The sequence below is a fragment of the Mesorhizobium sp. M1006 genome, from assembly GCF_040318825.1.
Lineage (GTDB): Bacteria > Pseudomonadota > Alphaproteobacteria > Rhizobiales > Rhizobiaceae > Mesorhizobium.
Genome location: NZ_JAMYMZ010000006.1, coordinates 171,493 through 225,942, shown reverse-complemented (window position 1 = coordinate 225,942; position 54,450 = coordinate 171,493). Strand labels below are relative to the sequence as shown.

The 54,450-nt window shown below is 60.4% G+C and carries 59 protein-coding genes and 7 pseudogenes (1 of these 66 only partly in view); 28 read left to right on the top strand and 38 right to left on the bottom strand.

Annotated features, from left to right (window positions below):
* The 3 genes and pseudogenes from NKH60_RS08345 to NKH60_RS08335 form a co-directional block, all read right to left on the bottom strand.
* Window positions 1-570: the 5' portion of a phosphoribosyltransferase gene (locus tag NKH60_RS08345; protein ID WP_352871850.1), read on the bottom strand. Its footprint begins 129 nt before the window's first position; only the first 570 of its 699 coding nucleotides appear in the window; it begins with the start codon at window positions 568-570; its stop codon lies beyond the left edge, outside the window.
* A 3-nt stretch (window positions 571-573) separates the two neighbouring features.
* Complete coding sequence (locus NKH60_RS08340) at window positions 574-1,008, bottom strand: DUF2267 domain-containing protein (RefSeq protein ID WP_352871848.1); 435 nt, start codon at window positions 1,006-1,008, stop codon at window positions 574-576.
* A 182-nt stretch (window positions 1,009-1,190) separates the two neighbouring features.
* Window positions 1,191-1,643, bottom strand: a pseudogene (locus NKH60_RS08335) (aminotransferase class I/II-fold pyridoxal phosphate-dependent enzyme); the annotation flags it as partial.
* Window positions 1,644-2,002: 359 nt separating this feature from the next.
* Between NKH60_RS08335 and NKH60_RS08330 the strand changes: the two are divergent.
* Window positions 2,003-2,386, top strand: a complete 384-nt coding sequence (locus NKH60_RS08330) for a phasin family protein (RefSeq protein ID WP_352871846.1) — start codon at window positions 2,003-2,005, stop codon at window positions 2,384-2,386.
* 12 nt (window positions 2,387-2,398) lie between these two features.
* A complete protein-coding gene (locus tag NKH60_RS35130) occupies window positions 2,399-2,899 on the top strand; it encodes a c-type cytochrome (RefSeq protein WP_502907738.1) in 501 nt (166 codons plus the stop codon).
* Window positions 2,900-2,915: 16 nt separating this feature from the next.
* On the opposite strand, the gene NKH60_RS08320 is transcribed toward NKH60_RS35130, so the two are convergent.
* Entirely contained in the window at window positions 2,916-3,284 is a 369-nt protein-coding gene (locus NKH60_RS08320; RefSeq protein ID WP_352871844.1) for a translational machinery protein, read from the bottom strand.
* Between the two features lie 61 nt (window positions 3,285-3,345).
* Window positions 3,346-3,594: a lipoyl domain-containing protein gene (locus tag NKH60_RS08315; RefSeq protein ID WP_352871841.1), complete on the bottom strand. Its 249-nt coding sequence runs from the start codon at window positions 3,592-3,594 to the stop codon at window positions 3,346-3,348.
* A 108-nt stretch (window positions 3,595-3,702) separates the two neighbouring features.
* On the opposite strand from NKH60_RS08315, the gene NKH60_RS08310 reads away from it, so the two are divergent.
* Window positions 3,703-3,975: a hypothetical protein gene (locus NKH60_RS08310; protein WP_352871839.1), complete on the top strand. Its 273-nt coding sequence runs from the start codon at window positions 3,703-3,705 to the stop codon at window positions 3,973-3,975.
* Here the strand turns inward: NKH60_RS08310 and fixJ are convergent.
* Entirely contained in the window at window positions 3,972-4,586 is a 615-nt protein-coding gene (gene fixJ, locus NKH60_RS08305; RefSeq protein ID WP_352871837.1) for a response regulator FixJ, read from the bottom strand. The genes NKH60_RS08310 and fixJ overlap by 4 nt on opposite strands.
* Entirely contained in the window at window positions 4,573-6,129 is a 1,557-nt protein-coding gene (locus NKH60_RS08300; RefSeq protein WP_352871835.1) for a PAS domain S-box protein, read from the bottom strand. The genes fixJ and NKH60_RS08300 overlap by 14 nt, the downstream gene beginning before the upstream one ends.
* Before the next feature lie 189 nt (window positions 6,130-6,318).
* Here NKH60_RS08300 and NKH60_RS08295 point away from each other — a divergent pair, with 189 nt between their 5' ends.
* From NKH60_RS08295 to NKH60_RS08275, 5 genes are all read left to right on the top strand, one after another.
* On the top strand, window positions 6,319-7,131 hold the full coding sequence (locus tag NKH60_RS08295) for a putative universal stress family protein (RefSeq protein WP_352871833.1): 813 nt from the start codon (window positions 6,319-6,321) through the stop codon (window positions 7,129-7,131).
* Window positions 7,131-9,749 (top strand): magnesium-translocating P-type ATPase, encoded by a 2,619-nt coding sequence (mgtA, locus tag NKH60_RS08290; protein WP_352871831.1) that lies wholly within the window; start codon window positions 7,131-7,133, stop codon window positions 9,747-9,749. The genes NKH60_RS08295 and mgtA overlap by 1 nt, the downstream gene beginning before the upstream one ends.
* 34 nt (window positions 9,750-9,783) lie before the next feature.
* Entirely contained in the window at window positions 9,784-10,239 is a 456-nt protein-coding gene (locus tag NKH60_RS08285; protein ID WP_352871829.1) for an NUDIX hydrolase, read from the top strand.
* A 117-nt stretch (window positions 10,240-10,356) separates the two neighbouring features.
* Entirely contained in the window at window positions 10,357-10,626 is a 270-nt protein-coding gene (locus tag NKH60_RS08280; RefSeq protein WP_352871827.1) for a DUF6455 family protein, read from the top strand.
* Between the two features lie 111 nt (window positions 10,627-10,737).
* On the top strand, window positions 10,738-11,286 hold the full coding sequence (locus tag NKH60_RS08275; protein WP_352871825.1) for a hypothetical protein: 549 nt from the start codon (window positions 10,738-10,740) through the stop codon (window positions 11,284-11,286).
* Between the two features lie 134 nt (window positions 11,287-11,420).
* Here the strand turns inward: NKH60_RS08275 and NKH60_RS08270 are convergent, their stop codons facing one another.
* The 3 genes from NKH60_RS08270 to NKH60_RS08260 form a co-directional block, all read right to left on the bottom strand.
* A complete protein-coding gene (locus NKH60_RS08270) occupies window positions 11,421-12,119 on the bottom strand; it encodes a CBS domain-containing protein (RefSeq protein ID WP_352871823.1) in 699 nt (232 codons plus the stop codon).
* Between the two features lie 130 nt (window positions 12,120-12,249).
* Entirely contained in the window at window positions 12,250-12,789 is a 540-nt protein-coding gene (locus NKH60_RS08265; protein WP_352871821.1) for a DUF2231 domain-containing protein, read from the bottom strand.
* 48 nt (window positions 12,790-12,837) lie between these two features.
* On the bottom strand, window positions 12,838-13,071 hold the full coding sequence (locus NKH60_RS08260; protein WP_352871819.1) for a hypothetical protein: 234 nt from the start codon (window positions 13,069-13,071) through the stop codon (window positions 12,838-12,840).
* A 143-nt stretch (window positions 13,072-13,214) separates the two neighbouring features.
* On the opposite strand from NKH60_RS08260, the gene NKH60_RS08255 reads away from it, so the two are divergent.
* The 3 genes from NKH60_RS08255 to NKH60_RS08245 are packed head-to-tail and all read left to right on the top strand — an operon-like array spanning window position 13,215 to window position 15,534.
* Window positions 13,215-13,526, top strand: a complete 312-nt coding sequence (locus tag NKH60_RS08255; RefSeq protein WP_352871900.1) for a PepSY domain-containing protein — start codon at window positions 13,215-13,217, stop codon at window positions 13,524-13,526.
* Window positions 13,526-14,191 carry a response regulator transcription factor gene (locus tag NKH60_RS08250; RefSeq protein ID WP_352871817.1) on the top strand — a complete coding sequence of 222 codons (666 nt, stop codon included), beginning with the start codon at window positions 13,526-13,528 and terminating at the stop codon, window positions 14,189-14,191. Before NKH60_RS08255 ends, NKH60_RS08250 begins: the two co-directional genes overlap by 1 nt.
* On the top strand, window positions 14,191-15,534 hold the full coding sequence (locus NKH60_RS08245) for a sensor histidine kinase (protein ID WP_352871815.1): 1,344 nt from the start codon (window positions 14,191-14,193) through the stop codon (window positions 15,532-15,534). The genes NKH60_RS08250 and NKH60_RS08245 overlap by 1 nt, the downstream gene beginning before the upstream one ends.
* Before the next feature lie 7 nt (window positions 15,535-15,541).
* On the opposite strand, the gene NKH60_RS08240 is transcribed toward NKH60_RS08245, so the two are convergent.
* Genes NKH60_RS08240 through NKH60_RS08230 form a run of 3 tightly spaced genes read right to left on the bottom strand, consistent with a single transcriptional unit; the run spans window position 15,542 to window position 18,611 of the window.
* Entirely contained in the window at window positions 15,542-17,053 is a 1,512-nt protein-coding gene (locus NKH60_RS08240) for an RnfABCDGE type electron transport complex subunit D (protein ID WP_352871813.1), read from the bottom strand.
* Entirely contained in the window at window positions 17,050-17,772 is a 723-nt protein-coding gene (locus NKH60_RS08235; protein WP_352871810.1) for an FAD:protein FMN transferase, read from the bottom strand. Before NKH60_RS08235 ends, NKH60_RS08240 begins: the two co-directional genes overlap by 4 nt.
* 26 nt (window positions 17,773-17,798) lie before the next feature.
* Complete coding sequence (locus tag NKH60_RS08230; protein ID WP_352871808.1) at window positions 17,799-18,611, bottom strand: FMN-binding protein; 813 nt, start codon at window positions 18,609-18,611, stop codon at window positions 17,799-17,801.
* Window positions 18,612-18,779: 168 nt separating this feature from the next.
* Between NKH60_RS08230 and NKH60_RS08225 the strand changes: the two genes are divergently transcribed.
* The 3 genes from NKH60_RS08225 to NKH60_RS08215 all read left to right on the top strand — a co-directional run bounded on the left by NKH60_RS08225 (window position 18,780) and on the right by NKH60_RS08215 (window position 20,321).
* Window positions 18,780-19,298 (top strand): cytochrome b, encoded by a 519-nt coding sequence (locus NKH60_RS08225; RefSeq protein ID WP_352871806.1) that lies wholly within the window; start codon window positions 18,780-18,782, stop codon window positions 19,296-19,298.
* A gap of 4 nt (window positions 19,299-19,302) precedes the next feature.
* Window positions 19,303-19,998, top strand: coding sequence for a VIT1/CCC1 transporter family protein (locus tag NKH60_RS08220; RefSeq protein ID WP_352871804.1), 696 nt, complete (start codon window positions 19,303-19,305; stop codon window positions 19,996-19,998).
* Window positions 19,999-20,105: 107 nt separating this feature from the next.
* Entirely contained in the window at window positions 20,106-20,321 is a 216-nt protein-coding gene (locus tag NKH60_RS08215; protein ID WP_352871802.1) for a DUF1858 domain-containing protein, read from the top strand.
* Between the two features lie 3 nt (window positions 20,322-20,324).
* Here the strand turns inward: NKH60_RS08215 and NKH60_RS08210 are convergent, their stop codons facing one another.
* Entirely contained in the window at window positions 20,325-21,026 is a 702-nt protein-coding gene (locus tag NKH60_RS08210; protein ID WP_352871800.1) for a Crp/Fnr family transcriptional regulator, read from the bottom strand.
* Between the two features lie 151 nt (window positions 21,027-21,177).
* Here NKH60_RS08210 and NKH60_RS08205 point away from each other — a divergent pair, with 151 nt between their 5' ends.
* The gene (locus NKH60_RS08205) at window positions 21,178-21,615 is read left to right on the top strand and encodes a pseudoazurin (protein ID WP_352871798.1); all 438 of its coding nucleotides are present in this window, start codon (window positions 21,178-21,180) and stop codon (window positions 21,613-21,615) included.
* Window positions 21,616-21,710: 95 nt separating this feature from the next.
* Window positions 21,711-22,886, top strand: coding sequence for an NnrS family protein (locus NKH60_RS08200; protein ID WP_352871796.1), 1,176 nt, complete (start codon window positions 21,711-21,713; stop codon window positions 22,884-22,886).
* Window positions 22,887-22,942: 56 nt separating this feature from the next.
* Here the strand turns inward: NKH60_RS08200 and NKH60_RS08195 are convergent, their stop codons facing one another.
* The 11 genes from NKH60_RS08195 to ccoN all read right to left on the bottom strand — a co-directional run bounded on the left by NKH60_RS08195 (window position 22,943) and on the right by ccoN (window position 34,291).
* Window positions 22,943-23,812 (bottom strand): SUMF1/EgtB/PvdO family nonheme iron enzyme, encoded by an 870-nt coding sequence (locus NKH60_RS08195; protein ID WP_352871794.1) that lies wholly within the window; start codon window positions 23,810-23,812, stop codon window positions 22,943-22,945.
* Between the two features lie 51 nt (window positions 23,813-23,863).
* Window positions 23,864-24,970 (bottom strand): copper-containing nitrite reductase, encoded by a 1,107-nt coding sequence (nirK, locus tag NKH60_RS08190; protein WP_352871792.1) that lies wholly within the window; start codon window positions 24,968-24,970, stop codon window positions 23,864-23,866.
* 449 nt (window positions 24,971-25,419) lie between these two features.
* Complete coding sequence (locus NKH60_RS08185) at window positions 25,420-26,118, bottom strand: CBS domain-containing protein (RefSeq protein ID WP_352871790.1); 699 nt, start codon at window positions 26,116-26,118, stop codon at window positions 25,420-25,422.
* Window positions 26,119-26,184: 66 nt separating this feature from the next.
* The gene (gene ccoS / locus NKH60_RS08180) at window positions 26,185-26,355 is read right to left on the bottom strand and encodes a cbb3-type cytochrome oxidase assembly protein CcoS (protein ID WP_352871788.1); all 171 of its coding nucleotides are present in this window, start codon (window positions 26,353-26,355) and stop codon (window positions 26,185-26,187) included.
* Entirely contained in the window at window positions 26,352-28,640 is a 2,289-nt protein-coding gene (locus tag NKH60_RS08175; protein WP_352871786.1) for a cation-translocating P-type ATPase, read from the bottom strand. The genes ccoS and NKH60_RS08175 overlap by 4 nt, the downstream gene beginning before the upstream one ends.
* Window positions 28,637-29,134: a FixH family protein gene (locus tag NKH60_RS08170; RefSeq protein WP_352871784.1), complete on the bottom strand. Its 498-nt coding sequence runs from the start codon at window positions 29,132-29,134 to the stop codon at window positions 28,637-28,639. Before NKH60_RS08170 ends, NKH60_RS08175 begins: the two co-directional genes overlap by 4 nt.
* Window positions 29,131-30,690 (bottom strand): cytochrome c oxidase accessory protein CcoG, encoded by a 1,560-nt coding sequence (gene ccoG, locus NKH60_RS08165; protein ID WP_352871782.1) that lies wholly within the window; start codon window positions 30,688-30,690, stop codon window positions 29,131-29,133. The genes NKH60_RS08170 and ccoG overlap by 4 nt, the downstream gene beginning before the upstream one ends.
* A 217-nt stretch (window positions 30,691-30,907) precedes the next feature.
* Window positions 30,908-31,771: a cytochrome-c oxidase, cbb3-type subunit III gene (gene ccoP / locus NKH60_RS08160; protein WP_352871780.1), complete on the bottom strand. Its 864-nt coding sequence runs from the start codon at window positions 31,769-31,771 to the stop codon at window positions 30,908-30,910.
* Between the two features lie 2 nt (window positions 31,772-31,773).
* Complete coding sequence (locus tag NKH60_RS08155; protein WP_023759205.1) at window positions 31,774-31,923, bottom strand: CcoQ/FixQ family Cbb3-type cytochrome c oxidase assembly chaperone; 150 nt, start codon at window positions 31,921-31,923, stop codon at window positions 31,774-31,776.
* A gap of 14 nt (window positions 31,924-31,937) precedes the next feature.
* Complete coding sequence (ccoO, locus tag NKH60_RS08150) at window positions 31,938-32,669, bottom strand: cytochrome-c oxidase, cbb3-type subunit II (protein WP_352871778.1); 732 nt, start codon at window positions 32,667-32,669, stop codon at window positions 31,938-31,940.
* A gap of 11 nt (window positions 32,670-32,680) precedes the next feature.
* Entirely contained in the window at window positions 32,681-34,291 is a 1,611-nt protein-coding gene (ccoN, locus tag NKH60_RS08145) for a cytochrome-c oxidase, cbb3-type subunit I (protein WP_352871776.1), read from the bottom strand.
* Between the two features lie 251 nt (window positions 34,292-34,542).
* Here ccoN and NKH60_RS08140 point away from each other — a divergent pair, with 251 nt between their 5' ends.
* Window positions 34,543-34,953: a hemerythrin domain-containing protein gene (locus tag NKH60_RS08140; RefSeq protein WP_352871898.1), complete on the top strand. Its 411-nt coding sequence runs from the start codon at window positions 34,543-34,545 to the stop codon at window positions 34,951-34,953.
* A 2-nt stretch (window positions 34,954-34,955) separates the two neighbouring features.
* Here the strand turns inward: NKH60_RS08140 and NKH60_RS08135 are convergent, their stop codons facing one another.
* Window positions 34,956-35,684: a Crp/Fnr family transcriptional regulator gene (locus tag NKH60_RS08135; RefSeq protein WP_352871774.1), complete on the bottom strand. Its 729-nt coding sequence runs from the start codon at window positions 35,682-35,684 to the stop codon at window positions 34,956-34,958.
* Window positions 35,685-35,845: 161 nt separating this feature from the next.
* On the opposite strand from NKH60_RS08135, the gene hemN reads away from it, so the two are divergent.
* Complete coding sequence (gene hemN / locus NKH60_RS08130) at window positions 35,846-37,195, top strand: oxygen-independent coproporphyrinogen III oxidase (RefSeq protein ID WP_352871773.1); 1,350 nt, start codon at window positions 35,846-35,848, stop codon at window positions 37,193-37,195.
* A 26-nt stretch (window positions 37,196-37,221) separates the two neighbouring features.
* Here the strand turns inward: hemN and NKH60_RS08125 are convergent, their stop codons facing one another.
* From NKH60_RS08125 to NKH60_RS08105, 5 genes and pseudogenes are all read right to left on the bottom strand, one after another.
* Window positions 37,222-37,566, bottom strand: coding sequence for a DUF779 domain-containing protein (locus NKH60_RS08125; RefSeq protein WP_352871771.1), 345 nt, complete (start codon window positions 37,564-37,566; stop codon window positions 37,222-37,224).
* 71 nt (window positions 37,567-37,637) lie between these two features.
* Entirely contained in the window at window positions 37,638-39,155 is a 1,518-nt protein-coding gene (adh, locus tag NKH60_RS08120) for an aldehyde dehydrogenase (RefSeq protein WP_352871769.1), read from the bottom strand.
* 138 nt (window positions 39,156-39,293) lie between these two features.
* A complete protein-coding gene (locus NKH60_RS08115; RefSeq protein WP_352473156.1) occupies window positions 39,294-40,262 on the bottom strand; it encodes a GAF domain-containing protein in 969 nt (322 codons plus the stop codon).
* Between the two features lie 162 nt (window positions 40,263-40,424).
* Window positions 40,425-40,679, bottom strand: a complete 255-nt coding sequence (locus tag NKH60_RS08110; protein ID WP_352871896.1) for a potassium channel family protein — start codon at window positions 40,677-40,679, stop codon at window positions 40,425-40,427.
* A 540-nt stretch (window positions 40,680-41,219) separates the two neighbouring features.
* Window positions 41,220-41,476: pseudogene (locus NKH60_RS08105) on the bottom strand (helix-turn-helix domain-containing protein); the annotation flags it as partial.
* 154 nt (window positions 41,477-41,630) lie between these two features.
* Here NKH60_RS08105 and NKH60_RS08100 point away from each other — a divergent pair.
* Window positions 41,631-42,806 carry a Fic family protein gene (locus NKH60_RS08100; RefSeq protein WP_352686122.1) on the top strand — a complete coding sequence of 392 codons (1,176 nt, stop codon included), beginning with the start codon at window positions 41,631-41,633 and terminating at the stop codon, window positions 42,804-42,806.
* A gap of 15 nt (window positions 42,807-42,821) precedes the next feature.
* On the opposite strand, the pseudogene NKH60_RS08095 reads toward NKH60_RS08100, so the two are convergent.
* A pseudogene (locus NKH60_RS08095) lies at window positions 42,822-43,115 on the bottom strand (SOS response-associated peptidase family protein); the annotation flags it as partial.
* Between the two features lie 465 nt (window positions 43,116-43,580).
* Window positions 43,581-43,835 (bottom strand): type II toxin-antitoxin system VapB family antitoxin, encoded by a 255-nt coding sequence (locus NKH60_RS08090; RefSeq protein ID WP_352503673.1) that lies wholly within the window; start codon window positions 43,833-43,835, stop codon window positions 43,581-43,583.
* A 214-nt stretch (window positions 43,836-44,049) separates the two neighbouring features.
* Here NKH60_RS08090 and NKH60_RS35125 point away from each other — a divergent pair, with 214 nt between their 5' ends.
* Entirely contained in the window at window positions 44,050-44,517 is a 468-nt protein-coding gene (locus NKH60_RS35125) for a Y4oE-related protein (RefSeq protein ID WP_502907737.1), read from the top strand.
* Here the strand turns inward: NKH60_RS35125 and NKH60_RS08085 are convergent.
* On the bottom strand, window positions 44,492-44,743 hold the full coding sequence (locus NKH60_RS08085) for a toxin-antitoxin system HicB family antitoxin (RefSeq protein WP_352474558.1): 252 nt from the start codon (window positions 44,741-44,743) through the stop codon (window positions 44,492-44,494). The genes NKH60_RS35125 and NKH60_RS08085 overlap by 26 nt on opposite strands.
* Entirely contained in the window at window positions 44,740-45,168 is a 429-nt protein-coding gene (locus NKH60_RS08080) for a putative toxin-antitoxin system toxin component, PIN family (RefSeq protein ID WP_352871765.1), read from the bottom strand. Before NKH60_RS08080 ends, NKH60_RS08085 begins: the two co-directional genes overlap by 4 nt.
* 433 nt (window positions 45,169-45,601) lie before the next feature.
* On the opposite strand from NKH60_RS08080, the pseudogene NKH60_RS08075 reads away from it, so the two are divergent.
* Window positions 45,602-45,979: pseudogene (locus NKH60_RS08075) on the top strand (recombinase family protein); the annotation flags it as partial.
* Between the two features lie 312 nt (window positions 45,980-46,291).
* Here the strand turns inward: NKH60_RS08075 and NKH60_RS08070 are convergent.
* Window positions 46,292-48,037, bottom strand: coding sequence for an adenylate/guanylate cyclase domain-containing protein (locus tag NKH60_RS08070; RefSeq protein WP_352832212.1), 1,746 nt, complete (start codon window positions 48,035-48,037; stop codon window positions 46,292-46,294).
* A gap of 433 nt (window positions 48,038-48,470) precedes the next feature.
* Between NKH60_RS08070 and NKH60_RS08065 the strand changes: the two are divergent.
* Window positions 48,471-48,703: pseudogene (locus tag NKH60_RS08065) on the top strand (ATP-dependent DNA ligase); the annotation flags it as partial.
* 371 nt (window positions 48,704-49,074) lie between these two features.
* Here NKH60_RS08065 and NKH60_RS08060 read toward each other — a convergent pair.
* A pseudogene (locus tag NKH60_RS08060) lies at window positions 49,075-49,538 on the bottom strand (DUF4062 domain-containing protein).
* Between the two features lie 221 nt (window positions 49,539-49,759).
* On the bottom strand, window positions 49,760-50,431 hold the full coding sequence (locus NKH60_RS08055) for a Crp/Fnr family transcriptional regulator (RefSeq protein WP_352871763.1): 672 nt from the start codon (window positions 50,429-50,431) through the stop codon (window positions 49,760-49,762).
* Between the two features lie 224 nt (window positions 50,432-50,655).
* Between NKH60_RS08055 and NKH60_RS08050 the strand changes: the two genes are divergently transcribed.
* The 6 genes and pseudogenes from NKH60_RS08050 to NKH60_RS08025 all read left to right on the top strand — a co-directional run bounded on the left by NKH60_RS08050 (window position 50,656) and on the right by NKH60_RS08025 (window position 54,395).
* On the top strand, window positions 50,656-50,817 hold the full coding sequence (locus NKH60_RS08050; protein WP_167522729.1) for a hypothetical protein: 162 nt from the start codon (window positions 50,656-50,658) through the stop codon (window positions 50,815-50,817).
* 244 nt (window positions 50,818-51,061) lie between these two features.
* On the top strand, window positions 51,062-51,307 hold the full coding sequence (locus NKH60_RS08045) for a hypothetical protein (protein WP_352542936.1): 246 nt from the start codon (window positions 51,062-51,064) through the stop codon (window positions 51,305-51,307).
* A gap of 34 nt (window positions 51,308-51,341) precedes the next feature.
* Window positions 51,342-51,560: a hypothetical protein gene (locus NKH60_RS08040; protein WP_352542932.1), complete on the top strand. Its 219-nt coding sequence runs from the start codon at window positions 51,342-51,344 to the stop codon at window positions 51,558-51,560.
* Window positions 51,561-53,062: 1,502 nt separating this feature from the next.
* Window positions 53,063-53,779 (top strand): pentapeptide repeat-containing protein, encoded by a 717-nt coding sequence (locus NKH60_RS08035; protein WP_352871760.1) that lies wholly within the window; start codon window positions 53,063-53,065, stop codon window positions 53,777-53,779.
* Window positions 53,780-53,859: 80 nt separating this feature from the next.
* Window positions 53,860-54,054, top strand: a pseudogene (locus NKH60_RS08030) (phage integrase N-terminal SAM-like domain-containing protein); the annotation flags it as partial.
* A 110-nt stretch (window positions 54,055-54,164) separates the two neighbouring features.
* Complete coding sequence (locus NKH60_RS08025) at window positions 54,165-54,395, top strand: tyrosine-type recombinase/integrase (protein WP_352542561.1); 231 nt, start codon at window positions 54,165-54,167, stop codon at window positions 54,393-54,395.
* Window positions 54,396-54,450 lie beyond the last annotated feature (55 nt).

The following is a 54,450-nucleotide window of genomic DNA, read 5'->3' as shown; positions in this document are numbered from 1 at the left end:
GTAGCTCAGGGCACGGAACTGTCCTGGCTGACTAAGGCAAACCACACGATCAGCTTCCCGTGTCAGGTCGGCTACTGTCTCCTGCGGTGAAACAGGAACAGCCATAATGATTTCCCTGGGTGATCGACGCTTGAGGGCGTTGATCGCGATCTTCATGGTCGTGCCGGTCGCGGCACCGTCATCGACGATGATCGCGGTCTTTCCCGCGATCGACATCGGTTTGTTGTTCCCTCGATAGACAGCGCGCCGACGTTCCAGTTCGGGACGTTCTTTGGCAATCAAGACACGTAGCGCGTCTTCGTCGAGCGCATAGGTCTCGACAATCTCACGGTTCAAAACGACCTCTCCAGGATCACCATCGACGATTGCGGCAACAGCCAGCTCGGCATTGCCGGGCGCCCCCACCTTCCGGACAATAAGCAGGTCAAGAGGAGCGTGGAGGGCTTTGGCCACTTCCACTGCGACGGGCACGCCGCCACGCGGCAATGCCAGCACTATGGGCTGATGCAGTTGAAGCCTGCTCAGTTCCAGGCCAAGCTTCGCTCCAGCGTCTTCCCGGTCGCGGAACATCGGTCAATCCACCGGCCACAATTTTCGCAGCGACTTCTTCATCGAGTTTCTGACCTGCACGATCTCGCCATGCGAGATGTGACGGTCGAGAAGCTTGAACACCGCATTGACCGCGACATCGAAATCGATCTCCTCATCGTAGCCGAAACTGTTTCTGACGCTGATAATAAAGGCGCGCTTCGTGCGCTCATGCGCATGCACCGATGGATTCCAGCCTTCGAAATAGATGCCGCGGACCAAAACAGGCAGTTGCGCCGAGAGATCGGCCATTTCCGCTGGCGACAGCCAATCCCGCACCGTATGCAGAACAGACCTCAGGAGACGACACGCGCTCGGCTCGCTCCAGCTGAGGTCCTTGGCGAGCTCCTTGACCCATTGTTGCGCCTGCTGGCCAGCCTGCGTGAAGTCAGCGAAGGACGTGTGGGAAATATGACCCATGGCGATGCTCCTCGAAGATTTGAACTTCATTCTCAGTCATCGAAAGGCTTTGAGCATTGAGCAGGATCAAATCGTTCAAACGTGCGCTGCTCCGCTTCTTTTTTCACGGCCGCCTCGATCAACTCGAGGAGCCGCACATCGGCTGGTAGAGGGGACGAAGACCGTTTGGGCAGACGGCGGTTTCAGCCGCCGGATTTCTGCACCAGCAGCGGAACAATCCGATCGCTCTTCGCGACAGTGGGCCAGCCTGCCGAACCATAGGGTATGCCGAGCGCATCCCATGTCTCGACCAGCGCGTCCTGCAGGGACGCAATCAGCGCGTCCGAATGGAACGGTGTCGGCGTGATGCGCAGCCGCTCGGTGCCGCGCGGCACTGTCGGGTAGTTGATCGGCTAGATGTAGATGCCGTGCACACCGAGCAGGCGGTCGCTGGCCATCTTGCAGAGCTCGGGATCGCCGACCAGAAGGGGCACGATGTGGGTAGGCGACTCCATCACCGGCAGGCCGGCCGCGGCCAGCACTTGCTTGGTCCGCGTCGCCTGACGCAGCTGCGCATCGCGCTCGGCCTGCGAGCGCTTGAGATGGCGGATCGAGGTGGTTGCCGCGGCAGCGATCGCGGGCGGCAACGCCGTGGTTCGTGGCGGCCTGGTCGTCGGTGCCGGTTGGCATGACAAAATGCGGCTCGGCCGCACAGAAGCCGATCAAATCGGCATTATGCCGTTGAGCAAGATTCCAAGCCATGGAGATGCATGGCGCGGCGATGGCGTCCACGTCCAAATGAACCATGATCGTTTTGAAAGCCATCGCTGCAGCCCCTTTTGCGTCGAAGCGAGCTAGCCACCAAGAACGGGCAATGAGGATGCGTGTCAAACGCGGGAACGATATCGGTGGCGCCCAATTGCATCTGTTGATCCGGATCAACGACCTGGCGACGAATAGCGTTAGCGTCGTATGACGAACACTTTTGTTTGCACTTCACAATGGAGTATCGATCATGCAGACCCATCCCGAACCGTCGCAATTTGGCATGCAACTATTGCCGATGGTGGAAAATGGCCAGAAGGTCGTACTCGCTGCGGCGTCTCTTCAGGCGCATGCTTTCAAGGCAATGATGCGCTATCACATCGAAACGCTGGGGTTTCTGAAACATCGCTACGAGCAGGATGTAAAGCTGGCCGGTGACCTGATCGACGGCGCTGAGTTCAATAACGGCTTCGACATCTTCTCCACTTTCCTGCAGAATGCGACATTGGAATACACAACCGAAGCCGGCAAGGTCGCGGGCCTGACCTCCAAGCTCGCATTGGAAACGGCCAGGCGAGTGCGCAAGGAAGCCAGAACCGCGATCGACGACGTGGCGGCGAAGACCGTCGCGTAGATCGAAAGGCGGATGCCTGCAACCATGAGTGGCTATATGGACAATGGCCGTGGCTGGCCGCGGCGTCGATGGGTTTGGGCCCTTGTGGCGATGTTGCTTGGTTCCGTGCTGCCAGCTGTGGCTGAGAGCATAGCGGATCACGGAAAGGCGTTGGTGGAAGTCAATTGCGCCCGCTGCCACGCCATTGGAAAAACCGATAAAAGCACCCATCCCGACGCGCCGGCGTTTCGCACCTTGTCGAAGCGCTATCCGATCACGGATCTTGAGGAAGCCCTCGCCGAGGGCTTTTCGACCGGCCACCCGGACATGCCCGAATGGGTTGCGAGCCCTGACCAGATCGAGGCAATCATCGCCTACATCAGCAGCTTGCAGCAACCGTTATCGAGGTCACTGCCGCAGCAGCGGACCGAGCCTGGCGGCGCGCTGCGCGATCGGAGTTCATGCAAGCCGCTCTGTAACATGCAATCGACATCGCTGCCGATTGCGGATGCCAACGAAGCAACTCCTGACTGAGCTAGGGAATATCCGGTCAGCGGCATGGAAGAACGTCCGCGCATGCGCCACGATCTGGGCCTCCGTAGGGTGATCTGCCGGTTCCGCCGACAATGCGATCCTTCAGGTGAGGATGGTAATCGCGGATATGCTTGGCCAGTTCATCCTTTGCCGATCCTGGTCCCACGATCAGCCATTCCTTCGCCAGCTGCAGGGCTTTCACGACATCGTGGTAGAAGGCATCGTCTTCCGGCGCACACTTGCCGTTGACGGTGCCTGCCTTGTTATGGGTCTGATGATGCGTCAGTGTGGTGGTAAGCCTTACGCTTTCGGCTGTCTCACCGTTGAAGAAAAACACCTTTGCTTCGCGATGGTCCGGCCAGGCGACAGCATGTTGGGTCTGCATGTCTATACGTCCTTGAGTTGTTGTTGATGAGCGCAATCGTCGCGGTGAGGGGTCGAATGCCTCACGTGGATTGGAACTCCAGCGTTGCCAGGATCGAGCCGGGTTCGATGACGGCCTTTGCTGCGGCGACGATCGTCGCGCGGCCACCTGCCGGCGCGACAATCTCGTGAAGCGCGTCTTCGACGCGAACTTCGGCTATTCGCTCGCCGGCCTTGATTGTGTCGCCGCTGGCAATGAACCAACGCTCCAGGATGCCCTCGGGCAGCATGCTGGACGCCCATAGCGCTTCGTCGACCTTGATGTATTGCATCGCAATTCTCCTTTGAACTGGGAATGATAGACTGCGCACCGGGAGCGTCCTTGATCACGATCAAAGGCAAGTGCCGTCTTGCGGACAAAAGTTCAGCAATTCTTGAAAATGATCCAGGTCAAAGCGCGCCGCGCTGTTTCCGTCAAAGCTAAGACGATGTGGAACCCAATCCTAAGCGCACCGTATGGTCGCGACCTCGAACTCGCCGTCTTCGACGAAGAGGGGACGCATGCGCTCGTATTTCCGTGCGTAAGGAGTCGAGAAGGCTGGAAGAACGCCACCACGGGCGCCCGTGTTGACATCCGGCCGACGCACTGGCGCGATTGGGAGGAGGAGAAGGTTCAGGCCGGAACTGGCAACCCTCTCGAAGGTTCTCCCTAAGGTCTGGATTCCACGATCAATGCCATGCGCACAAGATGTGACAGGCTGCCCGCGCCCATCTTGCTCATGACATTGGCGCGATGGATCTCGACTGTACGCGGGCTGATTCCAAGGTCATAGGCGATCGTCTTGTTCGGCAGACCCGACACAAGCCCGTCCAGCACCTGCCGCTCTCGCTCTGACAAGGTCGACAGACGTCCGCGGATATCCGCGGACTGCGGGTGCGCTGCATTGACCTGGTTGCGGTTGGCGAGAGCGGAGCGGATCGCGTCGATCAGCAATTCGTCGTCGAACGGCTTTTCAATGAAATCGGAAGCGCCTTCCTTCATTGCCTGAACGGCGAGCGCCACATCGGCATGGCCAGTCATGACAATAACTGGAATTCTATGCCCGCCTGCTCTGAGCTGGCGCAGGAACTCGATGCCGTCTATGCCCGGCATTCGCACATCGGTGACAATGCAGCCGTCGATATTGCCCGTCGCCGTCGAGAGAAAAGCTGTGGCCGATTCGTGCAGGCGCACAGCGAAGTCTGCTGTGGCCAGAAGAAAACCGAGCGATTTGCGAACGTCGACGTCGTCATCGACCACGTGCACCAGATCACTGTTGGCCATTTGTGACCTCTTCTTTCTCTACGAGGCGCAAGGTGAACCGGAAAGCGGTTCCGCCGGCCGGCATTGCTTCGGCCCATATGTGACCGCCGTGCGATTCGACGATGGTGCGGCAAATGGAAAGGCCAACGCCCATGCCTTTCTTCTTGGTGGTGACAAATGGTTGGAAAAGCTGGGCCGAGACTTCTGGTGCGAGACCTGGGCCGGTATCGATCACGCTTACCTCTGCCATCCCATCGTCGCGGGCAACGGTTGTGACGTTCAATTCGCGGCGGGGCATGTCCTGCATAGCCTCCACCGCATTGCGCATCAGATTGAGAAGAACCTGCTGAATCTGGATGCGGTCGGCCAAGACAAGTTCGGCGGCGGGGTCAAGCTTGTAGCTGACCAAGACGTTTATCTCCCTCGCGCCGACAAGGGCCAGTGAAGAGGCTTCCTCGATTAGCGCCGGCAGTCGTTCCACCTGGCGCTCGCTTTCGCCCCTTGCAACGAAATCCCTCAGATGACGGATGACATCGCCTGCGCGCAAAGCCTGCTCAGCTGCCTTCTCCACCGCATCCCGCAGCATAGGCACGTTCTCTTCCGTGCTCTTCTCGAGCAGCCGACGACTGCCCTTGAGGTAGTTTGTGATGGCCGTCAGGGGCTGGTTAATCTCGTGGGCAAGCGTCGAGGCCATTTCGCCAAGCGCGGTAAACCGTGCCATGTGCAGAAGCTCGTGCTGCTGCTCCTGGATTCTAGCTTCCGCCCGGTGGCGCTCGGTCAGGTCTCGGCAGAAGCCGGTAAAGTGGCGGCCGGTTCCGGGATGCATTTCGCCAACGGAAAGCTCCATCGGGAAAGTGGAACCATCTTTGCGTGCCCCGGTAACGGTGCGGCCGAGCCCGATGATCCGGCGCTCTCCCGTTGTCAGGTAGCGAAGCAGATAGGCGTCATGCTCGTCGCGGTAGGGCGAAGGCATCAGCATTTTCACGTTTTGACCAACGACTTCGCTTGATTGGTATCCAAAAAGAGTTTCGGCGGCGGTGCTGAAAGATTGAATCCCGCCCTGCTCGTCGATGACGACCATTGCATCCGGCACTGTCGCCAGGATCGATCGCAAATGGTCCTCACGCAGCCGAAGTGCTGCGTTTGCAAAGGAGAGTTCGCTGACATCCGTGCCTTCAATGAAGATCGCAGTGATACGGCCGTCGTCGGCCTTGATCGGCTGATAGACGAAATCAAGGATGCGCTCTTCGACCGGCCCGTCGGCTTTGTTGCGAAGGCCAACCTTCACCCCGTGGCCGATATAGGGCTCGCCGGTCGTGTACACACGGTCCAGATGTTCGAAAACCTCATGTCCTTCGAGCTCGGGCAAGGCGTCCCGCACTGACTTTCCAATCACTTGCCTATCGCCGATCAATCGCTGGTAGGCGGCATTGGTCAGTTCGAAAATGTGACCTGGCTCGCGCATGAGCGCTATAAAGCCCGGAGCCTGATCGAACATTCGCGACAAGAGTGATTTCAGTGTCGTCCCACCGGGCGACAAACTGAGCGCTTCGTCCTGGATCACCTGATCTTCCTGGGTTCGAGACGGTGCTTCCACGGCTAACTATCACTTCTCGTCGCACACGCAAAACGGATCGAGACGACGTTTTCGGAACACGGATGCAATTGGCGATCTTTGACGCGTATCAAGGCATCGGGCGCTGGCGACTGCAATTCATCACGCATTGCACCGTTTCAGCGAAAGGCACCCGCAATGTCCTACAAGTCAATTATCGTGAACCTCGCCATCGATGCGACTCCTGCACCCATTGTGCGGGTGGGGATCGAACTTGCCGAACGATTTGGAGCGCATCTTATCGGCCTGGCGGCAGCTGACGTCCCGCCTCTGGTCGCGACAGGCGATGGCATGGTCTACGAAGGCGAGGTCATGCAGATCCAGCGAACGGAAATCGAGAAGCGGCTTGCTGAATTGCGTGAAGTGTTCGAGACGCTGGTACCAGCTTCGATTACAAGCGAATGGGAACAAGCCGTCTGCAGTCCGACCCGGTTCCTCAGCGTTTCGGCCAGGGCGGCCGACCTGGTTGTCACCGGTGACGGGGATGGAGACAACGTCTTTCGCGCCGTGGACATCGGCAGTCTGGCACTCGGTGCCGGGCGGCCAGTCCTGGTCACTGCAGGCAATATCGAGCATATCCGCGCAAAAACCGTGCTGGTTGCCTGGAAGGACACCCGGGAGGCGCGGCGGGCCATAGCTGATGCGTTGCCTTTCCTGGCCAAAGCCAGCGAAGTCGTGATTGTCACGATTGACACCGACCGCGACGGAAGCATTCGTGACAGCCTCGCCGATGTTGCGGTTTTCCTTGAACACCATGGCATCATGGCGCAAACCGAACTGCTCGCCGGCGAGGCTGATGGCGACCGGTTGCTGAGTTTCGCACGCTCGATCCATGCCGACATGATCGTCTCTGGCGCCTATGGCCATAGCCGCTTGCGGGAATGGGCATTCGGCGGCGTCACCCGCACGCTGATCGAGGAGAGCGGCATCAACCGCTTCATGTCGTATTGATGATAGGCGAAGCCGGGCAGCAATCCGTCTCGCCAGAGGACGGTTCCTATTGGTCGATCGAGATCAATGACCTCCTGCTACGCCTTGAAACCTCCGCCTCGGGGCTTGCGTCGTCCGAGGCGGCAACGAGGCTTGGAAGATTCGGCCGAAACACACCGGCGTCGACGTCAAGCGCCTCGGCCTTGGCAGTCTTTGCCCGCCAGTTCCGAAGCCCGCTGGTCCTAATCCTCATTTTCGCAGCCAGCGTGTCGGCCTTTGTCGGTGAGGGTCAGGAGGCCGCGATCATCAGCGCGATCGTGCTGGCAAGTTGCGTCCTGAGCTTCACACAGGAATATGGTGCCTCGCGTGCGACGGAAGCGCTGAAACAGCGCATTTCGCGCAAGGCTATTGTGCTGCGTGATGGCGTCGAGTGCTCGGTTGCTGCGGAAGACATCGTGCCGGGCGACGTGATTCGGCTTTCGGCCGGAAACCTCATCCCAGCAGATGGGGTCATTCTGGACGCGCGCGATTTCAATGTCAGCGAGGCCGTGCTGACCGGTGAAACCTTTCCCATCGTGAAGGCAGCGGGGCGGTCGGCGCCGGATGCCTCGCTCGCGCGACGCACCAATGCGGTCTTCACGGGCACTTCGGTTCGCAGCGGCACCGCAACCGTGCTTGCGGCAGCGACAGGCGCCCGCACCGAATTCGCATCGATCGCCGCAGCCCTGGAGCGAAAGATCCCCGAAACGGAGTTTGCGCGGGGGATAAGACAGTTCGGCTATCTAATGACCGAGATCATGCTGGCAATTGTCATCCTGGTGTTCTTCGCCAACCTGATGCTGCATCGCCCACTCATTCAATCGCTGCTGTTTTCATTGGCACTCGCGGTTGGCCTCACGCCGGAACTCCTTCCGGCCGTTATCAGTGTGACGCTGGCTCGAGGGGCTCGCGCGATGGCCGCCAACGGCGTCATCGTGCGCCGTCTCGATGCCATCGAGAATCTGGGCAGCATGGACCTGCTGTGCACGGACAAGACCGGCACGCTGACGGAAGGCGTCATCCACCTCGACGGATGGCTTGACGTCGACGGCAATCCGTCAACCGACATCCTGCTTTGGGCCCGTCTCAACGCGACCCTGCAGACCGGACTGAAGAACCCGCTGGACGAAGCGATTGCCGGTGCGTCGGGGGAGGGCGCATCATTGCCCGCCTTCACCAAGGTCGACGAGATCCCCTATGATTTCATTCGCAAGCGCCTATCGGTTGTGGTGCGGACCAAGGATGCCGAAGCTCTTCTGATTACCAAAGGTGCCGTCCTAAATGTCCTCGAAACGTGCGGCTTCGTCAGCACGGCGAAAGGGCTGGAACCCCTCGATGAGAAGCAGCGAGCGGCGATCGACGAGAAATTCCGGCGCTGGAGCGCGGACGGCTACCGCGTTCTGGGCTTGGCAATCCGTCGGTTTGAGAGCCGGAAAACGTTCAGCAGGAAAGACGAAATCGATCTCATCTTCGCGGGTTTCCTGCTTTTCCTCGACCCGCCAAAACAACGCGTGAAGGAGACGCTTGCCGAGCTCGCTCACCGCGGCATCGCGGTAAAAGTCATTTCGGGCGACAACCGTTACGTTGCCGCACACCTTGCCCAGGCGGTCGGCCTGCGCGCCGACAGGATCATGACCGGCGAGGCGCTGTCGAAATTGACGAAGAGCGCGCTCTTTGCGGGCGTGCAGCACACCGATCTCTTCGTCGAGATCGATCCCAACCAGAAGGAGCGCATCGTTCAGGCCTTGCGGAGCAGGGGCCATGTCGTTGGTTACCTTGGTGACGGCATCAATGATGCGCCTGCACTCCATGAGGCCGATATCGGCATCTCGGTCGACACCGCTGTCGATGTCGCGCGCGAGGCCGCCGATATCATCCTTCTCAAGCAGGATTTGGGCGTGCTCGTACGTGGCGTCGATGATGGCCGCAAGACATTTGCCAACACGATGAAGTATATTTCAATCACCACCAGCGCCAATTTCGGCAACATGATCAGCATGGCCATTGCCTCGCTTTTCCTGCCTTTCCTGCCGCTTCTGGCAACGCAAATCCTGCTCAACAATTTCCTGTCGGACGTGCCCTCGCTCGCCATTGCAAGCGACAACGTCGATGCGGACCAGTTGCTCAGGCCGCGCCACTGGAACATCCGCTTTGTGAGGCGGTTCATGATCAGCTTTGGCCTGGTCAGCTCGCTGTTCGACTTTGGAACCTTTGCGTTCCTGCTCCTCTTCGCGCATGCAACGGCTGCCGCATTCCAGACTGGCTGGTTCGTCGAATCGTTGCTGACAGAGCTTGCCATTGTGCTCATCGTGCGCACGCACAGGGCTTTCTGGACGAGCCGACCGAGCCCGTTACTTGCCTGGCTTACATTCGGTGTTGGGGTTGTCGCGATCATCATCCCCTATCTGCCGTTCGCAGCCTGGTTCGGCTTCGTGCCCTTACCGCTGCCTGTGCTTGCCGGGCTTGTCGCAATCACCGCGCTCTATCTCCTGGCCTCTGAGGCGACCAAGCGCTGGTTCTTCGGACAAGAAAGCCGTCAGTCGCACCGAAAGGGGGTGGGGCAATTGATCGACGGGAGGCCGAAGCCTCATGCGGCCTAACCAAGATCACAAGCTGTGAGGCAGGCTTGAAGCGGTGATGAAACGAAGCGCGGGTATTCTGCCCTATCGTAGATCGAGCAAGGGGCTGCAGGTGCTGCTTGTCCATCCAGGCGGCCCGTTCTGGCAAAGCCGCGATCTAGGCGCCTGGTCCATCGCCAAGGGCGAGTATGACGAAGGCGAGCTGCCAGAAGCCGCGGCGCGGCGCGAATTTAAGGAAGAGACAGGTTGGGAGCCCAAGGGCGCCCTGCTCAATCTGGGCGAGCTGCGCCAGCGAAAGAGCAAACTCATCACTGCTTTCGCGCTGGAAGGCGATTTCGACATCGCGACGTTGCGCAGCAACATGTTTGAGATGGAATGGCCACGACGCAGCGGCCGTGTGCAGTCGTTTCCCGAGGTGGATCGCGGTGAATGGCTGGATCTAGACCTGGCCCGGGAAAAACTGCTTGCCGGTCAGCGGTCCTTTCTCGAACGCCTTGTTGCTTCTGTTTAGCGCGCCATGCTTGCTTTTTGGGGCCCAGAGTTTGGCAACGATGCCGCCTGTTGATCGAGATCAACGCCACCCGCCGCCAACGGCGGCAAGGATGGCCAGTAGGCAGGAGTGATCAACATGACCTTTCTCGATTACCTGATTTCAGTCGACGCCAGGACCGCTTTGATGGATCGCATGATGCAGAAGCTCGGCGTCGATAGACAATTGAAAGTCGTAGCCGACCATGCGGCCGTCACCAGCCGCGCCGTGGACCGCTGCCGGTCGTGCGGGCACCAGGATGAATGCTCAACCTGGCTCGACGAACACCAGCAGGCCATTAATCCCCCAGACTATTGCCGGAACAGCGACCTGATCGCTCGACTGCAGCATGCCGCCGGTCAACGGTAGGCCATCGAGCAGCCAGCCTCGACGATGTCGTGCCGACCGTGTTTTGACGAGAGTCAACGCAAACCAAAGTTTTTGCAGTTGATAAGTTTGCATTTCGCGGGACCAGGCAGTTTGGACACTCGATTTTTTCTGGAAGCATTTCTGCTCTTCGTCGCACCAGGGCCTACCAACGCTCTTTTGATGGCGGGGGCGGTCAAACGAGAGAAAGCGGTCAAGCTTTTGGCCGCTCAGGCATGCGGATATGGGATTGCATCGGCATGCTGGCTTTCGCTGCGTCCCTTGATGTCGCCCGACGCCATTCAAATACTCAGGTTGGTAGCAGCCGGATGGCTCGTCATTCTTGGCCTGCGTTTGACGGCGAGCGCCCGGATCAACGCTTCCAAAAACGACGACGCCCTGTCTGTTGCAGCGACCAGTCTGCTCAATCCGAAGCCCTTTATCTATTGCCTGGCTATAGTGCCGATGAACATCGAACCGCGCGCGCTGGGGATCTTCTGGATTGCGCTCCTGGGGATTACGGCTGCCACCGGATCGGTGTGGCTTTTGCTGGGTCGGCGGCTCAGCGGAGGCAAAAGACTGGTAGAAAGAGTTGTGGGCGCGGCGCTTATTGCCTTCGCCCTGTTACTGCTTCGACCATTGGTACCCTTCGTCGCGACCTAAGCGCGGCGAAGCCCTGGGCGAGACTGGCAACTCACTGTGGAAATTGTGCCTCGCTGTGGATCAATGTCATGTGCCCCAACCTGGGGATGATTGTCCTGGCGCAGCGTTTGATGACGTGACCTTTCTCGACACCGCTACGAAACAAGGACGACGGATAGGGGATCGGCGCAGAAGAGATCGTCCTTGACACCTTTAACGCCGGCGATGTTTTCGGCGGCGATGATGGCTGCCTGGCGCGCGCGTTCGTCGAAGATGGCGCCGCCCAGTTTCACCACTCCATTGTCCACCGTCACGTTGATCAAGTCGTTGCCGGCCCATTTCTGCGTCGCAAGCTCGGTCACGATGTTCTCCCGGATCTGTTCGTCGTCGATGGCTGCAGTGGCTGCACCGGGAAGGACGCTGAGCATGGCCCGCAGAATATCAGAGCGGGTGATGATGCCGACGACTTTCCCAGCGTCCACGACCGGAATGCGTTTGACCTGGTGACGCGTCATGAGCTCGACGACCTCGGCGAGCGGTGCGGTAGGGGATGCCTTGACGACATCTTGCGACATCACCTGTTCGATCCGCTGCCCATTGGCGTGGGCATATTCATCGGCGGCCTTCCCGGGACTGATGAGAAGCTCCAGCCAGTGCGAGCGTTTGCGTTCCGTGCCCAGTTCTCCGCGACGCAGGAAATCGCCCTCGCTGACGATCCCGACCAGCCTGCCGTCGCTGCGAATGACGGGGAGGCCACTCACCTTTTTGGAGAGCATCAACCCGGCCGCCTCGGCGATCGATGCGGACGGGTCTATGCCGACGACTGGCTTGCTCATTATCGCTGCGGCTTGCATGTTGGTTCTCCGGGTTTTCCAAACCTCCGGCTTCTTAGGAGTCGCATGTATAAAGCGCCTTGATCTGCATCATTTTGCCATTGAGGCAAATGGTCCATGTGTGGGGTCGCGAATGACGGGCCCGTGGCGGTCAACCAGCGATCGCGGTCTTGGCGACATTCACGCCAAGTTCGTAGACAAGCAGACCACCATAGTAGGCAGTCGTGGTGACCAGCACCGCTCCGCCAATTTCGATCAGAGGAATGGCGATCGTCACAGCCCGAAACTCGCGATTCCGTATCCAAAGCGCGAGCCTCACAAGTCCCCAGATCAGGAAGGCAAAAGCAGTGATACCCCCCAGGCTTTCGTGGATTTCCGCGATATCGCTGCTGAAGCCGGCCGCTTCGGCATGATCCAGGGCAAGACCGCCGAAGAACCAGGTTCCAAGGGCGAACACACCGGCAGCCAGGGCCACAAACGTGGAGATCGTGCCGGCGCCCGATTTTCTCGTGACGGCGTTGCCACCAGCCAGCGCTACAAGGTCGATAGCCGCAAGCGTGTAGATCAGAACAATGGGAAAATGAACAAGAATGGGGTGGATGTGTTGAATGGGGACCACGAAAACGCTCCAGGGATTGGTAAGGGACTTTGGATATTTGCCGACCTTGCAGCGAGCCTTGGCCGACGACATTTGCGCGCGTTATGTGCTGTAGCGGGCCACGCACTGCGAACGAGAGATCTAGTCGTTTTCGTCGGCCTCATCGCCCTGCCGGTCGTCACACGCATCGTCATCACCCTTGATCGCTTTCGGGGTGGTGGCGTCCTGCATCGGGATGGCCTGCAGGTCGATCGGGCCGGATGGGACCACGGAAGATAGCGCCGCACATGATCCTTCGTCCGATTCAGCGGCCGCCGGCAGGGCAAAGATCGTGAGGCCTGCAAGTGCTGCAAGGAAAAGCATGGAATTGCGCATGGTCTGGTGTCCTTCTCGGCGCGGCCATGATTGGACGCGATAATGCCTTGATATGGACCCTTTGCTTGCTGCGGGCTGAGGATGACTGACAGCAAATTGAAAGCTTCAAAGTGCGACATGCCTTGCCGATGAAAAGCCTGTTGATGCGTTTGGCGGTGCTGGGTCTCGCTGGACTTATCCTGGCAATGCCTCTCGCTGCCCGTGCCGACGAGGACGATGACGGCGACCATGACCGGGCGCGTGATTTGTACGAGCACGGCGAAATCAAGGGCCTTGCCGACATACTGGACGTTGTCCGCGCCAAAGCTCCCGGCGACGTTGTTGCGGTCGATCTCATCCGCAAGGCCAACAAATGGGTCTACCGGTTCCAGGTCGTCGGTGCCGATGGCCGGCGAAAGACCGTCGACGTCGACGCCGGCGCCGGCGTCATCATGCGCGATGGGGAGGGTGACTGATGAGAATCCTCCTGGCCGAAGACGAGCCCCGTATCGCTGCCGATATCGCCACCGCCCTCAAGGCATCCGGAATGGCCGTCGATATCGTAAGGGATGGCGAAGCAGCCTGGTTCGCCGGCGACGTCGAGAATTATGATGCCGCGATTCTTGACCTCGGATTGCCCAAGCTTGATGGTCTTACGGTCTTAAAGCGTTGGCGGGCCAACGAGCGCAGGTTTCCGGTTATCATCTTGACCGCAAGAGGCATGTGGACCGAACGCGTGGATGGCATCAATTCCGGTGCTGACGACTATCTTCCCAAGCCTTTTGAAATGGAAGAACTGCTCGCCCGGTTGCGGGCCATCCTGCGTCGCGCGGCAGGGCAGGCGGCACCCGTCTTGAGGTCCGGCCCGCTGCTTCTGGACACGCGCCAGATGCGCATTTCGCTGCGCGGCATTCCCGTTTCCCTGTCGCCCCTGGAATACCGGCTCCTGGCGTTTCTGATGCATCACGCTGGGCGGGTGATGGCGTCCACAGAAGTTGCCGAGCATTTGTACGATTCAGGCAACGACCGCGATCCGAACACGATCGAGGTCATTGTGGCGCGGCTGCGACGGAAGCTCGGCAGCGATGTCATCGAAACACGACGCGGGTTCGGGTATCTGATACCCGATGATCCTGCCTGATGGGCAACTCGATACGCTTTCGGCTGTGGTCGGCGGCAACGATTTCGATTCTTGTCGCACTCGGCATCGCCGGCGCCGGTCTGCGCTATCTGTTCGAACTTCACGTCGAGCGGCGCGTGGTGGGCGAGTTGACGGTCGACCTCAACGAACTGATCGGCGCAACGGCTTTCGCAAGCGGCGGCCGCCTTATCGTGACCCCAGCGCTCACTGACCCGCGTTTCGCCAATCCACTCTCCGGTTACTACTGGCAGGTGGAGGACATCGCCACCGGCAGCCTCGAACGTTCGCGATCATTGTGGGACGCCAAGCTGCTCCTGCCTGCCCGGAGCGTAAGTGGTGGGCTGCGAACGGTCGAGGAGTTCACGGGCCCGGGCGGAGAACTCAGTATTGCGGTCGAGCGTACGATCATCGATGCCCGAGGCCGGTCCTTTCGCGCAATCGTGGCGGAAGATCATCGAACCGTTGAGGTATCTGTAAGCGAATATGTTCGCGACCTTGCTCCGGCTCTGTTGATGCTCGCCGCAGTTCTCATGGCCGCGTTTTTCATCCAGATCACCATCGGCCTCGCACCGCTGGAGACCTTGAGGATCGGCGTCAGAACCGTGATCGCACAGCGAACGGCACGGCTCGATGTGGCGGCACCAAGCGAGGTGCAGCCGCTCGCGGACGAAATCAATCGACTTCTCGAAGCCCAGGAGAAGGCGCTCGCGCGAGCCCGATCGCGCGCTACCGATCTGGCGCACGGTCTTAAGACGCCGCTGCAAGTGCTGTCGGTCGACATTCGCGCGTTGAGAAAAAAAGGCGAGACGGAGCTGGCCGACGAAATCGAGAAAAGCGCCGGAGCGATCCGGCGCCATGTCGAGCGGGAGCTCGCGCGCGCCCGGCTCGCGCCCGGCGTCTCCGGCAAGGCGTCCTGCCGGGTGGCGGACGTCGCGGCTGGCGTCATCGCAGTCGTCAAACGGACGCCAAGCGGCAAGCAGCTTTCTTTCACGATGGAGGTCGCGGAGGATCTGATGGCGCCAATCGATGAAGGCGACCTGTCGGAAATCCTCGGCAATCTGGTCGAGAACGCAGCGCGCTACGCAAAATCGTCAGTCCGTGTCAACGCATCCGCCGTCGCCGGCAAGGTGGCCGTCACTGTCGCCGACGACGGACCCGGCATACCGGATGCGGATCGCCAATCCGCCTTGTCACGTGGCGTCCAGCTCGACAGCAAGGGCGGCAGCAGCGGCCTTGGCCTGGCCATCGTTTCCGACATCGTCGAAGCCTACGGCGGGCGTCTTGCCATGACCAACGCCGACCCGGGTCTGGTCGTGACCATTTCCTTGCCACGACACAATTGAGCCTGCTTCAGGCAAAACCTGGGAAGTAATCGACTTTTATCCTCGAGCGGCGGACGCCCATGGCCAGCAGTTTCTGACGCAGTGCCTTGACCATCGCCTGCGGACCGGAAATGTAGAAAGTGCGCTCGAGGTAGTCGGGTATGGCCAGACGTATCAGGCGCTCGTCGATGTATCCGGAATACTGGCTGCGCTCGCCACCGCGCGCCACAGCGTGGATCGTCTTGATTCCAAGTTCCTGCCTGGCCGCGTCAAGCACGTCGCGATAGGCGATATCCTGCTGTCCTTCGGTTCCGTAGAGGATGACGATTGGTCGCCGCTCCTTGCGGTCGAGCAGATATTGCAGCATCGAACGGAACGGCGTGATGCCGATGCCTCCGGCCAGGAAAGCGATCTTGGTTTCACGCCGGGCGGGCAGCGTGAAGTTGCCGGCCAGTTGGGCGGCGTGGATCGTGCTGCCTGGTTTCATGGTCATCAATTCGCGCTTGAAGGCGCTGGATCGCGGATAGAACTTGACGCCAAGGCGGACCGTTTCCTCCGTAGGTGCCGAGGCGACCGTGAAATAGCGGCGGTTACCGCGATTGTCGGCACGATCGAGGCCGAGTGTCCATTCGAGATACTGGCCGGCCTGGAACGCGAGCTTGCGCGGCGACCGGAAGACGAAGTCAAAGCTGTCGACGGCCGATTGCTCGATGCGTTCCAACGTCAGCACGAAACGTCCCTTGGGGCCTGCCGCATAGGCGAACAGGTTGCCGGCAAGCAGCGCCAGTTCCGGGGTGAAATAGAACGAGCCGATATGAATGTTGGGCGCAAACAGGAAGCCGACGATGGCGGCAAAGGCGATACGCGGCCAACGCATCGTCGGCGCGGTCAGCGGCTCGGTCAGCATCACGAAGGCAAAAAACAGCAGAGGCGACGAACCCAGTGTCTCCGTAAGCGCGGTCCAGTACTGCGACGGATCGCTGGTTGCCAGAATGGTCGCCAACGCCACGACAATAAAGGTCGACACAAGATCAAGCCGGCGCAGTTTGCGGACAATGAGCATGCCGCCGAAGAGCACGAGTGGAACTAGCGGCAGATTGCCGCCAACCCACCAAGTGGCTGGTTGGTCGAGCAGCAGCGCGGACAGCGCCACGCCAAGTGCAGCCGGATTGAAAAGGTGCTTCCGGCCGACCGCGAGAATGAATTTCGATGAAATAGCCCAGACGGACGCAAATGCCACCGCCGCGATCCCCCTTACGTCCGTGACCGCTACCGGATCGAGGATGAGCGCCAGGATGAATGCGGTGATGTAGACGGATTCATTGTTGGCCGGGACTGCGACGACATGCGCAAAGACCTTGTTGGTAATCCAGCAGGCGGCCAGCGCCAAAGCCGTCGTGAAGGCAAGTGCAAGCGGGTCATGTGGCACCAGCTTGACGAAGCCGAGCACGAACGCCGCGCCGACCAGCGCCATCAGATAGTAGAGGACCAGCCTGTACATCGTCATATGATCGAGGAATCGGTCGATGGTCTTGATCATGGCAGGCAAAGGGCTCCGAACCCGGTTGTCGGTGTGGCGCGGCCATTGGTGTCGATGACATACCCTTCGAGGCCAGGCGTCCGCTCGATGAAGAGAATGCCGTCCCGCCCCATGGCGAAGGCCGCGGTGGCGAAACGATCGGCTTCGAGCACATCCGCACCGATGACGGTCAGGCTGACGATGTCCTGGATCGGACTGCCAATCCCATGCGGGTTGTAGATGTGCTGGCCGCGGACATAGGTGCCGGAGGTCGCGACGCCGCGGCCGCGGGGATAGACGATTTTTACGATCTCGTCCGCGTTGAAGGGATTGCGGATACCGACGCTCCAGTCATGACCCGAAGCATTCTTGCCACAGGACTGGATATCGCCGCCCGCTTCGATGAAAAAATCGCTGATGCCGGCTCGCTGAACGATGCCTGCCGCATTCCGGATAGCCCAGCCCTTGACGATGCCGGAAGGATCGAGCGACCCGTCGGCTTTGCGAATATCGAAGTATCCGTCCGTCTCGTCTTTTGTCTGTCTGGCGAGAGCGAGCACTTCCATCATCTCGCCGCTCCAGTCGACAACCGGAACGTCACCGCGGTTGATCGCCGCGATCTCGCTGTCGGCCCGGTATGTGCTGAAACGCCGGTCGACATGCTCGAAATAGTCAAAGACCGTGTCGATCAGATCGCCGGTCGACGCGCCGCCGATGTCGACCGTAATGGGCATGCCCATCAAAATTCGCGTGTCGCCCATGGAACTTAGGACGACGCTTTCTTCAGCGCGCCGCGCAGCGACTGGATGAAGGCCCTGCTGGTCAGCGTCGCGCCCGAAATAATGTCGACATTGGCGCTTTGTGCGCTGATCGCTTCGTCGCGCAGCATGGGCAGCGCCTGCCTGTTGATGCTGATGGAAGTGCGGCGGTCGGATGGGTATTTCAGCACTTTCAGCGCCGTAAGCTGCCCGCCTTGGACGAGGGCCTGAATCTGGATGATGCCGTAGTAGGCATCGGCCGTGGGGCCGGTGTAGAGGCCATCGGCATAACCGTGCGGCGCGAGCTTCATGCCCACCCGGACGACACGAGCTGGCGCATCCGGATATGCCGGCCGCGGCTGCGGGACAGGTATGTAGATGGCGGGCGTTACAGCAAATGAAGGCGTTGACGACGCAGCATCGGTGACAGCCGGCGCTACTGGCTGCGCCGGTCGCGTTGGCGATGGTTGTGGTGCCACCGGAACCACTGTCTGCTTGAAGGGCTCATTTGGCTCTTCGGCGGGCAGTGTTATGCCAGCTGTCGTTTCCCGGGCAATCGGGAACCTTGTTCTGAACCGGGGTTCGAGCGGCGCCGGGGAGGTGCGAAGCATCGGCAAAGCCGCAGCGGATGCGGGCTCTTTTGGCTGCTCGGAAGGCACATCTGCTGCATCGGCCGGCAGCGCTTCGCCAAGCATATCGTTTGCCGGATCCCTGCCGGCCAGATCCCAGACATAAGCGCCGGAGGCGGCGATTACGAAGAGTGACAAGGCAATCTGTTTCATCGGATGTGTTTCCAAGTTGAATCTCGCAGGGCGATCCATGTGGTCCGCTCCGGAGGCAATATCCCACGGCCAAGCTGACAACTGGCTGTCAGCTGAGTTCAAGCTGCGAGGCCGGCAAAGCTCATGGACATCAAGTCGATTTGTCATGGATCAAGATATTCGCATAAAGCCCGAGCTAAGAGGGCTCTCTCAAGCGAGATAGCTGCCATGACTGTTGCCAATGAGCCGGCCGGATACACCGCAACGCAAATTCTGCTGCATTGGGTGATTGCGGCGTTGATCGTCCTACAGCTCATCCTCGGTGAGGACATCAAGCCGGCTTACCGGGCGTTCTCACGCGGCACCGAGCCGGCAGCTGGCGATATATTCAACGCGAATATTCATGTGTATGTCGGTTTGGCGGTCCTGGTGCTGGCGATCTGGCGGTTTGCGGTCCGACTTATGGTTGGTGTGCCGGCCGCACCGTCGGAAGAAAGCGCATTTTTGAAGCGGATCGCCGCTGCCGCCCATTTCCTGCTCTACCTGTTCATTTTCGGGATGCCGATTACCGGAGCGCTGGCATGGTACTTCAACATTCGAGCGGTGGGTGAGATACACGAACTCGCCAAGCCAGTGATCATCATCGTTGTCGGCCTTCATGCCGCAGCGGCGCTGTGGCAGCATTTCTTTGTAAAATCGGATGTGCTCGTCAGAATGCTGCGGCCTGCTGGACGGCGCGCGCCGTGATGTCATGAGCCGCCTGCACAGTGAAAACCATCTCGTATCGCGCATCGGCTGGCTGCGCGCCGCCGTGCTCGGCGCCAATGACGGCATCGTCTCGACGGCCAGCCTGATCGTGGGTGTGGCGGCGGCCAATGCCGCGGCCTCAAATGTTCTGGTGGCCGGCGTGGCCGGACTGGTCGCCGGTGCGATGTCGATGGCGGCCGGTGAGTATGTCTCGGTCAGTTCGCAGTCCGATACTGAGCGAGCCGACCTCGACCGTGAGCGAGGCGAGTTGGCAACGCAAGCAGACTTCGAGCGACAGGAACTTGCGGACATCTTTGTCAAGCGTGGCGTGGAGCCGAGACTGGCCTTGCAGGTCGCCGACCAATTGATGGCGAAGGACGCGCTTGGCGCCCACGCGCGCGACGAACTCGGCATTTCGGAGGTGACGACGGCCAGACCGATCCAGGCGGCGCTGGCCTCGGCGGCTGCATTTTCGGTTGGCGCGGCCATGCCGTTGTCAATGGTGCTTGTTTCACCGGCCGCATGGCTCGCGGCAACGGTGTCTGTCGCCTCGCTCTTGTTCCTGGCGGTTCTGGGGGCCATTGGGGCCAAGGCGGGCGGCGCCGATGTGTTAAGGGCAACGGTTCGCGTTACCTTCTGGGGCGCGCTGGCGATGGCGCTGACCGCCGGTATCGGTGCCGTCGTTGGCACTGCCATCTGACGGTTCCCGAGTCGGTTCAGCCCCAGTCCCTATGAAGTTGCGAAAACGCAACGAGAGCGGTCCGAACGAGATTTAGAAGAGGCTTCGCAAATCGCGGAGACTTCATCGTGAAACAGCGCAGTTCGATCAATCCCGACATGGTCATCGACGAAATCATGAGGAAATGGCCGACAACCGTCGCTGTGGCGTTGAGACACAAGATGCTCTGCGTCGGGTGTCCGATAGGCACTTTCCATACGGTGAGTGAGGCGTGCCGGGAACATCAAGTCGATGAGGGCGACTTTCTGGTCGAGCTCGAATTGGCCATTCGAGGAGAAGGATGACGGTCAGTCTTTTTTCCGGTTCTCGGCCAGAACCACAAGGCGATGCGCATCTTTGACGGTGACTCTCTGGCGCCCGCTGACGATTATTCCGTTCTCTTCCCACTTGCTGAGCAGCCGGCTTACGGTGTGCAGCGTCGTCCCTGTCATTTCCGCAATGTCTTGCCTCGAAATCGGAAAGTCGATTTCAATGCCACTGTCGGTCCTTCGGCCGGTCTGGTTTGCCAGTCGCAGCAGCGCATGCGCAACCCGCTGCTCCACCTGTTCCGTGGACATCTCCACCACCCGCGTCTGCGTCTCCTGCAGCCTGTTTCCAACCGTCCTGTAGGTGGCTGCCCCAAACACGGGGAAGCGTCTCGACAGATCAGGCCACAGGGCGTTGGGCCAGGCCAGCACCACGCAATCCACGGCCGCAACTGCGCTGGCAGGGTAGGTCGTCCGGCCAAGCGCCGCGGCCACGCCAAAGATCTCGCCTTCGCTAATGTATCTGGCGATGACCTGCTGTCCGTCCGGCGTGGTACGGACCACCCGTATGTGCCCGGCGATCAGCACGAAGAAGGAATGGGCTTCGGCTTCCTGCTCGAAGATCGTTGAGTCTTTGGCATAGCGTGACGATCGAGCACTTCTGAGAAGCTCGCTTTGCTCTTCGGGTGCCATTCCTTGGAAGAGGGGCAGCCGCGATATCAGCGATCGGTCCAGCGCAGCCAAGCGGATCCCTCACAGCCCTACGGTTCCGCATCAGTCGTGCGGGAGACCTTTCTTATCCCGAGTTTGCGCCAGCGCAAATTGTCTCTGGCCGCATCAAGCTAAATGGCATGGAACGGCGCAACGCCGCGAAGACGAAACAAAGGACAAACCGATGAAACTCTCCATCCTCGCCGCCGCAATTTCCATCCTAGCGCTAGCCGGCGGTGCAAGCGCGGAAGAGCACGTGGTGCAAATGCTTAACAAGGGCGAAAAAGGCGCCATGGTTTTCCAGCCAGCCTTCGTCAAGGCGGCGCCCGGCGACACCGTCAAGTTCGTGCCGACCGACAAGACACACGATGCCGAGTCGATCAAGGGCATGCTTCCGGATGGCGCTGAGCCTTTCAAGGGCAAGCCCAGCGAGGAAATTACCGTTACGCTGACAAAGGAGGGCGTCTACGGCGTCAAATGCGCGCCCCACTACGGCATGGGGATGGTCGCGCTGATCGTTGTCGGCAAGCCGGTCAATCTCGATGCCGCCAAGGCGGTCAAGCATCCCGGGAAGGCAAAAACGGTGTTCGCCGACCTGTTCACCCAAGTTCCAGCCAACTGATCAGCATAAGCCTGCCTGCCATAAGCGGGCGGGCACGGACCGGACGGACCGAGGGCGGCGGTTCATCCGGCCCTTTTCATATGAGGATGCAAGTCATGGCAGTTTCACGCCTGCGGAGCTATTCCGGCCCCGCGTTTCTTTCCTATGGATTCAGGCCCTTCTTCCTCCTCGGGTCGTTCTATGCCGCGCTCTCCATTCTGCTCTGGCTGCCGATGTATGCGGGCGAACTCGATGCCCACAGTGCGTTTGTCCCCGTCGACTGGCACATCCACGAGATGCTGTTCGGCTATCTGCCGGCGATCGTGACCGGGTTCCTGCTGACCGCCATTCCCAACTGGACCGGCCGGCTACCCGTGCAAGGCCTGCCGCTGCTGGCGCTGGTTGTCCTGTGGCTTGCCGGCCGCGCCGCTGTCTTCTTCTCGGCCGATATCGGCTGGCAAGCGGCTGCCGTGATCGATGGCTCTTTTCTGCTTGCGGTCAGTGCTGCGGCGGCACGCGAAATCGTCGCGGGACGGAACTGGCGCAATCTCAAGGTGCTGCTGCCGCTTGCCTTCCTGGCCGGCGCCAACGGCGCGTTCCACATCGAGGCGCATCTTCAAGGTACTTCCGACATTAGCCGCAGGCTCGGCATGGCCGCTGCGATCATGCTCATCTCGCTCATTGGCGGGCGCATCATTCCGAGCTTCACCCGCAACTGGCTCGTCCGCGAAAATCCTGGGCGGCTGCCTGCGCCATTCGACCGTTTTGACGTCGCCTCGATAGCCATCTCAGCCGTCGCTCTGGGAGCATGGACGTTCGCTCCCGCCAACAGCGCCTCAGGAATGCTCATGGCTATCGCCGCAATCTGCCAGGTGTGGCGTCTGTCGCGGTGGGCAGGTGACCGTGCCTTGTGGGATCCGCTGGTGCTCATTCTCCATCTTGCATATGCCTTTGTGCCTGTCGGTCTTGCGCTCGTTTCGGCGTCGATATTCTTCCCCGATGCCGTACCAGCGGCGGCGGGACTTCACGCGCTCGGAACGGGTGCGGTCGGCGCGATGACACTTGCCGTGATGACCCGCGCAACGCTTGGGCACACCGCGCGAGAGCTCAAGGCTGGAAGAGGCCCCTCGTTCATCTTCGTGGCCGTCCTCCTCGCGGGATCATTGAGAATCATGGCCGCCTTCGTCCCTTCTGGCGTGGTGATCGATGTTGCCGGCACGGCTTGGGTGGCGGCATTTACCGGCTTCATCCTGGTCTACGGAATTGCATTGATGACGCCAAAGGCGCGGTGAGGCGAGAGAGCAGGCAACCGTAGAAAACGCGAATGGAGCAGCGGTTTCTGATTTTGTCAGGTAATGCCGAGGTAGCCGAGGAAACGGTTCGCCCACCCCCGATGGGCCCGGACCAGCCTGAAACCCAGATTGTCGGGAGGCGTGCCAACGGCACAGCCGCCGCTTTTTCCGTCGCTGACGAAGTTCGACATGTAGGCTCTGTGAAGCCCTTCAAGGACGTGGACGCCGCAATTGTCGACCGAACTCGCAACACCACTTCCATCCTCAGCCAATGTGGTGCGGACATAGCAGGTCGAAGTCCACTCCCAGACGTTGCCGGAAAAGTCGGCGAGCCCGAGGAAATTGAAGCCAAAGGAGCCACGGCTCCTGGGCAATGGGTCCGGTTTGCGATTGAGGTCCACCTCGGCCTTGTAGCTGGTGAGCCAACGTCTGGCGGGGTTGTTGGCGTCGTTTTCGACACCCTCGAATTCGCCTGCGAACCGCTCCGCCGCGGCAAATGCCCATTCCTCGTCGGATGGCAGCCGCCATTGGTCGCCGGTCGCTTGAGAATACCATCGGGCATAGGCATTCGCATCGAGATAGCTCACTCCGGTCACGGGAGCGCTGGCGGGGATCGTGCGGGTCTCCTGTGCCGGCTGGCAGCTGCCTACACCGACGCAGTCTGCATAGTCTTGCGCGCTGACCTGATAGGTCATGATCTCGAGCGGTTGGTCGAGCTGGCGTTTGAGGCGGGGATTGGCCTGCGGGTGGCCGCCCTTCAGGAACTCGCCCGGTATCGGATAGGTCATGGAGCCGGACAGCAAGGTCGTCGTGACAGCCACGGCGTAAGGCGGCCGGTGCCAACTGGCTGCCTTGATCGACAGAGCCGCCGGCACAGAAGTGGCCGCCATGGCGACCGCGAAAACCTTCAGGATGTAAGGAGACATGGCTGTTGTCCTTGCCCGGACAGCGATGCTGTCCGGGCACATGGAGTTCCATCAGTTGGTGGCGATGGGTTTAGGCGCCTCCACCTGCGTCATCAGGTCATCATTCCACTCGCCCTCGACCATGAAGTGAGCGGTCGCCCCGAGTTCCACGGCCTCGATCAGGTTGTGATTGACGTAGGCGTAGACGCCGGGCTGCAGGAACGTATAGAGCGCCGAGCCGGCAGAGCCGCCACGGATGAACCAGGTCTCCAGATCCTTGGCCGGCGGGTTGGCGAATTTGCCCTGTTCCCAGACATAGTCGCCGTGGCCACCGATCAGATGCGGCCGCGTGTCGCGGTTGGCCTGCGAATGGACGATCAGCACGGTCTCGCCGACCTTCGCCTTCATGGCGTTGTCGCCGATCAACGAACCGACCTTGCCGTTGAACACCACATGCGTCGGGATCAGTCCGCGCATGACCTTGACGATATCGTCGTAACCGTCGCCCGCCGACTCGTAGCTCTTGTAGTTGCCCTTCTCGTCGCGCGGAATGTAGAAGTCGCTCTCGCCGATGTAGAAGATCTTATCGTATTTGACCGGCTTGCCCTTGTCGTTCCTGAGCCCGTCGCGCGGCAGCACCATGATGGCGCCGTTCATGCCGGAAACGACATGCCACGGGATCATCGCGCCGCCAGGCGCACAGTGATAGACAAACGTTCCCGTTCGCGTTGCCTTGAAGCGCAGCGTCACCTGTTCGCCGGGATTGATCAAGGTGAGGCCGCCGCCGCCCAGCCCACCTGTGGCTGCGTGAAAATCGATGTTGTGGGCAAGCGTGTTGGTGTCGGAATTGATGAGCGTCAGTTCGACATAATCGTCTTGGTGGACGACCATCAGCGGGCCCGGGATCGAGCCGTTGTAGGTCATTGCGTTGAGTTGCGTCCCGTCCGCGTCGATGACCATCTGCTTCTCCTCGATCGTCATGGAGAATTCGACGATCTTCGGTCCGCCCTTGGCGATCTGGTCGTGCGGATGCACAAAAGGCGGCGCCACCAGCTTGATCTTCTCGCGGGCGAGCCCGCCAATCTCGGACTTTGTCACCGTTGCCGAAAATGCCGGCAGTGTCGCCACGGCGGCAGCGCCAATCGCTGCTCCGAAGAGGGCTTCGCGTCGCGTAATCATGTCAGTCTCCTGTCTCTCTACCGTTGCAGATGAGCAGAAGCTAACTGACCTGACGCAGCGTTTCTTTGCGCTGGCGCAAATTGGTGAGTGTTAATTGGAGGAGCAACAGCCTTCGGACTGCGGCAATCTTGTGCGCCAAGTTTGAGATGCAACAGTTTGGTGTCGCAGTTTTCTGCAAGCGTGCACAGTCACTGGCGGCTTTCTGAAAATCAGCGGCCGCCATTGCCTTACGGATAGATCAGAATTCGCTCGGTGGCCACGCCACCAAGAAAAAGGGCAACGGCCATTGCATTTCCGTAAGGCCGGGCGTCTTCGCTGCCGACAGCGTGCTCGCCAACCATGACGGGCGCTATACGACGGAGGAACTCGCCGACGGCCTCATGTCCAAGTGATGTGGGAAGGGAGCAGAACCCAATGGGGCTCTGCTTCGCGTCCCCGCTTTTTCGCAACTACGAAACCATCACCGAGAACGGATCCGTACTGAGGAAGAGGCCGTCCTTGACTTGCCCGACGCCGGCAACCTTCTCAGCCGCAACGATCGCTGCCTTCCGTTGACGCTCGTCGACAATCGCCCCCTTCAGTTCGACAAAGCCGTCGCTGACCCTCACATCGATCGAGTCACCACCGCTCCAAGTTTGTGGCTGCAGCTCGGCAAGGATAGCCTTGCGGATCAGGTCGTCATCGGGTGGTGTGGTGCCCTGTTTCGGCATGGCGCGGATCAGGACAAGCAGCAAATCAGTTCGCGTGATGATGCCGACGACCCTTTCCCGATCAACAATCGGGATATTGTTGATGTGATGTTGCATCATCAAGTCGACAATATCTGCGATCGATGCGCCAGGGGGCGCCGAAATGACGTGTGTGGTCATCACCTCATGGATGATCCGTCCGTTCGAGCGCACATAGTCATTGGCGGTTGTGCCCGGGCCAAGATCAAACTCCAGCCAGCGCGGACGCACACGCTGAGTCCCAAGTTCCTCTCGGCGCAAGAAGTCGCTTTTGCTCACAATGCCAACCAGGGCGCCGTCGCTGTCCGTTACCGGCAGGCAGCTGACTTTGTTTGAAAGCATGAGCTCGACCGCTTCGGCGATCGTTGTGTCCGCATCCGTCGTGATGACTGGCTTCGTCATTATGGCTTCGGCTTGCATCCTCAACCTCCTGATTTTTCGTCAGACGACGATAGGATATCCCAACCCGCGGCGCTTTGATCTGAGTCACTTGGAACGAAGGGCATTCTCCGCGCCGTCGTCGCTGTCGATGAGAATGCGCTCCGCCGCGCCATCGAGATCCTCGTACTGGCCGCTTCTCAATGCCCACAGGAAGCCGGACAGGCCGAGTACGCCAAGGAATAGCGCTACCGGGATGAGGTAAACGAGCGTCGTCATGTGGATTCGGCCAAGGCGCCGGCCCGCGCGGGCAGGTCTTGCCGCGCAGTTGCGGACGGCGCACCCGTTGCGAGGCCTAGCAGACGCATGGCATTTCCAATCACAAGCAATGACGAGGCAGACATCGCAACCGCCGCGATAAGAGGCGTAACATGGCCCAGAATGGCGATCGGCACGGCCACAGCATTATAAACGATCGCAATTGTTATGTTCTGTTGGATCAGGCTTCCCGCCTTGCGCGACACGTTCAGCGCCAGCGGGATCGCCAAGAGGCTTTCGCGCAGAAAAACGAAATCGGCTACATTGCGGCCAATGTCGGCGGCTGTGGCGGGTGCGATCGAGACATGCGCCGCGCTCAGCGCAGGCGTGTCGTTCAGGCCGTCGCCAACCATCAGGACCTTGTGCCCGTCTTTCGCCAGGCCCTCGATGCGTTCGACCTTGCCGGACGGCAGCAGGCATGGAACGAAATGGTCGATACCCAACATTTTCGAGACTTCGCCGCAGGCGCTCGCGGTGTCGCCTGACAGCATTTCCACCGAAATCCCTGCATCGTTCAGTTGCTCGACAGCCGCCCTGGCGTCTTCACGCAGTGCATCCTCGAAAGCGAAGTTAGCGACAACGATCCCGTCTTTCGTCAGGACCGTCCCGCCATAGCCATGTTTGCCTTCGCCGCCGGTGCGGGCCTTCCATCCAGCCCATCCGCGTCTGCCCAGCCGCCAGGTGATCCCGCCTGTCGTTGCTTCCATTCCAAATCCTGGATGATCTGTGACTATTTCGAATTTGCCTCGTCCGCTTTGGACGGCAAAGCCGGCTATCGCTTTTGAAAAGGGATGACGCGAATGCGCGGCCATGTCGGCCGCAATCGTCAGCATGGCCGGATCGATCGAGGCCGCATTGACGAGCCGAGGCTGACCGAGCGTGAGCGTTCCGGTCTTGTCGAACACCGCTGTATCAATTGTTGCCAGGCGCTCCATGGCCGAACCATCCTTGACCATGATGCCGTTTTCGAACAGGCGCCGCGCGGCGACCACCTGGACGATCGGCACGGCGAGGCCGAGCGCGCAGGGGCATGTGATGATCAAAACGGCGATGGCGATGGTTATGGCCCGGTGCCAGTCGCCAGTTGCCGCCATCCAGCCAAGAAATGTCACGAAGGCGGTGAGATGAACAACTGGAGCATAGAGCGCTGACACGCGGTCGGCGATGCGGCGGTACTGTGCGCGACCGCCCTCGGCGGCCTCCATCAGCCGAACCATTTCCGCCAGGAACGAATCCTTCGCGGCAGCTGTCGCCTCGATGGTCAGCGGGCCGGTAAGGTTGAGCACGCCGGCCTGGATGGCGTCGTTTGGCGCCACGCTTCTGGGCGTGCTCTCGCCCGAAACCAGCGAGCAGTCGACGTCCGATGTCCCACGCGTGATCTTGCCGTCGACGGGAATCCTTTCGCCAGTCGTGATCAGCAACAGCATGCCCGGTTCGATCTCGCCAACCGGCAGATAGTCGCGTGCGCCATCGTCGCGCAGCACCATGGCACCACGCCCGGCCAGTTGTGACAGGCTTTTCACGGCCGTGCGGGCGCGTTCGCGCATCACGTGATCCAGCGTGCGGCCGATCAACAGGAAAAACAGCAGAGACACCGACGCGTCGAAATAGGCGTGGTCACCATGGGTGATCGTCTCATAGAGGCTCATCGCGTAGGCCAACGACACGCCGACCGCGATCGGCACGTCCATGTTCATGCGGCCGTGACGCAAGGCATTCCAGGCCGACTTGAAGAAGATGCCGCCGGCGAAGGCGAGTGCGGGGATGGCGATCAGTGCCGAGACCCAGTGGAACAGGTCGCGGGTCGCGCCCTCGGCACCGGACCAGACCGAAACCGACAGCAGCATGATGTTGCCCGCCGCAAATCCGGCAACAGCGACGGCGCGGATAAGCTCCGAGAGCGTCTTGTCCTTTTCACTAATCTCGGGTTCGAACAAATGCGCCTGGTAACCCAGCCGCCCCAGCATGGCGACGAATGGCGGGGCCTCGTCCCCGCGCCACCGGACCGAGACCCGCTTCGTTGACAGGTTGACGCGAGCGGCCTCGACGTGATCGAGTTTTGCCAACGCCGTCTCGATTGTCTGGATGCAGGCTGCGCAATGAACCGTCGGAACTGAAAGGTCGGTCTGGCTAAGGCCATCGCCAAGCGACCGGCTCGCCAGCTTGATCTCTTGGCTGGACGGCAGGACGGATGTAGCGTTGCCCAGATCTACGGCCATTTCAGCACCTGGTGCACAACAGCTCATTGCAGCGCTCCATGGGAAATCATGATCCTGCGGACGTCGCGATAAGGTCTTGCCAGACCGGCATCGGCGTCGATTTCGACAATCCAGACACCATCCCTTGGCATGTGCTGCACTGCAAACTCCTGACCCGAGGCGCGGGCGAGCGTGACGGCCTCATCCTCTTTCTCGTAAGCGGGATGGCGAAACAGCACCTTCACGCCATGTAAGGGAACCGACTTGCCGGCAGCGTCGGTGAGGCTATAGCGGACTTCGCCCCATGAGATGGTCAGCTTGCCGGTCCAGCCAAGCGCTGCCTGCGCGCGCCCTTCCTCAGCCTTCTCGTTGAATTGCTGGCTCGCCACATAGGTGTTTTCGACGACAAGACCGGTCCAGCTTGTGTTGGCAAGCGTCGCCATCGTCAGATTGACCGCAATGACCACGCCGAAAAAGGCGAGGATGATGGCCAACATGTGCCTGCCGGTGAATTCGCGGGACTTTCGCGTGGTGGCGGTCATCTGGCGATCTCCTTGGCGTTGAAGGTGGCGATGTATTCGTTCGACTCGAAACTCGCTTTGTCCTCGACCCGGAGTGTGAAGGTCTGCGCTTCGCCATGGATCTCATCAGCAGGCAGGCGCACGAAAACCTTCAACATCTTAAGCCGGTCGGGTTCGACCTGGATCGCGAAAGAACGATCGGCGGGGAGATCGACACCGACGATGCTCATCTCTGCGCCTGGCAAGCCCCCTATGGTGACGATGATCGTTCTTGGTTCGGGGATCATGTTCAGCAGCTTGACGGTGTAGCCATTGCGGATAGAGCCGTCGGACAGCGTCACGAATTGCGGATTGCGGTCGTGCAAGACATTTATCTCGAGCCGGTCGCGCGTCATCAGCGAATAGAGCAGGCCCAGGCCGATCAGCCCCCACATAGCCATGTACACGTAGGTGCGGGGACGAAAGATCTTGCGGATGTGGAAATGAGCCACACTGTCTGAAAACAGGCCGTCAGCGGTTCTGACCAGCGACGGATTGACTGCACTGGAACCGCCCGCGGTCGCTAGCATCATGTTGGCGTTGTAGTCGGAGAGGGTCGCGTAGGAGATCAACCCGCGCTCTTTGCCAAGCTTGTCCATAACGCCGTCGCAGGCGTCGATGCAAAGCGCGCAGGTGATGCATTCAAGCTGTTGGCCGTCGCGAATATCGATCCCCATCGGACAGACGGCGACGCAGGCATTGCAGTCGACGCAATCGCCGATAGCCTTCCCCGCGGCTTGCGCCTTCTTGGCGTGACGTGAGCGCGGTTCGCCGCGCCAGTCATTGTAGGTGACGGTGAGCGAACTTTCATCGAGCATGGCTGCCTGGATGCGCGGCCAAGGGCACATGTATGTGCAGACCTGCTCGCGCATCAGCCCGCCGAACGTATAAGTCGTCGCTGTCAGCACGGCGACGGTGATATAGGCGACAGGCGCTGCCGTGCCGGTGAAGAGTTCGCCGAGCAGGGTCGGCGCATCGGCGAAATAGAAGATCCAGGCGCCGCCGGTCGCCGCACCTATGACTAGCCAGATGGCGTGTTTCGATACCCGCAGCACCAGCTTGCGGGCAGTCCACGGCCCGGCGTCAAGCTTCATGCGCGCGTTGCGGTCGCCCTCGATGGCCCGCTCGACAACCAGAAACAGATCGACCCACACAGTCTGCGGGCATGTATAGCCGCACCAGGCACGGCCGACAGTCGACGTGATCAGGAAGAGACCGACGCCGGCCATGACCAGAAGGCCGGCGACGTAGTAGAATTCCTGCGGCCATATCTCGACCAAGAAGAAATAGAAACGCCGGTTGGCGACATCGAGCAGCACGGCCTGATCGGGGGCAAACGGGCCACGGTCCCACCGCAGCCAAGGCGTCAGATAGTAGATGCCAAGGGTGACCGCCATCACCAGCCATTTGAACTGACGAAAATTCCCGGAGGCCCGTTTCGGGAAGATCTTCTTGCGCGCGGCATACATCGGCTGTCGCACTTTGGCGGAGTTGACCGCCTCGGCTTCGAGCCGTTCTACCTGCGTATTGTCCAGCACTGGTCTCTCCCGTCACGGAGCTTGTGATTTCGCCGGGCACGTGACCTGGCTGGGTGCAGACAGGTGCGCGAAATACAGCGTCGAGCGGATTTTGCCGTCGACTGGATTGCGCCGCGTTGATGCAGGTCAATCGCCGGGTACACGCAAACAAATCGAGGCCCGGCAGAGCCGGGCCTCGTCGCTTGGACGGTGAGGGCCGGAGAATAGACCCCCGTTCCTATTCTCCACCGCCTAGCGAATGCACGTAGACCGCCAGCTCCTTGATCCTGGTTTCGCCCAGCCGCGCGCCCCAGGCCGGCATCACGCCCTGTTTCGGCGCGGCGACCTGGGCGGCGATGGCCGCTTCGCCCGATCCGTAGAGCCAGATGGCATCGGTCAGATCAGGAGCGCCGAGCTCCTTGTTGCCGTTTGCATTGTCGCCGTGACAGGCCACGCAGTTTTCGGCAAAAACTTTAGCGCCGGGCACCACCAACGATTGATCGCCGACGGTTTGGGACAGACTGGTAACATAGGCGCTGACCTGTTTGATCTGGTCTGCGGTGATGATGTCGCCGAAGGCTGGCATTTCCGACAGGCGCGTATCCGGATCGGAGGCGAAGCGGATGCCATGCGTAATCGTCTGCTGGATCTGGTCCGCCTTGCCGCCCCACAGCCAGTCGTCGTCATTGAGGTTGGGGAAGCCCTTGGAGCCCTGGGCGCCGGAACCATGGCACTGCACGCAATTGAGCTTGAACGCGGCGCCGCCGGCAGCGACCGCGAATTCGCGCAGTGTATCGTCGGCGGCAATCTCAGAGACGTTTTTCGATTCTATTGCCGTGACGTATTTGCCCTTGGCCACCTCGGCCGCCATCAACTCGTGACCGACCTCATTGCGGCTCGAATAGCCGAGCACGCCCTTGCTTGCCGAATGCAGCAGAGGCCATGCCGGATAGGCGATGGTGTATCCGATCGCCCAGACAATGGTGATGTAGAAGGTAATGACCCACCAGCGCGGGAGCGGGTTGTTCAGCTCGCGAATACCATCCCATTCATGACCAGTGGTCGAAACGCCAGAGATCTCATCGATATGCTCGTCGCTCATGATCACTCGTCCTCAAGGGGAATCCGGGCAGCTTCGTCGGCAAGCTTGCGGCTGCCGGGGCGCAGGGCAAAGGCGATCGCGCCGACAAAGAACAGAGCCATGGCGACCAGACCCCAGCTGTCGGCGAACTCCCGCATCAAATTGTAATCCATGGGTAAAACTCCTCTCAGCGGTAGCCGGCGGCTTCGTCGTAGTTCTTGAAATCGACCAGCGTGCCAAGCATCTGGAGATAGGCGACGAGGGCATCCATTTCGGTGACCTGTTGCGGGTTGCCGTCGAAGTCGCCGATCTTGGCTTTGGGGTAGCGGGCCTCGAGGCCGGATGTGTCGGCGTTGGGATCGGCTTGCGTCATCAAATCGGCATTGGCGTGGGCGATCATGTCGTCGGAGTAGGGGACGCCAACGCGCCTGTTGGCGACCAGATGCGTCGAGAAATCCTTCACGTCGATCGGCGTGTCTTTTAGAAATGCGTAGCTCGGCATGATCGATTCCGGCACGACCGAACGCGGATCCGTGAGGTGATCGACATGCCACGCATTCGAGTAGCGGTCGCCAACCCGGGCGAGGTCCGGTCCGGTGCGCTTCGATCCCCATTGGAAAGGATGATCGTACATCGACTCGGCCGCCAGGCTGTAGTGACCATAGCGCTCGACTTCGTCGCGGAATGGCCGGATCATCTGGCTATGGCAGAGGTAGCAGCCCTCGCGCACATAGATGTTGCGCCCCACCAGTTCGAGTGGCGAGTAAGGGCGCATGCCTTCCACCTTCTCGATCGTGTTGTCGAGATAGAAGAGCGGTGCGATCTCGACGATGCCGCCGACCGTCACCACAAGAAGAGAGCCAACGAGAAGAAGCGTAGCGTTCTTCTCGATGATCGCGTGTTTGTCCATCAAGCCCATTGTCTGGCTCCTTATTCGGCAGGCTGAAGGGCGGGAACAGCGCCGGGCATCGGCTCCTCCTCGCGCTGGTAGCCGAGGATGGTCATGGCGATGTTCCAGGCCATGATCAGGGCGCCGGAGAGGTACATGGCCCCGCCGATGGCGCGCATGACATAGTAGGGGTGCATGGCGGCCACGGTTTCGGCAAAGGAGTAGACCAGGAAGCCCTGCTCGTCGTATTCGCGCCACATCAGGCCCTGCATGATGCCAGACACCCACATGACGGCCGCGTAGACGACGATGCCGAGCGTCGCCAGCCAGAAGTGCCAGGTGACCAGCCGCAGCGAGTAGAGCCGTTGGCGGTTCCAAAGCTTCGGCACCATGTAATAGATCGCGCCGAACGAGATCATCCCGACCCAGCCGAGCGCACCGGAGTGCACGTGACCTATGGTCCAGTCGGTATAGTGCGACAGCGAATTGACCGCCTTGATCGACATCATCGGGCCCTCGAAGGTCGACATGCCGTAGAAGGCGATGGCCATCACCATCATGCGGATAATGGGATCTGTGCGTAGCTTGTCCCAGGCGCCCGACAGCGTCATCAGGCCGTTGATCATGCCGCCCCATGACGGCATCCACAGCATGATCGAAAACACCATGCCGAGCGTCTGCGCCCAATCGGGCAGGGCGGTGTAGTGCAGGTGATGCGGACCGGCCCAGATGTAGAGGAAGATGATCGCCCAGAAGTGGATGATCGACAGGCGGTAGGAATAGACCGGCCGGTTCGCCTGCTTGGGCACGAAGTAATACATCATGCCGAGGAAGCCGGCGGTGAGGAAAAAGCCGACGGCGTTGTGGCCGTACCACCATTGGGTCAGGGCGTCCTGGACGCCGGAAAAGGCGGAGTAGCTCTTGGAACCCAGGAATGAGGCCGGCATCGACAGGTTGTTGACCACATGCAGCATCGCGATGGTGACGATGAAGGAGAGGTAAAACCAGTTGGCGACGTAGATGTGCGGCTCCTTGCGCTTCAGGATCGTGCCGAGGAACAGGATGAGATAGGCGACCCAGACGATGGTCAGCCAGACGTCTACATACCATTCGGGCTCGGCGTATTCGCGGCTCTCGGTGATGCCGAGCAGGTAGCCGGTCGCGGCCATGACGATGAAGAGCTGGTAGCCCCAGAACACGAACCAGCTGAGATCGCCGCCGAACAGCCGAGCGCGGCAGGTGCGCTGGACGACATACAGGGACGTGCAGAGCAGCGCATTGCCGCCGAAGGCGAAGACGACGCCCGACGTATGCAATGGCCGTAAACGGCCGAAGTTAAACCAGGGCTGAATGTTGAGATCGGGGTAGGCAAGTTGCAGCGCAATGACGACGCCGACCAGCATGCCGACGACACCCCAGAACATGGTGGCGATGGCGCCATAGCGGATTGGCCCATCCATGTAGGCGCACGGGTCGATCGGAGCAGCTACTTCGAAATTCGTGTTGCGAATGAGGATGGCGACAAAGCCGAGCAGCACAAAAAACAGGACCCACATATGCTGCCGGAATGGCTCGTCCACACCGAACCCGGCTGCCACAAGGGCCGCAAATGTGAACAGGCCCAAGGCGAAGATTTGCGTGCCGAACTTCATGAGATGTCCCCGACCTCGGATTGGGATGCGCGGATACCAATCCGCTTGACACCAATTCCGCAGTCGCGGTGCGCCCGCCTTGATCCATGTCAAAGCTCAGCCCTTTCGGATTGGGCAGCGTGGCCCTTGCAAACGACCGGAGGCCGCCGTTGAACCGGAAGAAATGGCAGGGATCGCCGCTGTTCGACGAAGGCGATGAAAATCCCATACCAGCTGGTCGATCCAGCAGAGAAGCGGTTCCGGCTGCCGTTATGAGGCGCGCGCACAGGGAAAAGCTGCAGCTCTGCGATGCTTTGGAGACAATTGCAGATGCCTTGCCCAGGGTCGACCGTCTGAAGTGCCTCGGCACGGCCAACGCGATCATTCCGCTGCTGCGCGACATTCATCGATACGAAGAGACGGTCATCTTCCCCGCCTATGAGGAGGCCACGGCAGGCAGCAACGCGAACCTTGCCTCAACCAGGCGCTTGCGGGCCGAACATGTCGAAGATGAATGCTTTGCCGGCGAGGTGACCGAAACGCTGCTGGCCATCGGTCACGGCGAGACGGTCCAGAACCCCGAAGCCATCGGTTTCATGTTGCGCGGCCTGTTCGAGAGCTTGCGCCGGCACATCGCGTTTGAACGCGAGCACGTCCTGCCGATGATCGGGATCGTCGATTGATCCTAGACGCCAGAGCGTCGTTGCAGCCGGGTCAAGTTGTCGACGGTGACTTCCCGATTGTTCTCGATCCGGATAACTCCATCTGATCGCAGCCGGGTTAGCTGCCGGCTCACTGTCTCGATCGTCAGGCCAAGGAAATCGGCGATATCGGCGCGCGTCAACGGCAGATCGAAACTTGTCGACTGAGCGGCCGGATCGAGCGTGGGATCGATGTTTCTGGCAATCATCAGCAGAAAGCTCGCCACTTTTTCCGCAGCGGTCTTGCGGCCCAGCGTGACCATCCAGTCGCGTGCCTCGTCGAGTTCGTTCAGCGTCTGCTTGAGCAGGCGGTGCTCGAGTTCTGGCGACTCTCTCATCATCCTTTCGACGGACGCCCTTGGAAACGAACACAGGGAAACGGACGTTGCGGCTTCGGCGTTGATTGCGCTTTCCACCTTGAAGGGCCGCCCCAGAAAATCGGGGGCGAACTGGAGGCCGACAATCTGCTGGCGTCCGTCCGACAGGCTCTTTGTCAGCTTCACCACGCCGGAAAGCACGTTCGAATAACTGTCGACGGTCTCGGTGTCACCAATCAGTTCTGCGCCCGGTTCAACGGTATGCTTCGACGAGGTTCTGGCCAGGCCAACCAGTTGATCGGGATCGAGCGCACCGCATACACCGTGGTGGCGCGCTTCGCATGATTGGCAAAGCACGGGAACGCCGGCGCTGTGTACATCCTGACGCACTGTCACCACGATGGTCCTAGAAATCCGAAGATGCCAGCAGGATACAGCATCCGCCCGAGAAAGCCTTGCGGCAGTTTGTCCGCAGCAAGATGGCATTGACCGAAATCAAGGCCGCCGGCGTCCAATGTGAGCAATGTCGCGACATGCAAAGTGGAGCGGATAGAGACATGCGGTCACAATTAGTAGCCAGACTTGGTGAGAACGTGCCGCGCTATACAAGCTACCCAACAGCGCCGCATTTTCATGCAGGCGTTGATGCTGCAATTTGTCGTGGCTGGCTGCAGGCGCTCAACGATGGCGATGAGATCTCGCTCTATCTGCACATCCCGTATTGCGACAAGCTTTGCTGGTTCTGCGCTTGCCATACCAAGCAGACACGCCACTACGAACCAGTGACCACATATCTGCGCTCACTGCATGCCGAGATCGCCACCGTCTCCAGTCTTGTCGCAGGCAAGGGCCGCGTGCGTGCCGTCCATTTCGGCGGCGGTTCGCCGACGATGCTCAAACCGGAGGATCTGGTGGCGCTGGGAACCGTCCTGCGCAACAGCTTCACATTTTTCCCCGGTGCAAAGATCAGCGTCGAGATCGAACCCAACGATATGGACGACGCCCGCCTCGATGCACTTACCGAAATCGGCATGACAAGGGCGAGCCTCGGCGTCCAGGATTTCGACCCGAAGGTGCAGAAAGCGATCAACCGCGAGCAGAGCTTTTTGCAGACCAAGACGGTTGTTGATGGCGTTCGTTCGCGCGGCGTCGAATCGGTCAATCTGGACCTGCTCTATGGCTTGCCGCACCAGACCAGGGAGAGTGTCTCCTCCACCGTCGCGCAGGCACTGACCCTGGAACCGGATCGGATCGCGCTTTTTGGCTACGCCCATGTGCCGTGGTTCAAGAAACATCAGACGATGATCGACGAGGCGTGGCTGCCAGGGCCAGAGGAGCGATTTGCTCAATCGCAATTGGCGGCGCGGGCGATCGTGGACCAGGGATACGAAGCAATCGGGCTCGATCATTTCGCCAAACCGGGCGATGCCCTCGCGCTTGCCGCCCGCGCCGGAACACTGCACCGGAACTTTCAGGGCTATACCGAGGATCGCTGCGAGACCTTGATCGGCCTTGGTCCGTCATCCATCAGCCAGTTTCGCCAGGGCTATGCACAGAATATGCCTTCGACCGCCGAGTATGGACGTATGGTTGCTGATGGCGGGCTGGCCGCTGTTCGGGGTATCGCGCTTTCCGACGACGACCGTGTTCGCGGCTGGATCATCGAGCGATTGATGTGTGACTTCGCCTTCTCGGCGATTGAGCTGGTGGAGCGCTTTGGCGAAGCCGGCCAAAGACTTCTCCTCGAGGCGAGTTCCACGGCTCTTGATGGTCCTGCGCGGTTGCTTGAACTTGATGGTGACCGCTTCGTCGTGCCTGCGGAAAGCCGGCCCTTTGTCAGGAGCATCGCGGCAAAGTTCGACAAATATTTCGAAACCGGCAAGGCCAGGCATTCGGTAGCGGTCTGAGCATCGGCTGCAGTCGGTTGGGAAGGCTACCTCCCGATCTGAACAGCGCAGATCTTCGACCGTGTCAGGAATCGCTTCTCCCGTCCGTTATCGAGGGAGAACATGCCGCCGCGGCCAGGCACTACGTCGATGATGAGATCGGTATGCTTCCACACCTCGAATTGCGAAGCCCCGATATAGAAGGGTGCGTCGCCGATGTGGCCGAGCAACACATCCTGATCGCCGACGATGAAGTCAGCACGCGGATAGCACATCGGCGAAGACCCGTCGCAGCAGCCGCCCGATTGATGAAACAGCACTGGTCCGTGCTCGGCAACAATCTCCGCGATCAGTTCAAGCGTTTCCGGCGTCGCCGTGACTTTTGCATGCATAGTCTAATCCGGTTTCCAGCCATTATGGGCGCGGCCCCGCGCGGGGCCGCGCCTGTGGGGCAAAGAGGTGATCAGAAGAAGCCGAGCCTCTTCGGGCTATAGCTGACCAGCATGTTCTTGGTCTGCTGATAGTGGTCGAGCATCATCTTGTGTGTCTCGCGGCCGATGCCAGACTGCTTGTAGCCGCCGAAGGCCGCATGCGCGGGATAGGCGTGGTAGCAGTTGGTCCAGACGCGGCCGGCCTGGATCGCACGGCCGAAACGATAGGCACGGTTGCCATCGCGGGTCCAGACCCCGGCCCCGAGGCCGTAAAGCGTGTCGTTGGCAATGCTGAGCGCTTCGTCATCGTCCTTGAAGGTCGTGACAGAAACCACCGGCCCGAAGATCTCCTCCTGGAAGATGCGCATTTTGTTGTGTCCCTTGAACACGGTCGGCTTGACGTAATAGCCGCTCGCCAGATCACCAGGCAGAACATTGCGGGCGCCACCGGTCAGCACCTCCGCGCCTTCCTGGCGGCCGATGTCGATATAGGACAGGATCTTCTCCAACTGCTCGGACGAGGCCTGGGCGCCAATCATCGTCGCCGGATCGAGCGGATCGCCCTGCACGATCGCCTCGACGCGCTTCAGCGCGCGTTCCATGAACGTATCGTAGATCGATTCATGGATGAGCGCGCGGCTCGGGCAGGTACAGACCTCGCCCTGGTTTAGCGCAAACATGACGAAGCCTTCGATCGCCTTGTCGAAGAAATCGTCGTCCTCGGCGACAACATCCTTGAAGAAGATGTTTGGCGATTTGCCGCCCAATTCCAGTGTTACGGGGATAAGGTTCTGGCTGGCATATTGCATGATCAGCCGGCCCGTCGTGGTCTCGCCGGTAAAGGCGATCTTGGCAATGCGCGGCGACGACGCGAGTGGCTTGCCCGCCTCGAGACCAAAGCCGTTGACGATGTTGAGCACGCCCGGCGGCAGCAGATCGCCAATAAGGTCGGCCCACAGCAGGATGGCAGCCGGGGTCTGCTCGGCAGGCTTCAGCACGACGCAGTTTCCCGCGGCGAGCGCGGGAGCAAGCTTCCAGCATGCCATCAGCAGCGGAAAATTCCAGGGGATGATCTGGCCAACCACCCCGAGCGGCTCATGGAAATGATAGGCGACGGTGTCGTCGTCGATCTGGGAAAGGCTCCCTTCCTGGCCGCGCACGGCGCCCGCGAAATAGCGGAAATGGTCGATGGCCAAGGGCAGGTCGGCGGCGGTTGTTTCACGGATCGGCTTGCCGTTGTCCCATGTTTCAGCGCATGCGAGGAGATCGAGGTTCTCCTCCATGCGATCGGCGATGCGGTTGAGGATGAGTGACCGCTCAGCAACGCTGGTGCGCCCCCAGGCGTCCTTGGCGGCATGTGCCGCGTCCAAGGCCACCTCGATGTCCTGGGCATCCGAGCGCGCCACCTCGCAAAGTAGCTGACCGTTCACCGGCGAGAAGTTCTCGAAGTAGCGGCCGGCGCGGGGCTCGGCCCATTTCCCGCCGATGAAATTGCCGTAGCGCTTGTCGAAGGGCGCCTTGACCGAGCGTGAGAATTCAACCTTGTTCATGCGTATTCCTCCCAAAGCTGACGTCGCGGGATGCGACGCTTCGGAAGAGACTTGCGATTTCCGCCTGTGGTTGTCACCGTACCGGTCACAGTGGTCGGAGGCGATGTGTCGCAGAATTGCGACAGTCAGATCGAAAGGTCAGTGCGTCCGGTGAACATCAAGGCGGTTGAGTTTGCGGTGAAGCGTCGCGCGGCTAATCCCAAGTGCCTGAGCCGCAGCGGAGACATTTCCGTCTGCCCGTGCCAGCGCTCGCTGCAGAGCTGCGCGCTCTGCCTCAGCGAGAATTTTGGAGTCACTCTCGGCCCAGCCGAGCAGATCGGCGGCGGGCATTGGTTTGTCGAGGCACTGCTGCGTAATGCCAAGTGCCAGGCGGGCCGAACGGGTCGCGCCGACCACGAGCTCGTCGGCATCGACGGCGATGAGCGCGCCGGAGCCTTTGTCGCTCACCGGCGCCAGCAGAATTCGCGCCTTCGGGAATGCCATCCTGAAGTTCTCCGCCTCGATCCGCCGCGCCGCGTCGATCACGGCGATCGAAATGAGATTGGCGAAGGCCTCGATCAGGTCAGCCCGGCAGGAAGACACGTCAAGAGCAGCCACAAGATTCCCCTCGTGATCGTGGATCGGGGCGGTGGTGCAACTGAGTACCGTGTTGCGCGTATGGAAATGTTGGTCACGGTGAATTGTCAGCGCGCGCCCTTCGACAAGACAGGTGCCAATTCCGTTGGTGCCCTGGCTTTCCTCATTCCAGACCGAGCCAGTCCACAAACCCCAGGAATGAAACGTCTTGTCGTCTACGGGCGCGCCGCGCCGTTCGATTGGCACGCCGTCACGATCGGCGAGTAGGACGCAGCATCCGACGCCGCCTACCGCAAGATAGAGACGATCGAGACTTGATTGCGCGGCGTTGACGAGAGGTTCGATGCGTTGCCGGGCCTGCCCCAGTTCGGCCTCGGTCAGATAATGTGGAGGGCTGCGGTCAGCTGGATCGAGCCGATGCAAATTGGAAGACCGGCGCCAGGACGCAACCAACGCCGACGTCGCCGCAGCGTCCGAAGCAATCGCCGCTTGAATGCGGTCAGCATGATGACCGTATAGTTTTTCGCCCATACTCATCCTCCCGAAACTGATTTCTTTCCTCCGATTAGCACGTAGTCAATTCGCCGAAAGAAGCAGAAGGCAAGTCGCTCTTGCCTAAGCACCCATCGAGAAAGCCTACCAACAGTAATGCCACGCAATCATTGATCCGGAGCAAGTCTGCGCATCGGTTGGTCAGAAATGCTCACCGGCCTTGAACGGTCCGATACGGGTGCCGGCTGCGATCAGGTAGGCGGTCGACCAGCCGATGAGCAAGAACCCGTTCACGCCCTCCAGCGCCGCCAGGACACGCCACGCATGAGCTGGCACGATGTCGCCATAGCCGACCGTCGAGAAGGTGATGGTGGAAAAGTACAACGCCGTTTCGAAATCGGCGAAGATATCGAGCAACCGGTATAGCCCGGCCCAGAGCCACACCTCCGCGGTCATGACGGCAAAGAGGCCCATCACCACGCTGATTATCGCCACGATGCGGCTGCGGCGCCCGTGCATGCGAAAGCGGGAGACAAGATATCCCATCGCATGTGTGACGGCGATAAGGCCAAAGGTGTGAACCAGCACCGTCAGGCTTATGACGATCGTGCCGATGAGCAGATTTAGAATCATGGGTGACCCTACCGGTCGGAATCGCGACACTGTTTGCGCCAGATCAAATCTGCAGTTCGCGGTTGTTGCTCTGGCCTTTCGGCCGGGTTTCGCATCCCCATGCTCGACATGCAGGCCGGGTTCGCGGGCGTGGCGTGGAGGCAGATCGCTACGCCATGGGTATCTCGGGTATGCGAGCTCGCGGCAAACCCCTACGAGATCATGCGGTGCAATACGGGAAAGAGCCTGATTTTGTTGCCGACGTCGCGGCCAATCTTCCACATGGTCATCAGGTCTTCTGGGAACGCCTTCATGAGATGTTCCGTTTCGGGGTCCTTCGGGCGCCAGTATGACCGGCACACGGTTGTGGAACGTCACCATGGGCGGATTCGGCGGCGGAATGCGCGAGAGCCGCGTCTTGTCGCGCAGCAGCCCTTCAAAGCCTTCCTCAGCGAAGCGCTCCTGCCAGCGCCAGACACAGGTTGCCGGTCCGCCGCATGATTTCGACCGTACCGATACCATCGGCGCTCAACGGCACGATCTCGGCGCGCCAGACATGCTTCTGCGGACTGTTGCGGTCGCTGACCAGCCAGGCGCCGATGATCAGAAGGCGAGACGGTGAGAGATGTTCCAGTGCGCATGCGCCAGATTCGCAGGCGGAAACCACTAGGAACAATCTATTGACTAAGAACTCTGACTAGTAAAGAGTTCGTTCTCAGCGTGGCCGACAGAGAACATAAGCGTTCTTGCGTCGCCGTTGGAACAACGTCGTCCCCCGGGTTGAGCCGCCAAGTCATGCCGAAGCGCACAACAGGCCGGTACGAAAGCGTGACCGCAGGCGGCGAGAAGGTTGGTGCCTTCGTCCCCTTCGATCTGCCGCCGGTGCGGCCGGTGCTTGTCATCGACACCAAGCTCGAACGCCGCCTTGGGCAAGCCGAGCAGGCGCTTGTCCGACTCGATCTGGCGGGCGAGATGGTGCCTTCGCTCGACTGGTTCATCTACGCCTTCGTGCGCAAGGAAGCGGTGATCTCGTCTCAGATCGAGGGCACGCAAGCATCGCTCGTCGACCTTCTCGCTTTTGAAGCCGAGGAACAGCCCCAACCCAATGCCGATGTCGAGGAGGTGACAAACTACCTTGACGCCCTTGCCTACGCGCGCAACCAGCTCGCGTCGAAGCGTGGTCTGCCGCTTTCCCTGCGGCTCTTGAACGAAGCACACAAGCGGTTGATGCGCGGCGTGCGCGGCGGAAGCAGGCAGCCCGGAGAAATCCGCCGCAGCCAGAACTGGATTGGCGGAAGCCGTCCCGGGAACGCGGCTTATGTTCCGCCGCCTTCCGAGAAACTCCCTCAGCTTCTCAGCTCTTTAGAGAAATACATCCACGCCGACGACCAGCTGCCGAAGCTAGTGCGGACGGGTCTCTTGCATGCCCAGTTCGAAACCATTCACCCCTATCTCGATGGCAATGGGCGGATCGGGCGCCTGATGATCGCCCTCCTGCTGGAACACTGGGGACTCTTGAGGGCTCCGCTTCTCTATCTCAGCCTCTTCTTCAAGCGTCATCGCGAGGAATACTACCGGCGCCTCAATCGCGTGCGGCTAGAGGGCGACTGGGAGGGCTGGATCGATTTTTTTCTCGATGGCATCGCCACGATCGCCGATGAAGCTGTCGGCTCGGCGCGTGAATTGTTCAACCTCGTCAGCGCGGATCGCACGCGGCTGCTGGGTGTCGAATCCGTATCCGTTTCAGCTCTTCGATTGTTCGAGCGGCTTCCGCGGCATCCGATCGTGACCGTCGCATCGGCGATGAAGCTGCTCGACACGAGCAAACCGACCGCAGCCCGCGCCATCGAGGTGCTGGCCGAAATCGGTATCCTCGTGGAAACGACAGGAAAGAAGCGCGACCGCAGTTTCGGCTATCGCGCCTATATGGAACGTCTGCGAACCGGAACGGAACTGGACTTCAGCCGATGAGCGGCCGGCGGCGGATCACTCAACCCTATAGCCGAGCGTCCGATATCCCGTTCGCCGTTTTGCTGCCATGCGTGCCAGCACCGGGACCATCTCATCAACATAGTCGAAGACGATGACGGTCAGCCAGGTCATGTAGTCTTCGGGCGCCAGTATGACCGGCACACGGTTGTGGAAAGTCGCCATGAGCGGATTCGGCTCACAGGTCAGCACCGTGAAGCGGATGTTGTCGCCGATAGCGGGGTCGCGCCAATTCTCCCAGAGCGCCGCCAAAGCGAACGGCTCGCCCGACTTCATGGCAATGGCATACGCACAGCGCTCTCTGGGGGCGCGTTCCGGCTATGGCTTTTTGTCCGCGGAAAGGGCCGTTGTGCTTTGTGGCAGGGTCTTCACTTCGGTTTCGCGCAAGAGCCCGTCGAGCGTCAGCAGCGGCGCGCGCATTGTCATGGCATAGGCGTAGTGAAAGCAATCGAAATTGCTGAAGTAGCGTTGCCAATTCCGTGTTTTTCGGCAACCGCGACGGCATAGGACAGTACCCGCAGCGGCGATCCTGGCTCGCGAAGCGCGATTCTTCTGCTTCCAGCCATTTGACCACGACCGCCCCGGCGGCGCTGTACGGGGAATTCAGCTGGTCCGGCCAGGATAGAACAATAATCGCCTCCCACGCGGCGAGCGTCGATGTGAAGGGGGAGGGCGCTTCCAGCAAGGCGGCTTCGTAGCTATCGGCCGTGTCCTCGCCAGCCATCATCGACACGATGGCACAGGCATCCACGAACCTTATTCGTCGCCCTGCAGATCGTGATCCAGGTCGTGATAGGCTTCTTGTGGGACCGGCTTTCGATCAGGTTGGAAAGACAGGCCATGTTTTGCCAGAATCTTCTGTGCGGTCTCGCGCGGCCGCTCCTTTTTCATCCGGTTTCGGATTGTCTCACGGAGAGCGGATATCACCGCTTCGGTGATATTGGTGCGGTCGAGGCGGGCAAGCTCCCGCGCCAATTTGTCAGCTTCGTCGTTTCGGATGTTCAAGGTCATATGTGTAGCTCCAATCGCGTATCCATCATTACGCGTCGTGTAGCTTTTTTCAGTGCTCGGTCGTTACGGCGCGGGGCGGCGTAATATTCGACGCTGCGGACATAGTAAATTCGTTTCAGCCGGCGCACCGTCATTGCCTGCCGTTGCTCGGCCGAAGGATGTTCGCAGCTGATGACGACCGTATCTTGTCGCGGGCACGTCTCACCATCGGGCGGTGAGCGATCCCAATCTGTTGGATGCCTTCAACCGCGATGCCGCCGTGCAGAAACGGACCGTGCCTGAAGCTGCAGAGGCAGCGACAGCCCTGTGGGGAAGGACAGCCGCAACCGCAATCGCCTGGTGCGCCGTGTCGGCGTATTGCTACGGGCGGATACGGGAGTACCGGTTCTGGTTTCGGGTATTCGCCTATCTTTGCCGAAGTGGGAGCAGAGTCGGAGAAGGTTCGTCCAGGCTTTTCCCGATAGGGAAATCATGTTCGACGAGGGAGCTGCCTGCTTGTCGAGAGAACGCCGGACCGAAGTCAGCCCGTCAAGGCCAGAGCCGCATCGCTATGGCGCGTGCTGCGCCAGCCTTGACCGGCAGTCTTCGGCCCGGCGGCCGCTTTGGACGCAGGCAAACTCCGGTACGAGCCGTACCGCTCTACCCCTCGGGGTACGTTACTCCGGCAATTCATCTCCCTTGATCGGCGCCTTCCCTTTGCCCGCCCGCTTCAGGATGTGCAGCGCCTTGGGGATGTCTGCACGGGCAGCGCGTTCCTGAAAGTAGCTTTCCGTGCGCAGCGCCGAAAGCTTCTCAGCGACTGCCACATTAATGAACTGGTTGAGCGGCACGCCCTCGCTCTCCGCCACTTTGCGCGCCTCATCCAGAAGCGAGAGCTGAAGCCGCAGTGCGAAATTGCTTCTCCTCATGTCTTTCTCTCCAATCGTCTCAGCGCCTCGCCCGGCGACAGGACCAAGATACCGAAGCGCTCGGCCACTTTGCCGAAGTCGCGTAGGTTGAACTTCACTATAGCATCCGCCCGTCCGTTTACCGCCGCTTCCAGCACCATGTCGTCGTCCGGGTCGCGCACGGCGGGTCGCCAGAGGAAGACAAGGCGAACCGGCTCCGCGACGGCCGCCACGGCATCTAGCAACGCATTCACATCCTCGGCCGACAGGCCGGAAGCCTCAAGGTGCTCAGGCCTTGTCATGACCGCCTCGTACTCGATCATCAACGGCACCGAAGCGATGAGCGTCAGCCGGCGCTCCAAAGCCGCCACCAACAGTTGGCGCGAGGCACCAGCGTCACTTCGGATCGCCGCCACCATGGTCGCCGTATCGAGAAGCAGTCTCATGCAGGCATATTGGATATCGCGTGCGATATTGCAAGAGGACTGAGCTTTTCGTAAATTGCCTGGCTTGGGAATTCCAAATCGCAGTGCTCAAGTATTTGCACGCCACACTACGACAGCGCGGCAACTGAACTTGTCTTGCCGATCATCACGCCGCTCAATGCCCTCGATCTATACAGAAGAGCGGGCATGCCATGGTGGACGAGGCCAAACCTGGGAACGACAAGATTACAGGGCTGACATGTCGGCACGAGATATGGTTGAACGAGCCGTCCTGTCGATCGCCCGTTTGTTCGGTCGGCGGGTTGCTCGGGAGCATTTCGAGGAATTGCAGGCGGCCAACGATAACAAGCTTCATCCTCTTGAGAAAACACCTTCAGAAGGGGAGGATGGGGACGGCGGCGGACAATAGCAACGAGAGGAAGAGGAGCGGTTCATGACCCGTGTCGCGCTGTATGCCCGTCACTCATCCGACAACCAGCGCGAAGCCTCTATCGAGGATCAGCTGCGGCTTTGCCGAGAGCACGCGGCCAGGGAGAAGTGGACTGTCGTTGGGACCTATGCCGACGCCGCCGTATCCGGCTCAAGCATCATCCGTCGACCAGACATCCAGCGGCTTCTCGCCAACGCTCAAAGCGGGCAATTTGAGATTGTTCCAACCGAGGCACTCGATCGCCTATCACGCGACCAGGAAGACGTAGCCGGCCTCTTCAAGCGACTTCACTTTGCCGGTGTCAAAATCGTCACTCTCTCCGAGGGCACCGTAGACGAACTGCACTTGGGCCTCAAAGGAACGATGAACGCGTTGTTCCTGTAAGCCTCTCGATGCTTCAACTGAAAGGACAGTCTTCCATCTTTCTCGGACCTTTGCCGACGGTCGCCGGTCAAGAAGTTGTGACCCGAAGGCGACATTTGTCTGGACCGTCGGTAGGTCTCGTCAGGGTGGAAACGGAAGTTCGACGCGAACCCAAGAGAGAGCTCGCCGGCTGTTCACAGCTGCTCTACGGGCTCGGTCCTCGGACAAGCCGGCCAGAGAACTATCCTTCCAGAAGCGACACGGGATCAAGGGGCGCGTCGCCTGGCCGGACGTGACGCGCAGGAGAGGGCATCTTTGCAGCCGCGACGATCACTCCGGCACGCCGGCAATACCCAACGCTTCGACGTAGTGCTCGGCGAACACCTTGTCCCGCCACGGGTTGATCTGCCTCTGCAGGCCGAGCGTGTAGGTCGGGAACGCCTCCATCAGCCGCTGCGCCGCCGCCTGCGCTTCGTCCGGCCGGTTGAGTTTGACCAGCGCCATGATCACCACCCGGTGCGAGGAGCCGTAATTCGGCATCTCGCGCAGCGCTCGTTCTCCCCAAGCCAGCGCTTCCTCGTAGCGTTCGAGCATCAGGTAGCTCATCCCGATGCCGGAGAGCGCGATGCCCTTCTCGGGGTCGACCGGACTCAGCCGCATCGCCCTGTGGAAGTGCTCGATCGCGACGAGGGGGTGGCCGGAATGGGCGTTCACCCAGCCGCTGCCCGTATGGCCCTGCGCCGAATTGGGGTTGAGGAGCAGGGACCGTACGATCGTGTCCAGCGCCGTCTCGTAATCCTTGGCGCTGTAGGCGATCACCTGCGCGGCGAAACGCAAGCTTGTCGGGTCGTCTCGCGCGTCCGCCAGCACCTCGCGGGCCATGCGCACGGCGACGCGGATATCGTCGGGCTCGTGCCAGCACTGACTCACCGACAGGCTGCGGATATAGGCACCGAGTGCCTTCGCCAGGGTGAAGTCTGGGTCGATGCTGAGCGCCTCGTTGGTGAGCCGGCGCACGTCGGCGAAGCCTTCGCGCGTCATGCTGTAGAAGCGCGGCAGCGCACGAAGGTAGAGGTCGTAGGCACCGATGTAGTCAGTCGGCTTCATGCGCGCCTGCTTGATCTCCTGCAGCCGGATGCTCGGTTCGACAGCGCCGACGACGCTCTCGGTCACCTTGTCCTGCAGGTCGAAGATGTCGCTCACGTCGCCCTCGAAGCGGTCGGCCCAGACATGGTGTCCGCTGATCGCGTCCACCAACTGCCCACTGATGCGCACCCGCGATCCTGCTCTGCGGATGCTGCCTTCGAGCACGTAGCGGACGCCCAGCTCGCGCCCGACCTGGCGCAGGTCCACCGCCCGGCCCTTGTAGGTGAAGGACGAGTTGCGGGCGATCACGAAGAAGGAGTTCACCCGGCTCAATCCCGTGATGATGTCCTCCACCAGCCCGTCGGCGAAGTATTCCTGGTCGGGATCGCCGCTCATGTTGGTAAAAGGCAGAACCGCGATCGAGGGTTTCGCGGGCAGCGGAGGCGATGCAGCCACCGAGGCGCCGGCGTCGGTCTCGACGCGGTAGGCGCGCACAGGCCGCTCGATGTTCTTGAGGCGCAGATTGCCGAGCGGCGTGAAGCCGCAGTCGAGCTTGCCCTGAAGGTGGTCGTAGGCGGTGCCTGAGACGACCACGGTGCCGGGGTCGGCGATGCTGTCGAGGCGGGCTGCGATGTTGACCCCGTCGCCGTAGAGGTCGCCGTCCTCCTCGCAAACCACGTCGCCGAGATTGACGCCGATGCGGAAGCGAATCCGCTCTTCCTCGGGCATCTCCGCCTCGTGTTCTGCCAGGGCCTGCTGGATCGCCATCGCCGAGGCCACCGCGTTGACGACGCTCGCGAACTCACACAGCATGCCGTCGCCGGTGAGCTTGACGATTCGACCCCGGTGCTCAGAGACCAGCGGTTCGAGCAGGTCCTTGCGGTAGATCTTCAGCCGCTCGAGCGTGCCGCGCTCGTCGCGCTCCGTCAGGCGCGAATAGCCGACCACGTCGCAAACCATGATCGCTGCGAGGTGGCGCTGCGTGTTCATTGCACCGCTCGGCCAAGCGCCTGCACGCGGGCCGCCCCGCGTCCATGTCCTGCCAACTTCCTGACTCCCCGTGTGCATGGTATCCATCTCTCCCAACCGCCGCCCGTCGCCGATAGAGAACGGAAAACGCAGCTTGACTTGGCTTCACGAGATTTCGCTATCCCGCTTGCGAGGCGTGGAGCGATCCAGTCGCCGCGCTAACAGCCAACCGGCGACACGCCCACGCTGCCTCTGGGGCGCTGACACGCCACTCCCACAAGGCCGGAGATATTTGCTGCCCTTGGTAACCGGTTGACGCCACCGTGGCGGTGCTTTTGTCACCGCGATGTAACGGCGAGATGCCCTACGAACGCGCGCATCGGGCATCACACCAGACGTTCGCGCTTTAGAGGTGGTGAGGTCGGAAAGTGGTGCTCTGTGCTCGTTGCCGCCGAGCGCCATCATCGACGGTGAGATCGTCGTATTGAACGAGACTGGCCTGTCTGACTTCGGAGCCTTGCGGAAAGCCATCACCCGACGCCAGCACGACCTCTATTCGTCGCCTTCGATCTTCTGCATCTCAATGGTCACGACCTGCGCGACATGGCGCTGGAGGACCGCCGCGAGATCCTTGCCGCGATGATCCCGGACGGTGGCCGTATCCAATTCAGCCAGGCGCTTCCCGGCGTTTCCACGTCCAGTTCAGCGGCGGCCTTTGCGAGGGCGATGCCGATGGCGAAACTGTCCGAACGCGACACGATACACGATGACTGGCGAGGTGACGCTTGTTCATGATGAAGGGACCGTCACGGTTCGGCTTCACGGCTACGACGTTCCGTGACGGCGCGCGGGGAACGCCTCGCCGAAATACCGGACCTCTCCACCGCGTCCGCCCTCGGCAATCGCAACAGCATGCTTGGCTTTCGACACATCGACACCGACGTAAAAAACGTTATCTTGCTCCATGGCTCGTCCTTTCTTCGCTTGGGGCTCGGCTCGGCACTCCCGAGCAACCCCCGTTTGCTTAACAGCTGCAAAGACTAAGGGCGGGCGGCCGCTCAGACCACGGTCATAACGTCTAATAGCCATCGCAACCTTACCCGCCAAATCGTCCTTGTTGCGCCAATATTGACGAGCTTCTTTTCATATAGCTTTCGGAATCTCTCGAGTTTCGCCTTTTTATCGAACTCGACCTTTTCCGCGGCCCACGTCTTGCGAGCACCGCCTTCGAGCAAAAACGCCACCGGTAGACACGCCTTGGGCGACGGCGTACTCGTACTCCTCTGGGTGTAGTTCTTACCCTTCAACTCTGAGCCGTACCGCTCTGCTACGATGAGTACGTAGTAGTCGCTGTCATCGACGCGCCGCTTGATGTAATCCCATTGAGTGTCGTCGCTGGCTTGGAATGCCTCCATCCCACAGGAATATGCCCGAGGTTAAGAACGGACTCGATGACCGACCGTCTTTCGTCCACCAAATCGGCGTAGGTCGAGCTGACGAAGATCTGGTATTTAACGTCCATGCGGCTTCACCCTTCGATCCCCCTTGTAAGTCTGCAAGCAGGCTGGGGATAACGCCGTGCCCGCATCAAGAAGCCGAGTCATGATTCTTGCAAGGGGTGAAGCGATCAAAGCCCGACCCGCGCGCTGGCACGCTAGGTTGCCCGGTTTGCCGGAAGGAATAATCACTTGCGGCCGAGGAGCATGAAACGTGCGGTGCCCCCCGCCGCAGCGACAGCCTCCGCTATTCCTTCTTGTCGACCAGCGCCCGTAGTGCCGAGACGTCATGCAGCAATAACCTGCTGCCGCGCTTTTCGATCAGGCCTCTCTTGGCGAGGTCGCTCATTTCGCGCGAGACCGCTTCCCTGTGCGTGCTCATCGTTGCCGCCAGCTCGGAATGCGTCGGTGCCGGGCTTATGGACACCTCGCCGTCCACGAGTGCGGCTTTCTCCGCCCGATGCAGGAGCTCGACGATCAGCCGTTTTCGCACGACCAGAGTGCTGTATTCGAATACCCGCTCGGTCATGCGCCGGAGCTGGGCAGACAGATGCTCAAGCAGCATCCAGGCAAAAGTCGGGTGGGTCATCACGATATCCCGGAATGCTGTGCCGGACAGCCGTGCAGCGCGAGTTGCCTCCAGCGCGACTACGCTGGCAGAGCGTGCAATCCCGTCAATGCCTCCGAGCTCCCCGAAAATGTCGCCCGGTTCGACATCGCGATACGCTATCTCCCTGCCGTCCGCTGAAACCAGTGTCACGCGAGCCCGTCCTTCCAGCAGGAAGAAGACATCGCGACCAGTGTCGCCGTGGGAAATGATGAGCTCGTTGTGTCGATAGCTGCGCTCGTGCCACCGTTTGGTCAGCGCGACGAGGTCGGCATCGCAAAGTCTTGAGATGAAGGCCAGAGAGCCTGTCACAACGGTCTCTTGTTCAATCAAGTGTACTTCACCTTACTCCCTATCCAAGGAAATTTGATGGCCGCAGGCCCCGCTTTCCGGGATGCAAACTGGGAGCGGATTTCGCCAATGTTTTCCCCGGTGTGGGAATTCCCACAGCCGAGCCTGGTTCGACTGTCATATCCTTGTTGCAACGTCAGGCCCGCCGGCTCGTGTGAAAGCCGGCGAAGGGAAAGGGAACAGTCATGAAATTCTTGGCTCCCGTGACAAAACTTGCTGCGGGGTTTCGCAAATTCGTCGCGCCGCGCTACCGCCCGGAGCTTTATTACATGCGTGGCCCGGGGCCAGCCACCGCCCGCCGTATGGGCACGCCGCGGCAAAACCAATCCATCGACCACTACGCCTAATTTGCCTCGCGGACGGCTGACGCTCTCGCCCGGAGTGCCGTTCGCGCCGTTCCGTACCGGTCAATTCAGATCAATGAAGGGACGATCTGATCATGGTTATAATTCATGCTGCCGCCATTGGTCCATTTCGCAGGTGGTTACGCCTCCGCGCCGAGCGAAAAGCTCTCTTGTCGGCAACGGACCAGTTGAGCCGTTTACCCGATGACGTCCTTGGCGACATCGGCATCTCACGTGACGAAATCATGTGCGATTTGCGAAGCCGCGCCATCCGTCATGCGGAGGCAGGCGCGGCCGGCACGACGATCGAGCGCACCAGGATCGCTTCGGCCTCGATCCCGAAACGGTTGGCCGCCGGCAGTGGCTACACCTCGGCCGAGATCCCCTTTGGCTGGTCCACGAGCGCGCGATCGAGCCTTACATCGGCTTCGACAAGCAGCGGCGCGCGGACGGGACCTTCGAACGGCACTACACCTGCGACCCCAAGGACTGAATGTTGACCGACGGGAGCTGGGGAGGATCTCAAAATGATCATGTCAGTTGTTAAGTCCCTCGCGCCTGTGACGCTCGGCACCGTGCTGATCGCAATCAGTCCGGCTTCATTGTCGGCTTCTGACGCTCAGGACCTTGCGTTCGCTCACGCTGACATGCCAATCAAACAGCTGAAAGACGTCTATTTGGATTGCGAGCGGGGAGGCCGCCGGTGCGCTGGGGACGGAAGACGTGATGTACTGTTCGATGCGTGAGTTCCGACTAGGCGCGCGATAGCAGTTTGCGCATAATCAACGATGCATGGCCTTCTGCACCGTGCGACGCGGCCCTGCGATCGACCACTTCGAACATGTTTGGACCGCGCACTTCGCCGATCAGCGCAGTAACCAACCCGCGGAGTTCCGCGAGCGACAGCCTTCAAACGAATCAGTCGGTGGTAGCGTCACGCATAGGGTGAATCACGAACGCGCTCGCCTGCAAACCCCTTCGCCCGGAAATCTGCCCCGGTTACGCGGTTCGCCAGCAGACTGAGAAGGAGCGGCTTCAGCCGATCGCCGATGCTTTTTGTTATCTTTGTGCTTAATGGCAGCTTTGCGCCCCGATTTCGGCCGTTCGACTATATCGTTCGAACTGCCGAAAGCTGTCGGGGCTCCGGCCCTCTCAAACCCTCCGCCGCCGTTGTCGCGCATGTGCCGCATGCCACCTGCCGTGCTTTCAGCGAGCGACCTTACCTCCAGTCCGGAACCTAGCAGTCGCCCAACTGGTTCAACCTTCCGCCACGGCTGGGCAGAGGAGGGCGTGCAAAACGGTAGGCGCGACTAAGAAACGGTCGCGGCTCGAGTCGGTAGAGGGATACCGCCGATACAGTGCTGTAACCGAGTTCGTTTGCTGACGGGACTTCTTAATCGGCGCAAATAGGTCCGACTCTAACCTCCGCAACCAGTTCCAGCATAAATCACTAATAGTCACGATCTGATCAAAGCCCCGCCGGAAAAAACGGCAAGGCATTTCCCACGGCAGGTTTGGCGAAGCGCGGAAGGGCACTCTGCCGCCCAGAGTAAGCGGCCTGCACGCGAGAGGGACCCTTTTCCAAGCGCGGTGTTCGAATCCCTCCCTCTCCGCCATACGACATTGTTTACGTTGATAAAAATACAAGAATAGATTGCGCGTCCGCCATAAAGCCCGCCAACCGAAAAAGGCGTATTCGCGGCACGTCAGCTTACGACACAAATATGCGGGGTTGATGCTTCGAGCTGGGAGATGGCAGAGATCAACTTCGGCTTCGCTAAGCGAAGTCGTGGGATTCATGCGACAGCGGAATTAGGATATGCGACGAGCACCCCGTGCCGGGTCAACCTCGCCGTCGGGAAGTACCGATCGGTGCGGAACCGAGCGGATTCACGCTTGTCGGCAGCGGACGGCGGCGGTGGCGGTCAGCATCCGAGCAGGCTCCCAAATAGCGAGACAAACGTCCAGAGCGGAGGGACTTCGCCAGCCTGAACGACCGCTCTCCTCGGCTTAGTCAAGCATACCTACGGAATGATGCGCCTGGCCGGTGACAAATGAATCTCTGCTGGCCTCCGATGATATGGGGAGGCGCTCGCAAATCGCGCCCTACGCGCGGGTTGATCGGTTGATCAACATCAAAGCTTGAATATGAGAAATGCGCTAACTGTGACGGCGGTGGTCACGGTGGCTCGAGTGTCAGCAGATGTGGTAAGGTTGAGTGTCGGCGAGTAGCAGAGGTCCAGCAACAATGACTTTGAGGCGAACCAGAGCTTACGGCGCATCCGGCTTGGTTCTAGCGGTTTGCACTGTGTTTGCTTGGCAGAACGCCACTGCTGCTCACAATTGCGACGCAGCCGCGACGCCTGGCGTCAATTGGCATGAGTGTGACAAGAAGCTTCTCATCCTAGAAGGACAAGACCTGAGCGGGGCGAACCTGTTCGGTGTTGATTTCACTTCGACCGACCTCAGGAACAGCAATCTCCTTGCGGCAAATCTTGAGAAGGCAACGCTTGTGCGTGCTTCCCTGGCCGACTCGACCGCCAAAGGCGCCCGGTTCGACAGAATCGAGGCCTACAGGACCGACTTCAGCCGTATGGACGCGCAGGGCGCTGTGTTTGCGAGCGCGGAAATACAGCGCTCGAATTTCCAGGGCGCCAATCTGACCAATGTTGATTTCACAAAGGCAGAATTGGGGCGTGCGCAGTTCCATGACGCCGATATCAGCGGTAGCCGCTTCTCGTTTGCCAATCTCGCACGGGCGGACTTCCGAGGAGCGACGTTCACCGCGCCGATAGACTTTGACCGCGCCTTTTTCTTTCTGACCCGTATCGAGGGCGTCGATCTTTCCAATTCGGCGGGTCTGTCCCAGTGGCAGCTCAACATGGCTTGCGGAGACGCCCGGACCGAGGTGCCTTCTGGCTTGACGAGGCCTGAAGATTGGCCCTGTCAATTCCAGCAGGAATAGTTGTCGGCAAGCGAACTGTGCAATGCTGCACCCGACAGGATTTGAACCTTTAACTTCTGCCTTCGCGAGAGGAACTCGCCATGGCTACCCTGTCGACCGATGCACCAATCTCTCCGCTTCGCCAGCGCATGCAGCACGACATGCTCATGCGTGGCCTGGGCTCCCATACCCAGCAGGACTACGTTCGTCACGTCCGGCGCTTCGCTGTGTTCCTTGGCCGCTCGCCCGACACTGCGACGGCTGAGGACATCCGTCGATTCCAGCTGCATCAGCATGAGAGCGGCGTCGGCTCTGCGACGATCAATGGCGCGGTCTCGGCACTGCCGTTCCTGTCCCTCGTGACGCTGAAGCGTCGGGATCTGGCGCGTGCGCTGGTGATCATGAGGTGTCAGCGCAAGCTGCCCGACGTGCTGAGCGTGGAGGAAGCGGCGCGGCTGCTCGAAGCCGCATCCAGCATCAAGGCATCAAGTACAAGGCGGCACTTGGCGTCGCCTATGGCGCGGGCCTGCGCGTGTCCGAAGTCGCGCAACTCAAGATCGACGACATCGACTCGACACGCATGCTTATCTGCGTCGAACAGGGCAAGGGACGCAGTGCCGCGCGACAATCAAGTTGAGAGCGCGTGTTGCCTTGATTGTCGCACGGCAAAGACGAGAGCCGCGTCCGTAAAG

Excerpts from the sequence above, each read along its gene's own strand:
- NKH60_RS08070 (WP_352832212.1), bottom strand. The coding sequence starts at position 48,037 with ATGAACACGCAGCGCCACCTCGCAGCGATCATGGTTTGCGACGTGGTC.
- NKH60_RS08260 (WP_352871819.1), bottom strand. The coding sequence starts at position 13,071 with ATGCGCAATTCCATGCTTTTCCTTGCAGCACTTGCAGGCCTCACGATC.
- ccoS (WP_352871788.1), bottom strand. The coding sequence starts at position 26,355 with ATGACGACGCTCGTTTACCTCATCCCGGTAGCGCTATTCCTTGGCGTA.
- NKH60_RS08235 (WP_352871810.1), bottom strand. The coding sequence starts at position 17,772 with ATGGGCATGCCCATTACGGTCGACATCGGCGGCGCGTCGACCGGCGAT.
- NKH60_RS08315 (WP_352871841.1), bottom strand. The coding sequence starts at position 3,594 with ATGCAATACATCAAGGTCGACGAAGCGCTATGGGCGTCCAGCATGCTG.
- NKH60_RS08175 (WP_352871786.1), bottom strand. The coding sequence starts at position 28,640 with ATGAGCTGTTGTGCACCAGGTGCTGAAATGGCCGTAGATCTGGGCAAC.
- NKH60_RS08200 (WP_352871796.1), top strand. The coding sequence starts at position 21,711 with ATGGCAGTTTCACGCCTGCGGAGCTATTCCGGCCCCGCGTTTCTTTCC.
- NKH60_RS08205 (WP_352871798.1), top strand. The coding sequence starts at position 21,178 with ATGAAACTCTCCATCCTCGCCGCCGCAATTTCCATCCTAGCGCTAGCC.
- NKH60_RS08280 (WP_352871827.1), top strand. The coding sequence starts at position 10,357 with ATGACCTTTCTCGATTACCTGATTTCAGTCGACGCCAGGACCGCTTTG.
- NKH60_RS08240 (WP_352871813.1), bottom strand. The coding sequence starts at position 17,053 with ATGATCAAGACCATCGACCGATTCCTCGATCATATGACGATGTACAGG.
- NKH60_RS08155 (WP_023759205.1), bottom strand. The coding sequence starts at position 31,923 with ATGGATTACAATTTGATGCGGGAGTTCGCCGACAGCTGGGGTCTGGTC.
- NKH60_RS08085 (WP_352474558.1), bottom strand. The coding sequence starts at position 44,743 with ATGAGGAGAAGCAATTTCGCACTGCGGCTTCAGCTCTCGCTTCTGGAT.
- NKH60_RS08225 (WP_352871806.1), top strand. The coding sequence starts at position 18,780 with ATGACTGTTGCCAATGAGCCGGCCGGATACACCGCAACGCAAATTCTG.
- NKH60_RS08195 (WP_352871794.1), bottom strand. The coding sequence starts at position 23,812 with ATGTCTCCTTACATCCTGAAGGTTTTCGCGGTCGCCATGGCGGCCACT.
- NKH60_RS08320 (WP_352871844.1), bottom strand. The coding sequence starts at position 3,284 with ATGCAGACCCAACATGCTGTCGCCTGGCCGGACCATCGCGAAGCAAAG.
- NKH60_RS08230 (WP_352871808.1), bottom strand. The coding sequence starts at position 18,611 with ATGGATCGCCCTGCGAGATTCAACTTGGAAACACATCCGATGAAACAG.
- NKH60_RS08270 (WP_352871823.1), bottom strand. The coding sequence starts at position 12,119 with ATGCAAGCCGCAGCGATAATGAGCAAGCCAGTCGTCGGCATAGACCCG.
- NKH60_RS08330 (WP_352871846.1), top strand. The coding sequence starts at position 2,003 with ATGCAGACCCATCCCGAACCGTCGCAATTTGGCATGCAACTATTGCCG.
- NKH60_RS08265 (WP_352871821.1), bottom strand. The coding sequence starts at position 12,789 with ATGTCGTCGGCCAAGGCTCGCTGCAAGGTCGGCAAATATCCAAAGTCC.
- NKH60_RS08080 (WP_352871765.1), bottom strand. The coding sequence starts at position 45,168 with ATGAGACTGCTTCTCGATACGGCGACCATGGTGGCGGCGATCCGAAGT.
- NKH60_RS08110 (WP_352871896.1), bottom strand. The coding sequence starts at position 40,679 with ATGACCGCGGAGGTGTGGCTCTGGGCCGGGCTATACCGGTTGCTCGAT.
- NKH60_RS08255 (WP_352871900.1), top strand. The coding sequence starts at position 13,215 with ATGCGTTTGGCGGTGCTGGGTCTCGCTGGACTTATCCTGGCAATGCCT.
- NKH60_RS08125 (WP_352871771.1), bottom strand. The coding sequence starts at position 37,566 with ATGCATGCAAAAGTCACGGCGACGCCGGAAACGCTTGAACTGATCGCG.
- NKH60_RS08295 (WP_352871833.1), top strand. The coding sequence starts at position 6,319 with ATGTCCTACAAGTCAATTATCGTGAACCTCGCCATCGATGCGACTCCT.
- NKH60_RS08050 (WP_167522729.1), top strand. The coding sequence starts at position 50,656 with ATGAAATTCTTGGCTCCCGTGACAAAACTTGCTGCGGGGTTTCGCAAA.
- NKH60_RS08100 (WP_352686122.1), top strand. The coding sequence starts at position 41,631 with ATGCCGAAGCGCACAACAGGCCGGTACGAAAGCGTGACCGCAGGCGGC.
- ccoO (WP_352871778.1), bottom strand. The coding sequence starts at position 32,669 with ATGGGCTTGATGGACAAACACGCGATCATCGAGAAGAACGCTACGCTT.
- ccoN (WP_352871776.1), bottom strand. The coding sequence starts at position 34,291 with ATGAAGTTCGGCACGCAAATCTTCGCCTTGGGCCTGTTCACATTTGCG.
- NKH60_RS08140 (WP_352871898.1), top strand. The coding sequence starts at position 34,543 with ATGAGGCGCGCGCACAGGGAAAAGCTGCAGCTCTGCGATGCTTTGGAG.
- NKH60_RS08040 (WP_352542932.1), top strand. The coding sequence starts at position 51,342 with ATGATCATGTCAGTTGTTAAGTCCCTCGCGCCTGTGACGCTCGGCACC.
- hemN (WP_352871773.1), top strand. The coding sequence starts at position 35,846 with ATGCGGTCACAATTAGTAGCCAGACTTGGTGAGAACGTGCCGCGCTAT.
- ccoP (WP_352871780.1), bottom strand. The coding sequence starts at position 31,771 with ATGAGCGACGAGCATATCGATGAGATCTCTGGCGTTTCGACCACTGGT.
- NKH60_RS08340 (WP_352871848.1), bottom strand. The coding sequence starts at position 1,008 with ATGGGTCATATTTCCCACACGTCCTTCGCTGACTTCACGCAGGCTGGC.
- nirK (WP_352871792.1), bottom strand. The coding sequence starts at position 24,970 with ATGATTACGCGACGCGAAGCCCTCTTCGGAGCAGCGATTGGCGCTGCC.
- NKH60_RS08170 (WP_352871784.1), bottom strand. The coding sequence starts at position 29,134 with ATGACCGCCACCACGCGAAAGTCCCGCGAATTCACCGGCAGGCACATG.
- NKH60_RS35130 (WP_502907738.1), top strand. The coding sequence starts at position 2,399 with ATGCCTGCAACCATGAGTGGCTATATGGACAATGGCCGTGGCTGGCCG.
- NKH60_RS08220 (WP_352871804.1), top strand. The coding sequence starts at position 19,303 with ATGAGCCGCCTGCACAGTGAAAACCATCTCGTATCGCGCATCGGCTGG.
- NKH60_RS08035 (WP_352871760.1), top strand. The coding sequence starts at position 53,063 with ATGACTTTGAGGCGAACCAGAGCTTACGGCGCATCCGGCTTGGTTCTA.
- NKH60_RS08185 (WP_352871790.1), bottom strand. The coding sequence starts at position 26,118 with ATGCAAGCCGAAGCCATAATGACGAAGCCAGTCATCACGACGGATGCG.
- NKH60_RS08115 (WP_352473156.1), bottom strand. The coding sequence starts at position 40,262 with ATGGGCGAAAAACTATACGGTCATCATGCTGACCGCATTCAAGCGGCG.
- mgtA (WP_352871831.1), top strand. The coding sequence starts at position 7,131 with ATGATAGGCGAAGCCGGGCAGCAATCCGTCTCGCCAGAGGACGGTTCC.
- NKH60_RS08245 (WP_352871815.1), top strand. The coding sequence starts at position 14,191 with ATGGGCAACTCGATACGCTTTCGGCTGTGGTCGGCGGCAACGATTTCG.
- adh (WP_352871769.1), bottom strand. The coding sequence starts at position 39,155 with ATGAACAAGGTTGAATTCTCACGCTCGGTCAAGGCGCCCTTCGACAAG.
- NKH60_RS08090 (WP_352503673.1), bottom strand. The coding sequence starts at position 43,835 with ATGACCTTGAACATCCGAAACGACGAAGCTGACAAATTGGCGCGGGAG.
- NKH60_RS08310 (WP_352871839.1), top strand. The coding sequence starts at position 3,703 with ATGATCCAGGTCAAAGCGCGCCGCGCTGTTTCCGTCAAAGCTAAGACG.
- NKH60_RS08250 (WP_352871817.1), top strand. The coding sequence starts at position 13,526 with ATGAGAATCCTCCTGGCCGAAGACGAGCCCCGTATCGCTGCCGATATC.
- fixJ (WP_352871837.1), bottom strand. The coding sequence starts at position 4,586 with ATGGCCAACAGTGATCTGGTGCACGTGGTCGATGACGACGTCGACGTT.